The sequence below is a fragment of the Leptothrix discophora genome, from assembly GCF_030705305.1.
GTDB classification, from domain to species: domain Bacteria; phylum Pseudomonadota; class Gammaproteobacteria; order Burkholderiales; family Burkholderiaceae_C; genus Sphaerotilus; species Sphaerotilus discophorus.
Genome location: NZ_JAUZEE010000003.1, coordinates 447,915 through 503,606, shown reverse-complemented (window position 1 = coordinate 503,606; position 55,692 = coordinate 447,915). Strand labels below are relative to the sequence as shown.

Genomic DNA, 55,692 nt, shown 5'->3' with positions numbered 1-55,692 from the left:
GCCCAGGCCCAGGCCCGCCAGGCCGCCGCCGACTGCGCCCGCTGGCGCGCGGCGGCCAGCCTCGCCGAGCGTCGCCTGCAGCATCGCCAGCTGGGCGAGGCGCTGGCCCGCCAGCGCGCGGCGCTGACCCAGGCCGAGGCGGCCGCGGCGGCGCTGGCGGCGCTGCGTGTGCAGGCGGCCGAGGCCGCGATCACGCCCGAGTCGCTGCAGCAGCTGCGCGCGCTCGATGCCCGTCTGCGCGAGCTGCGCACCCGCCGCGACGCGATCGCCACCGGCCTGTCGCTGGACCTGCTGCCCGGCGTCACGCTGACCCTGCACGACGAGACCGGGCAGGCGCGCACGCTGAGCGGTGCAGGCCGCGAGGTGCTGGTCCGGCCGGCGACGCTGGACATCCCCGGCGTCGGCCGCCTGACCATCCATCCCGGTGGGCAGGACCTCGATGTGCTGGCGCGCCAGCTGGCCGATGCCGAGGCGCGCTGGCCGCTGGCCTGCCAGGCCGCCAGCGTGGCCGACCTCGCGGCGGCCGAACAGCGGCTGGCCCTGCAGGCCGAGCTGAAGCGCCAGATCGGGCTGGCCGAGCAGGCCCTGGCGCTGCACGCGCCGCAGGGCCTGGAGGCGCTGCGGCGCGCGCAGGCCGAGGACGAGGTGCGGCTGCGCCAGCTGGAGGCGGCAATGGCCGAGGGCCTGAACGCACCCGAGGCCGTGCCCGACGCCGCACCCGACGCCACACCCGACGCCGCGCAGGACCCCAAGGCCGGGCTGGCCCGTGCCGAAGCCCGCCAGCAGCAGGCCGATGCCGCCGTCCAGGTGGCCCAGCAGGCGGCCGGCACGGCCGGCCAGCAGCTCGCGGCGGCGACCACCGCCGAGGTCCAGGCCCGCCATGAACGCGATGCGCTGGCCGCGCTGCGGGCCGATCCGGCCCGCCAGGAACAGGCCCGGCAGGCGGCCGAGCAGCTGCTGGCGGCCGGTGCCGAGCTGGCCGCGCTGGCCTTGCGCATCGAGCAGACCGGGCAGGCGCTGGCGCAGGCCCATCCGGCCATCGTCGAGCAGGACGTGCAGCGGCTGACGGCCAGCGTGGCCCAGCAGCGCCGCGCCCACCAGCAGCGCCACGAGGACATCCTGGTGCTGGAGACGCAGCTGGCCCAGGCCGGTGCGCAGGGGCTGGACGAGGAGCGCGAGCGGGTCGACGGCGAGCGAACCCGCACCCGCGACCGGCGCGACGAGCTGCAGCGCCGCGCCGACGCGCTGGACCTGCTGTGCCGCGAGCTGCTCGAACGCCGCGCCGCCACGCTGTCGCGGCTGCAAGGCCCGCTGACGCGTCATCTGCAGCACCACCTCGGCCTGCTGTTTCCGCAGGCCACGATGAGCGTCGACGCCCGCCTGGCGCCCGGTGCGCTGACCCGCCCGGACGCGCGCGGCCGGCCCGAGACCGGCGCGATCGACGCGTTGAGCTTCGGCGCGCGCGAGCAGCTCGGCCTGATCGCCCGCTTCGCCTACGCCGACCTGCTGCGCGAGGCCGGCCGGCCGACGCTGCTGATCCTCGACGACGCGCTGGTGCACAGCGATGCCCTCCGGCTGGCGCAGATGAAGCGGGTCATCTACGACGCCGCCCAGCGCCACCAGGTGCTGCTGTTCACCTGCCATCCACAGGATTGGCGTGACCTCGGCGTGACCGCCCGACCGATTTCAGCGGGTTGACGCCGGGAAGGTTTCATCGGGCTTACAACGGGTCGCCGCTGAAAATGCAAACGGTTGCGTTCAAGATTATTAAAAATCAATCTCCAGCTGAAGGTTTTTCATCTTCGGGCCGGTGAAATTCAATTTCGCACCGATTCACTCGAGTATCAGGATTTTCTGATTTTCCTGAGGCAAGCTCCTGATTTTTGCGTGGTGCGGCCGCGCGGGTCAGGGAGCCAGTCTTGTCAACCGTGGAGCGATTCCTCTTCGGCGATGTCCACTTCGGCGAAAGCGAAGAGTATTCAGCCTTCCAGTACCGTTTCCTGATCGTGCTGATGCTGGGCAGCATCGTGTTCGCGATGCTGTTCGTCGGCGCGGCGCTGCTCGATGCGCATCCGTTGCCGGCCGGCCACCTGGCCGCGCTGCTGGCCTACCTGCCGGTCACGATCGGGCTGCTGCTGTTGCTGCGCGGGGCTTGCCAGCGCCGTCTGGCGGTCACGCTGTGCCACTACGCCGCCACCCTGGCGCTGTTTCTGTCGGCCCTGCTGCAGGTGCCCTGGAACGAGCTGCGGGTGCTCTGGTTCTATACCGCGATACCCAGCGCCTATATCTTGCTGGGTTGTCGAGCCGGCCTGCTGGTGACCAGCAGCCTGGTGCTCGGTTTCGCGCTGGTGAATCCTCGGCTGGCCCAACCCTATTCTCGGCACGCGCTCGTCACGGGTATCGTCGTGCTGGTATTCCTGGGCTTCTTCTTCCACGTCTACGTGGACCGCTCGATCGCCTATTTCCAGCGCATGCGCGAGGCCATCGAACGGCTGCGCCAGTTGAGCCAGCACGACACCCTGACCGGCGCCCTGAACGCGCGGGCCTACTACGAGCAGGGCGACCGGCTGATCCTGGCCTCGCGCCGGGTCGGCCAGCCGTGTTCGCTGCTGTTCGTCGACCTGGACCATTTCAAGGCCGTCAACGACACCCTCGGCCATGCCGCCGGCGATGCGGTCCTGAGGGCGGTGGCCGAACGCATCACCGCGACGGTGCGGCGCAGCGACCTCGTCGGCCGGATCGGCGGCGAGGAGTTCTCGGTGCTGCTGCCGCACACCGACGCGGGCCAGGCGCTGGTGCTGGCCGAGAAGCTGCGCGCCGCCGTCGAGGCCATGCCGACGCCCATCGCCGGCCGCGCGCTGCGCGTCACCGCCAGCATCGGCGTGTCGATCGGGCGCGAGGCCGACGAGTCCATCCTCGAGATCCAGCAACGCGCCGACCGCGCGATGTACCAGGCCAAGGCGATGGGCCGCAACCGCGTCACGCTGTTCGACGCCATGCAGGTCTGGGCGCATGGGCCGCCCACCCCGGCCGGAATGGCCGGGCCGAACGGATGACACCGGCCGGAATGGCCGGGCCCAACGGATGACCCCGGCCGTGCCGCGTCAGTCCAGCCGCTCCACCGTCGCGCCACCGTCCCGCAACGCCTGGAGCGTTCGATCCGGCGTGGCGGCCGGCACCACCACCCGCGACACCTCGGCCAGGCCGGTGACGACGTAGGGCGAGGCCGCCATCAGCTTCTCGCGGGAGGCCAGCACGACCGTCTCGGCCGCCCGGCCATGCAGCAGGCGCTTGACGGCCGCTTCCTCGGCGTCGCCGGTGCTCAGGCCGGCGTCGGGGTGGACGCCGGTGACGCCCATCAGGTAGAGGTCGGCGCGGATCTTCGAGGCGGCGTCGGCCAGCATCGCGCCGACCGCCACCATCGAATGGCGGAACAGCCGCCCGCCCAGCATCAGGATCTCGACGCCCGGGTGGGCGGCGGCCGCCACCGCCACCGTCGGGCTGTGCGTCACCAGCGTCGCGCGCAGGCCCGGCGGCAGATGGCGGGCCACCTGCAGCGCGGTGGTGCCACCGTCCAGGATCACGCACTGGCCCGGCAGGATCAGCCCGGCGCCGTGGCGGCCCAGCGCGACCTTGTCGTCGGTCGACAGCGACTCGCGCACCCGCAGGTCGCCGACGGCGGCCGAGGCCGGCAGCGCGCCGCCATGCACCCGCTGCAGCTGGCCGGCCTGGGCCAGCTCGCGCAGGTCGCGCCGGATCGTGTCCTCGGAGGTGCCGAGTTCGGCGGCCAGCGCCTTGGCCACGACCTGACCGTCGCGGGCCAGGCGTTCCAGGATGAGCTTCTTGCGTTGCGTGGTCAGCATGGTGTGTCGATGGCAAGGCCGGCCGGCTCCGGCATGGGTTGACGGTGGTGCAGGGTTGGGCGACATTGCACGACGCTGCACGGAATCGCACGAAATGATACGAAGCCGCACGAATAGTCGTGTGCGTGCGCCCGGTCTGTCCACCCGTCCAACCCCGGAGCCTTGCCCCATGAACGACCCCGTCCCGAACCGTCCGCTGCTGGTCCTGATCGCCGGCCCCTACCTGTCGGGCACCGACGGCGATCCGGCGCGCATCGCCGCCAACCTCGCGCGGCTGGAGGCCCTGGCGCTGCCGGTCTGGGAGCGCGGCCACCTCGCGCTGATCGGCGAATGGCTGGCGCTGCCCATCATCCACGCCGCCGGCGGTCGCAGCCACGGCGATGCGGTGTTCAAGGCCTACCAGTACCCGGTCGCGCAGCGCCTGCTGCAACGCTGCGACGCGGTGCTGCGCCTGCCCGGTGCCTCGACCGGCGCGGACCAGGACGTGGCGACGGCGCGGGCGCTGGGACTGCCGGTCTACTTCGATGTGGACGAGTTGCCGCGCCTGGCGGCCTGAGCGACCGGGCAGCGGGGTTCAGTACCGTCCGTCCTCGTCCGCCCGGTCCGCATGCGCCAGCAGCGTCGCGACGCTGCCCAGACCGGCGGTGGTGCGGCTCCACCACTGCGAGAAGGAGTCGCAGCGGGTGCACCCGCACATGTGGGGGTGCATGCGCTTGTGCGTTCCCATACATTGAAATTGTCGCGTGCTAGCCGCGGGACGCGTCTACGGGCAAGGCGCAGCATCATTCGAGGTGGATAGGACAACCATTGCCACGTCGTTCAAGCGGGAGAGTCATGATCATGAGCGTTCGTTCCAAGGTGAAGTCCTGGGCAATCTCCCGGCTCATGGCAGCCTTGCCATGGTTGTTCATGGCCTGCGTGATGTTCGGTGCTTCGATCGCGGGTGCCCAATCCATGGGCGAAGCATGGGGGGCGTATCGAAACAAGGACTTCGCTGGGGCCTTGAAGTCATTCAGGGTCTTGGCAGATCAGGGCGATGCCAAGGCTCAAGAGCAACTGGGCTGGATGTTTAAGAACGGGGAAGGTGTGGCCGGTGATGCGGCCCAGTCCTCCCATTGGTTCGAGAAATCTGCGAAGCAAGGCAATGCTAGTGCCCAGACAGAGCTTGGCTGGATGCTGTTCGATGGGCGAGGTGTCGCGAGGAATGAGGCTGCCGCGGTCGAGTATTTCAAGGCGGCTGCGGCACAAGGCAATCGCTCTGCTCAATATGGCTGGGGACTTGCTTTACTGTCTGGGCGAGGAGTAGCCAGCGACCGTGCCTTGGCGGTTTCTTCCCTGAAGCAGGCTGCCGCGCTGGGACATGCCAAGGCGCAGGAAAAACTTAATGAGTTGACTGAGTCGGCCGGCCGGTCGACATCGAGCGATGAGACCATCCGTGATCTTGAGGTGACCTTGTCGGTACTTCGGGACGACAAGAAGTCGCTCGCCACCACCTACAAGCCCGGGCCATCGCTGGATACAGAATTGGCAGGCATCCTGAATCCGGACGGCGAGACTTACCAGACCGATGCGGAAGACGCCGAAAAGGTCCGTGCGTTGTTCGAACGGAAAAAGGACTTGCCGGCCGCACTCAGGCGTTCCGCGGCAGCCGGCGATGCGGAGGCACAAGTCCAACTGGCGCGGATGCTCATCAAGGGCTGGGGAATGCCTGCGAGGCCGTTGGAAGGCCTCGCCTGGGCCAACAAGGCTGCCCAGCAAGGTCACCCTTACGCGATGTTCAACATCGGGGTAGCCTATGAATTCGGATTGGCCTTGTCCAAAAATCCTGCGGTCGCCGTGAGTTGGTATCGATTGGCTGCGGATCGGGGACTTGCGCGTTCACGCGTGCGACTGGCGCAGATTTATCTTGCTGGAGACCTTGCGCCGCAGAACCTGGGGGAGGCATTGGCTCAAGCTTCAAGGGCGGCGGAAGCTGGCTTGCCGTCGGCAGACTACCTGCTGGGCACCATGCACTTCAACGGGTTTGGTGTGGCCAAGGATCGGACGCAGGCTGCGAGGCATTTCGAGCGGGCCGCTCGTGCCGGACATTCCCTCGCGAAACTGCAACTCGGTGCGATGTACCACGATGGCGTCGGGGTCGAGAAGAATCCGGGTGCTGCATATCGGCTGACTCTAGAAGCCGCCAACGCGGGCGCTCCGGTCGCGCAGTTACAAGTGGGCCTGATGTCCTTGAACGGCGTCGGCACGGGTCGAGACCATACGGCAGCATTCAGTTGGGTGAAGAGGGCGGCAGATGCCGGGCTCTCTGTCGCTCAAGACGTGCTGGGAAACTTCTATGCGAACGGGATTGGTGTGAATCGCTCAGCGGAATCTGCGATCGGTTGGTACAAGGCGGCGGCCGCACAGAATTATCCTGAGGGTCAATACCACCTGGGACTTGCCCTGCTCACGGGCAGTGGCGTGGATAAGGATCAGGCGGAGGGATTGGCATGGATGCGCAAGGCCGCCAACCACGGGCATGACGGCGCGAAGGAATACCTTGCCAGCTCGCGCAAATGATCGAGTCGGCAAACAGGACGGAACCCGCACCGCTCATTCAGTACCGCCCGTCCTCGTCCGCCCGGTCCGCATGCGCCAGCAGCGTCGCGACGCTGCCCAGGCCGGCGGTGGTGCGGCTCCACCACTGCGAGAAGGAGTCGCAGCGGGTCGGGACTTCCGGGAACAGCGCCGGCGCCGGGCGGCACTGCGCCCAGCGTGACAGCCAGGGTTCGAGGTGCGGCTCGGCGATGCTGCGCACCCGCTTCGCGCCGGCCAGGGCCTTGCCGACCGCCTCGGCGTCGCCGTGCCAGCGCAGCGGCGTCAGCGCGGCCAGGCGGGTGGCGACGAAGTCCCAGCGACGTGCGTTCCAGGGCCGGGCGCGGTGGAAGTCGGCCAGCCAGAGGCCCACCACCAGGGTCTGCGGCGGCAGGTCGTCGGGCAGTTCGCCCAGGCTCCACGGGTGGACCAGCCAGACCTCCTTGCCGCGCACGTCGGCGGCGGCCGGGGCCTTGACGGCATGGCCGGCCGGCGGGGCATCGAACAGCGCCGGCTCGATCACGCCAGGGCGATCGGCCTCGGGCGGATCGACCGGCCCCGGCGACTTCGCCAGCGCCTCCAGGGCGTCGTAGCCGGCGTCGATCACGCTGCCGGGGCTGTGCCAGTCGCGCGGCGCGTGGCGCTCGACGTTCTCGGCGTTGAACAGGTAGGGCTTCTGGCTGCCGGTGCCGGCGACCCATTGCCAGCTCAGGTGGTTGCTGGCCAGGTCACCGTCCAGCAGGTGGCCGTAGAGCCAGTCGGCGGCGACCCGCCAGTGCGTCTTGCGCACGTGGACCGCGTAACTCGCCAGCCACATGCGGGCATGGTTGTGCAGCGTGCCGCTGGCATAGAGCGTGTGCACCGCCTGGTCGATCGCCGGGATGCCGGTGCGGCCCTCGCGCAGGTCGGCCGGCAACCCGGTGCGGTAGGCGGCGTCCGGCAGCGGGCCGTCGTGCAGCGAGCGCAGGATGGCGTCGCCCCGGTGGGCCCAGACGTGGCGGAAATAGGCCCGCCAGCCCAGCTCGAAGACGAACTTGTCGCCGACCTTCATCGGGTGGCGGGCGGCGGCGCCGCGCAGCACCTCCGCCAGGCTGACGAGGCCATGGGTCAGGTAGGGCGACAGGCCGGTCACGGCGCCGTCGAGGTGGTTGCGGCTGCGGGCGTATTCGGACGGCCGGATGGCGACGATGCGGTGGTGCGCCGCATCGCGGGTGGGCACCAGCGGCGGCAGGGACAGGGGCGTGCGGTTGGTCATGGCCGTCAGGATAAGCGGGTGCCGGGGGCGGCCTCGCGGCCGGTGACGGTGCCGTGGCGGGCCAGGAAGGCGCGGTCGATGCGGTCCTTCCAGCGCCAGACCCAGTCGCCCTGCCAGGCCAGCGGCCCCCAGGTGGCGATGGCATGGCGTCCGCCGGTGGCCAGCAGGTAGAGCGCGTGGCGCTGCGGCGTCCAGGCCGCGGGCCTGCGGCCTTCGACGATCGCGCGCAGGCTGGCGGCCAGCACCGGCCCGGCCCGCACCGCGTAGACGCCGGCATGCGGCCGCGCATCGGCCAGCGCGGCCAGGTCGCCGGCGGCCAGCACCTGCGGGTGCGACAGGCTGCGAAGCGCCCGGTCGACCCGCACATGGCCGAGCGCGTCGCAGGCCAGCCCGGCGGCGGCCGGCCAGTCGGGCGCGGCCGCGCCGGTGGCCAGCAGCACGGCATCGGCGGCCAGCCCGCTGCCGTCGCCAAACAGCAGGCCGCGCGCGGCCACGCCGGCCACGCCGCGCCCGCCCTGCCAGTCGATGCCGTGGCGCGCCAGCGCGTCCTCGACCAGCCGGCGAGCCCGCGACGGTGCGCCCGGCAGCGGCCGGGCGTCGCGGCCGACCAGGCGGATGCGCAGTCCCGGCCAGCCGTCGCGGCGGGCCCGGTGGGCGATCGCGCAGGCCAGCTCGATGCCGCCGGCACCCGCGCCCAGCACGGCGAGCGTGAAGCCGGGCGTCGAGCGGATGCGGTCGACCAGGCGGGGCCAGGCGGCCACGAAGGCCTCGATCGGCCGCAGCGACAGCGCATGTTCGGCCGCGCCGGGCAGGCCGGCCAGCGCGGCGACCGGGCCGGTGTCCAGGCTCAGCAGGTCGAAGGGCAGGCGCCGGCCGTCGCTGGTCAGCACGGCCTGGTGGGCCGCGTTGACCTGGCCGGGTGGTGGCAGCGCCAGCGCCCGGCCGCGGGTCAGGTGCAGGGCCACGCCGGCCTGTTCGGCCAGCCGGTCGAGCCGGATCGCGCAGGCATCCAGCGGGTAGTGGCCAGCCAGCCAGCCGGGCAGCATGCCGCTGTAGAACTGGCGCGGCGACGGGCTGACGAGGTGGACCTCCCAGCCGCGCGGAAGCGGCTGGCGGGCCAGCTCGGCCAGCACGCCGACGTGGGCATGGCCGCCACCGAGCAGCACCACGCGGCGCTGGCCGTGGGTCTGGCGCGGCGGGGCGGGTGAGCGGGCGCTCGCCGACGTGTCCGGATCCGTCATGCGCGCCAGCCTTCGCGCCGCCAGGCATGGAAACGCCCGACCCAGGCCAGCAGCGCCTGCGGTGCATGGGCCCGCTTCCACGCGCCGGCCGCGTGCCGGGCCGATTCGGCCAGCGTCGGGTAGACGTGGATCGTGCCGAGCACGCCGTTCAGGCCGATGCCGTGCTTCATCGCCAGCACCCACTCGGCCAGCAGCTCGCCGGCATGGGCGCCGACGATGGTGACGCCCAGGATGCGGTCCTTGCCGGGCACGGTCAGGACCTCGACCCAGCCGGGGTTCGTGCCGTCGCCGGCCTCGCCATCGCCCGCCTCGCCATCGATCAGGGCCCGGTCCAGCTCGGCCAGCTCGAAGCGGGTGCGCTCGACCGCGATGCCCTGGGCGCTCGCCTCGGCCGCGTTGAGGCCGACCCGCGCGATCTCCGGGTCGGTGTAGGTCACCGCCGGCATCAGCCGGGTGTCGACCGCAAAGCGCTTGAACGGTGCGAACAGGGCGTTCACCGCCGCATACCAGGCCTGGTGCGCGGCGGCGTGCGTGAACTGCCAGGGCCCGGCCACGTCGCCGGCGGCGTGGATGGTCGGGATGGCGGTGCGCAGGTAGCCGTCGACCTCGACGGTGCGGCCGGTGGCGATGCCCAGTTCCTCCAGGCCGTAGCCGCTCAGGCGGGCGCTGCGGCCGACGGCCACCAGCACCGTGTCGAAGCCGATCTCGACCGGCTCGGCACCGGCCGCCTCGGCTTGCACGCGCAGGTGGTGGCCGCCGTCGGCATCGCGTCCGAAGGCCAGGGCGCGCGTGCCGGTGCGGACCTCGATGCCGTCGCGGGCGAAGGCGGCGGCGAGGAAGGCGCCGACCTCGGCGTCCTCGCGCAGCAGCAGGCGCGGGGCCTGCTCGACCAGCGTGACGCGGCTGCCCAGCCGGGCGTAGGCCTGTGCCAGCTCGCAGCCGATCGGCCCGCCGCCGAGCACCAGCAGCCGGGCCGGGCGCTGGCGCAGCGACCAGACCGTGTCGGACGTGACCCAGGGCGCATCGGCCAGGCCGGGGATGTCCGGCAGCGTCGGCCGCGCCCCGGCGGCGATGACGATGGCCCGGCTGGTCAGCGTGCGCACGCTGCCGTCGTGGCCGGTGATCTCGACCGCCCAGGGCGAGACGATGCGGGCATGGCCGAGCGCGATGTCCACGCCCAGGCCGGTGTAGCGCTCGACCGAGTCGTGCGGTTCGATCGCGGCGATGACACGCCGCACGCGCGCTATCACGGCAGCGAAGTCGACCTCCGGCACGCTGGCCTGCACGCCGTAGGCCGCCGCGCGGCGCACCTCGTGGGCCGCGCGGGCTGCCCGGATCAGCGCCTTGGACGGCACACAGCCGGTGTTCAGGCAGTCGCCGCCGAGCCGGTCACGCTCGACCAGGGTCACGCGGGCCTTGACGGCTGCGGCGATGTAGGCCGTCACCAGCCCGGCCGATCCGCCGCCGATGACGATCAGGTTGCGGTCGAAACGGCGTGGCCGGGGCCAGCGCCGCAACGCCAGGTGGTCGCGCCAGCCCTGGCGCAGGCGGGCGAGCATCGCCCGTGCCAGCAGCGGGAACAGGCCCAGCAGCACGAAGGCGCCGAGCAGGCCGGGCGAGACCACGTCGGCCAGCGAGCGCAGCCGTGCCAGCTCGGTGCCGGCGTTCACGTAGGCGGCGGTGGCCGGCAGCATGCCCAGCTGGCTGACCCAGGCGTAGGTCCATGTCCGCATCGGCGTCAGGCCCATCAGCAGGTTGACGACGAAGAAGGGCAGGGCGGGCACCAGCCGCAGCGTGAACAGGTAGAAGGCGCCGTCGCGGGCGACCCCGGCGTTGACGGTGGCCAGCCGGTCGCCCCAGCGCGACTGGACCCGGTCGCGCAGCAGCCAGCGCGAGGCGAGGAAGGCCAGCGTCGCACCGATCGTCGACGCGAAGGAGACCAGTAGCAGCCCCCAGCCGAGGCCGAACAGCGCACCGCCCGCCAGCGTCAGCAGGGCCGCACCCGGCAGGGACAGGGCCGCCACGCCGACGTAGACCAGCAGGTAGAGCCCGGCCGTCGCCAGCGGCCGGCTGGCCTGCCAGGCCTGCAGCTGTGCCTGCGCGGCCTGCAGCGTGGCCAGCGTCGGCAGCTGCTCACCGGGCAGCAGCGGCAAGGTGAGCAGGGCCAGCATGGCCAGAAGCAGCAGAAGCACCACCACGCCGACCAGACCTGTGCGCGCGCAGCCCCGGCTGGAACGCCCGCTGCCCCCTCGCCCGACCTGCCGGTTCGCCCTCAGGCGCTGTCCGTCCATCCTGTCCATCGATTGCATCCTGTCGTCCGATCGGGGCCGATCATCGACCGGTTCATGTCACCTGGAACCGCGCCAGCACCTCGGCCCGGCCGGCGGCGCTGCGCAGCAGCAGCCCCTCGCCGGATGCGGTGGACGTGCCCACCCAGGCCGACAGCACGAACTGGTGCGTGACCCAGACCTCGAAGCCGCCCGGTCGGTCGGCCACGGTGGCCAGCTGACGGTCGAGTTCGGCCAGCGCGGCGGCATTGGACGTCTCGGCCCGGCCGTACGGCGAGCCCAGGGCCGGCCAGACCTCGGCGCGGCCGAAGGCCAGCGTGGCGGTGTCCACGCAGCGGCACCACGGGCTGCTGCGCACCGCCTGCGGCGCCAGCGCACGTTCGGTGAACCAGCCGCCAATGCGGCGCGACTGCTCGCGGCCGGCCTCGTCGAGGTTGCGCTGGGTCCGGCAGTCACCCAGCCGGAACTCGGGCGGGTCGAAGGTGCCGGGCGCGATCGCGTGGCGGATCGCCAGCACCACGCCGCCGCTGCGCAGCAGGGCGGCGGCATCGGCGCTGGCGCGGCCGGGCCGGGGCCAGCCGGTGGCGGCAACCAGCGCCAGGCCGGCGACGGTGCCCGCACCCCTGCGCAGGGCGAGGCGACGGTCCGGAGAGGGTGATTTGCTCATCATCTGTCCTGGGCAAGAGTGGGTCATGGTGGTCAAGGCCGGATCTTCGCGGAGACGGCCGTAAAACCCAAGCTTCCGGGGGTTCCAGGCTCCCAGTCTCCCGACCCACCCAGCCTCGGCGGGACACGTTTGCCGATTTGAGCGGGCCGGCCGATCCTCCGTGCCGGGGGGTCTGGCTCGGCCCGCGAGCCAGGCCGTGGAGTTTTGACGCACTGGCCAAGCCAGCGTCTCCACCTCCGATTCAGGGAGGGGTTATCCCGCCTGTACCCCGCTAATATCCGCCCGCCTTGGGTTTTCCCTTCACGCATCCGCCGCGATGAAGCGCCCGGGCAACGACGCTGCGGCAGGCCTGAACGCCTGCACGGCCCATTCATGAACAAACCCCTGTGCCGGCCCCGAGATGGTCGACGCGAGGGGCGGGGAGCCTGCTTGAACATGACCCATCGCATCCGTCCTGCCGCCCGTGGCGCCACCGTCGTGACCCTGATCGCCGCCGCCGTGCTGCTGGCAGCCTGCGGAGGCGGTGACAAGAAGGGCGCCACCCAGGTGGCGGCCAAGGTCAACAAGGAAGAGATCTCGGTCCACCAGATCAACTTCGTGCTGCAGCGCCAGCCGGGCTTGCCGGCCGACCAGGCGCAGGCCGCCGGCAAGCGCGTGCTCGAAGGCCTGATCGACCAGGAACTGGCGATCCAGGAAGCCGGCGAGCAGAAGCTCGACCGCGATCCGAACGTGGTCATGGCCATCGAGGCCGCCAAGCGCGAGATCGTGGCCCGCGCCTATGCCGACAAGGTTGCCAACAGCGTGTCCAAGCCCGGTGACGACGACATCGCCGCCTACTACAAGAGCAAGCCGGCCCTGTTCGCCGAACGCCGCGTCTACACGCTGGAAGAGTTCAGCATCGAGGCCCCGGGCGACGCCGCCAAGGTGGTCGAACCTGTCGCCAAGGCCGCCCGCACGGCCGATGAGCTGGCCAAGCAGCTGAAGGCGGCCGGCATCAAGTTCGCCTCGCGTTCGGTCAACCAGCCGGCCGAGAACCTGCCGCTCAACCTGATCGACCAGATCGGCACGATGGCCGAAGGCCAGCACCTGACGCTGCCCTCGCCGGCGGGCGTCAGCGTGATGTTCCTGACTGCGGCCAAGCCGCAGCCTGTGTCGCTGGACCAGGCCAAGCCCGCGATCGAGCAGTTCCTGATGAACGAGCGCAAGCGCAAGGTCCTCGGCGACGAGATGAAGCGCCTGCGCGACAAGTCCAAGATCAGCTACCAGGGCCAGTTCGCGGCCGGCGCGGCTTCCGCCCCGCAGTGAACGGACTTCCGACCCAACCCGACCGCAGCCACCCCCTCCGCATGATCGACACCCCCGCTGCCGCACGCCTTTCGATCGACCGGGCCCGCGCCTTGACCTGGCCGGACCTCCGGCGGGTGCTGCGGGCGTTCTCGCTGTTGTCCTGGCTGCCGCTGCTGCTGGCCGCGTGGCTGCTGCCGGCCCTCGCGCAAGCGCAGGCCCCGGCCCAGGCCGGCTCGGTCCGCCAGGACTACGTGATCGGTGCCGGCGATGTCCTGCGCATCAACGTCTACCAGAGCGCGGACCTGTCGCTGGAAGCGCGCGTGTCCGAGAGCGGCACCATCAGCTATCCGCTGCTGGGCACGCTGACGCTGGGCGGCCTGAGCGTCGCGCAGGCCGAGACGACCCTCGCCGACGGCCTGCGCCGGGGCAACTTCCTGCGCCAGCCGCAGGTCAGCATCCTGCTGTTGCAGGTGCGCGGCAACCAGGCGTCGGTGCTGGGCATGGTCAACCGGCCGGGTCGCTACCCGATCGAGGTCGCCGGCCTGCGGCTGTCCGAGCTGCTGGCCACGGCCGGCGGCATCGCCGTCGGTGGCAGCGACATCGTCGTGCACACCGGCGTGCGCGAGGGCAAGGTGGTGCGCAGCGTCGTCGACATCGGTCGCCTGATGACCAGCGGCGGCACCGAGCAGGACATCGTCGTGCGCCATGGCGACACGCTCTACGTCGAGCGCATGCCGATGGTCTTCATCTACGGCGAGGTGCAGCGCCCCGGCAGCTTCCGGCTCGAGCGCGGCATGACCGTGATGCAGGCCCTGGCCAGCGGCGGCGGCGTGACGCAGCGCGGCACCGTCAAGGGTCTCAAGGTCCATCGCCGCAGCGCCGAAGGCAAGGTCCAGGAGCTTGAACCGGCCCTGACCGACGCGCTGCGCGAAGGCGACGTGATCTTCGTCCGCGAAAGCCTGTTCTGAACCACGTCCGACCGGGGGCCGGACACGGTCCTTTCGGCGACCATGGCCACTCCCGCGCCAACCTGGCGCACCAGCGCCGCCCTGCCTGGGTCTGCGGCCCGCGAGGCCCCGAGGATTCCGCCCCATGACCTTCTCCCAGTTCCTGTCCATCCTGAAGGCCCGCTGGCTGTCCGCCATGCTGGTGCTGGTGCTGACCGTGGGTACCACCGTCGGCGTCAGCCTGGTGCTGCCGAAGAACTACACCGCCAGTGCCGCGGTCGTGCTGGACGTGCGCTCGCCCGACCCGATCGCCGGCATGGTGCTCGGCGCGATGGCGATGCCGGCCTACATGGCCACGCAGGTCGACATCATCCAGAGCGACCGGGTGGCCCAGCGCGTGGTGCAGGGCCTGCGCCTGACCGAGAACGCCCAGACCCGCGCCGAGTGGCTGGAGGCCACCGAAGGCCAGGGCAACTTCGAGGCCTGGGTGGCCGAGCTGCTCAAGAAGAAGCTCGACGTGAAGCCCTCGCGCGAGAGCAACGTCGTCAACGTCAGCTACACCAGCCCGGACCCGCGCTTCGCCGCCGCGCTGGCGAACGCCTTCGTCAAGGCCTACATGGACGTCAGCATCGGCCTGCGCGTTTCGCCGGCCAAGCAGTACAACGAGTTCTTCGATGCCCGCGCCAAGGAACTGCGCGAGACGCTGGAACAGGCCCAGGCCAAGCTGACCGCCTACCAGAAGACCAGCGGCATCCTGGCCACCGACGAGCGCTTCGACATCGAGACCCAGCGCCTCAATGAGCTGAGCTCGCAGCTGGTCGCCCTGCAGGCCCTGTCGGCCGAGTCGGGCAGCCGCAACGCGCAGGCGCGCGGCAGCCAGTCGGACCAGCTGCAGGACGTGCTCAGCAACCCGGTCGTGGCGGGCCTTCGCGCCGACCTGTCGCGCCAGGAAGCGCGGCTGCAGGAACTCAACGCGCGGCTGGGTGACGCGCACCCGCAGGTGGTCGAGCTGCGCGCCAACATCGCCGAGCTGAGCGCCAAGCTGCAGACCGAGAGCAACCGCGTCAGCGGCAGCGTCGGCGTCACCAACACCATCAACAAGGCGCGCGAGGGCGAGATCCGCGCCGCGCTCGAAGCCCAGCGCGGCAAGGTGCTGGCGCTCAAGCAGCAGCGCGACGAGGCCTCGGTGCTGATGAAGGAAGTCGAGACCGCCCAGCGTGCCTACGACCAGGTCGTCGCCCGGGCCAGCCAGACCAGCCTGGAAAGCCAGAACACCCAGACCAACATCTCGGTGCTGACGCCGGCCACCGAGCCGGCGACCCATTCGTCGCCCAAGCTGTTGCTCAACACGCTGCTGAGCATCTTCCTGGGCACGCTGCTGGCCGTGGGCTACGCGCTGGTGCGCGAGCTGCTGGACCGGCGCGTGCGCGGCCCGCAGGACCTGGTCGAGAGCCTGGGCCTGCCGGTGCTCGGCTCGCTGCCCAGGCCGATGCGCGGCGCGCCGGCCGGCAAGGCCGGCAACACGCTGATGCTGCCCACCGGCGTGATGGCCCGCCTGCCGCGGCCCGGCCGATGAGGCCGAGCACCATGTCGAACCGACTGTCCGCCCCCACGTCAGCGCCCGCGCGACACCCCGACCGGAGCCGCACCCGATGAGCAACGCCGTCCGCCAGAACAGCACCTACCCACGTGGCCCGCAACTGGTCCACAACGCCGCCGCACCCGAGGACCTGCATTCGCGCTTCGACGACGACCGCAGCATCGGCGACATCATTCGCCAGACCAAGAACCTCAGCGAGGAGCAGGTCAACGCGATCGTCGAACACCAGCGTGCCAACGGCCTGCGCTTCGGCGAGTCGGCGGTGGCGCTGGGCCTGGCGAGCGATTCGGACGTCGTGTTCGCGCTCAGCCAGCAGTTCCACTACCCCTTCACGCCCGAGGAACGCCGCGCCACGCATGCCGAGCTGGTCACCGCGGCGCAGCCCTTCAGCCAGCAGTCCGAGGCCTTCCGAGCCATCCGCAGCCAGCTGATGATGCGGGTCTTCAACCCGGCCGAGCCCAAGCGCGCGCTGGCCGTCATCAGCCCGGATGCGGGCGACGGCAAGACCTTCTTCGTCGCCAACCTGGGCGTCACGCTGGCGCAGCTCGGCGGCCGCACGCTGGTGGTCGATGCCGACCTGCGCGGCCCGCGGCTGCACGAGGTCTTCGGCGTGCCCAACAACCACGGCCTGAGCGGCATCCTCAGCGGTCGCCAGGAAGAGAACGTGATCTACCAGGCGCCGGACATCCCGAGCCTCTACGTGATGCCGGTGGGCGTGACCCCGCCCAACCCGCTCGAACTGCTGGAGCGCCCGGCCTTCCGCCTGCTGATGAACGAGCTGCTGCGCAAGTTCGACCACGTCGTGGTCGACACACCGGCGGCCGTCTACGGCAGCGACGCCCCCGTCATCGCCAGCAAGTGCGGCGCCGCCCTGGTGCTCGCGCGCAAGGACCGCACCCGCATCCAGCACCTGCAGGACTTGACCGGCACGGTCGGCGCCAGCACCGCCAAGCTCGCCGGCGTGATCGTCAACGAGTTCTGAGCGCCGGGCCGCCCCAGGCGGCCGAGGGGCTCGTGCAGGCCAGCGCCGGGCCGCCCCAAGCGGCCTGCGCATCCCCACGGGGGATCGGCTGCCGTACCCGGCGGCCGAGGGGCTCCATGTGTCAGCCGTACTTGATCTTCTGGATCCACTGATCCAGGAGCTTCCGGGCCGGTGGCGTCAGGTCGGCCCAGGTGCCGCCGAGCCGCCATTCGCCGTGGCTCATGACCAAGAAGGCCACCGACATGGTGCCGGGCACGGCCTGCAGCCGGCGCGGGTCGAGCAGGTCCGGGACGCCCAGCACCAGCTCGAAGCGGTCACGCTGCGGGATCGGGTGATCGCTGCGCAGGCCGATGCCGTTGTCCGACAGGTCACGCACCTTGACGTCGATCTCCTGCCCCGTCGCGATCCTGAGCCGGGCCGGCCAGGCGACCGGGTAGCGAGGCTCGCGGCGGTTGTCGATGCTGTCGGGTGTCAGCAGGCTGCGGCTCATGGCATGGGTCTCCGGGGCGGTCGCGGGCAGATCATCCCGTGCTCTTCGGCGCGCGGGTGCGCCGCTTGAACATCATGCGACCGGGGCTTGAGCCGGATCAAGCGCGGCCTCAAGCCCCAACCGTCGCCAGGCTCTCGTCCGGCGCATCGGCATCGGCCAGCTCGGCATGGAACTGCTGCGCCGCCAGGCGGGCATAGACGCCGCCTTGCGCGACCAGGTCGGCGTGCCGGCCGGTCTCGACGATGCGGCCCTCATCGAGCACCACGATGCGGTCGGCCTTCTGCACCGTCGCCAGGCGGTGGGCGATGACCAGCGTCGTGCGGTGCGCCATGGCCGCTTCCAGCGCGGCCTGGACCAGCCGTTCGCTTTCGCTGTCGAGCGCGCTGGTGGCCTCGTCCAGCAGCAGCAGCGGCGTGTTGCGCAGGATCGCGCGGGCGATGCTGATGCGCTGGCGCTGACCGCCCGACAGGCGCACGCCGCGCTCGCCGAGGAAGCTCGCATAGCCCTCGGGCAGCGCGCGGATGAAGCCGTCGGCATGGGCCGCGCGGGCGGCCTCGATGACCTCGGCCTCGCTCGCGTCGGGCCGGCCGTAGCGGATGTTCTCCAGCGCGCTGGCCGAGAAGATCACGCTGTCCTGCGGCACCAGGCCGATGCGGCTGCGCAGGTCCTGCAGCGAGACCGCGTCGACGCGCCGGCCATCGATCATCACGTCGCCCTGCTGGGCGTCGTAGAAGCGCAGCAGCAGCTGGAACAGGGTGGTCTTGCCCGCGCCGCTGCTGCCCACCAGCGCGACGGTCTCGCCGGGCGCGATGTGCAGGTCGATGCCCTGCAGCGCCGCGGTGCGGGGCCGCGACGGGTAGTGGAAGGTCACGCCGCGCAGGTCGACCGAGGAGCCGCCCTGGACCGGCGGCAGGGCCAGCGGGCGCACCGGGTCCGACACCGGCGACTCGGCCGCCAGCAGCTCCATGAGCCGCTCGGTCGCGCCGGCCGCCCGCAGCAGGTCGCCCCAGACCTCCGACAGCACCGCGATGCTGCCCACCAGCAGCACCACGTAGACGACGGTCTCGCCCAGGTGACCGGCGCTGATGTCGCCACGCAGCACCGCCTGGGTGCCCTGGTAGAGGCCCCACAGCAGCGCGCCGAAGGTGGCGCTGATGATGAAGGCGACCAGCATCGCGCGGGTCCGGGTGCGTCGGCGGGCGACGTCGAAGGCGGCCTCGGTGGCGTCGTGGTAGCGGGCCTGTTCGCGCGCTTCCTGGGTGTAGCCCTGCACCACCGGGATGGCGTTGAGCACCTCGGCGGCGATCGCGCTGGTGTCGGCGACGCGGTCCTGGCTGGCCCGGCTGAGGCGGCGCACGCGGCGGCCGAAGTACATCGACGGCGCGACCACGATCACCAGGATGCCCAGCACCTGCACCATCACCATCGGGTTGGTCAGCACCAGCATGACCAGCGCGCCCAGGCCCATCACCGTGTTGCGCAGGCCCAGGCTGAGGCTCGACCCGACGACGGTCTGCACCAGCGTCGTGTCGGCGGTCAGGCGGCTCAGCACCTCGCCGGTCTGGGTGGTCTCGAAGAAGGCCGGGCTCTGGCGCAGCACGCGGGCGTAGACGGCATCGCGCAGGTCGGCGGTGATGCGCTCGCCCAGCCAGCTGACGGTGTAGAAGCGTGCCGCCGAGAACAGCCCCAGCGCCACGCCGACGCCGAACAGCGCCATGAAGTGCTCGCGCAGCGCCATCACGCGGGCGCCGGGATCGCCGCTCATGACCTCGCGGCTGACGAGACCCTGGTCGATCAGCTGGCGCATCGCCACCGGCACCATCAGCGTCGTGCCGGCCGCCAGCACCAGGAACAGCAGCGCGGCGCCGACCTGGCGGCGATAGGGCCGGATGAACGGCGCGAGGCCGCGCAGCGATCGGGGCGTGGGTGCGCGAGGGCGCTCGGTGACAGTGCTCGGTTTGGCCATGGCGCGGCAGTTTACGCAGTGCCCGCAGCGGGCAGAATCTGGCGCCGTGCCGCACCTTCTCCCGTTGACCGTGTCCTGTCCACCGCCGTCGTCTGCCGCCATGGCCCCAGGGGCCTGACCATGCTGCACTGGCGCCCCCAGCTGTCGATCCGCCTGACGCTGCTGCTGGCCGTGCTGGTGGCCGTGCTGGCGCCGCTGGTGATCTGGCTGAGCCTGCAGCAGCGCATGTTCCGCACCACCTTCGAGCCGCTGGTCGTCGAGAGCCGCAAGGCCCAGCTCTACCTCGCGGTGGCCGCGCTGGCCGATCCGCTGTGGTCCCTGGACGCGGCGGAGATCTCTCGCGTGCTGGACCGGACCGCCGAGGCCTCGTCGGTGCAGAGCCTGCGCCTGGTCGAGACCCGGCCGACCGATGACTCGCGCGCGCTGACCCACCAGCGCGAGCGCACCTTCGGGCCGGACGAGGCCGCGTTCAGCGGTGCACCGGTCTGCCTGCAGGCGCCGGTGCTGCGCGAGGGCCAGACGCTGGGCGAGCTGCAGGTCTGCTTCGTGCGCGACCAGCTCGAGCGCGCCTTCACCAGCCGGCGCATCGAGCTGTTCAAGCTCGCCGCGCTGCAGGCGGCGATTGCGGCGCTGCTGCTGATGGCCGTGCTCTACCACCGCCTGATCCGGCCGCTGGACCGGCTCAAGGAGCAGGCCACCCGCATCGCGATGCGCGGCGACGAGGGCACGGTCGACTGGCGTCGCCAGGACGAGATCGGCGAGCTGGGTGAGCACCTCAACGATGTCCACCGCCAGCTGCACACGCTGTTCGGCCAGATCGAGCGGCAGCAGAAGGCGCTGGAGAAGCTGGCCCTGCATGACCACCTGACCGGCCTGCCGAACCGTCTGCTGTTCCGCGAGCTGGCCCAGAGCGCCTGTGCCCAGGCGCTGCGCGAGGGCTACCTGATGGCGATGCTCTTCATCGACCTGGACCGCTTCAAGGTCGTCAACGACACGCTGGGCCATTCGGCCGGCGATGCGCTACTCAAGATCGTCGCGCGGCGACTGACCGGCGCGGTCCGGGCGTCCGACATCGTCTGCCGGCACAGCGGCGACGAGTTCATCGTGCTGCTGCAGGACGCCGGCACGGTCGAGCAGCTGGTGCAGGCGGTCGAGCGCATCCAGTACGAGGTGGCGCGACCGATCGAGCTGGACGGCCGCGAGGCGCGCGTGTACGCCAGCATCGGCATCGCGCTGCTGCCCGACGACGCACGCGAGCCCGACGAGCTGATCCGCCATGCCGACCTGGCCATGTACGAGGCCAAGAAGGCCGGCCGCGACCGCCACGGCTTCTACCGCGCCGAGCTGAACCAGCGCGTGCAGGCGCAGATGGCGGTCGAGCGCGAGCTGCGCGAGGCCCTCGCGCGCGACGAGTTCGAGCTGCACTACCAGCCGCAGATCGGCGCCACGCGTGGCGAGCTGCTGGGCTGCGAGGCGCTGATCCGCTGGCGCCACCCGGTGCGTGGCCTGGTCGGGCCGCTGCACTTCATCCCGGCCGCCGAGCAGGCCGGCCTGATCGGCGAGATCGGCGCCTGGGTCGTGCGTGCCGCCTGCGCCCAGATCGCGCAGTGGAAGGCCGACGGGCTCGCCTTCGGTTGCGTCGCGGTCAACCTCTCGGCGCACGAGTTCCGCGACCGGGGCCTGGTCGACATCGTGCGCGAGGCCATGCGCGAGCACGGCGTGCGGCCCGACGAGTTCGAGATCGAGATCACCGAGACCGTGCTGATGACCGAGCAGGCCTCGCTGAGCATCGTCGCCGACCTGCAGGGCTTGGGCATCCACATCGCGGTCGACGACTTCGGCACCGGCTACTCGTCGCTGGCCTACCTCAAGCGGCTGCGCCCGCGCACCATCAAGATCGACCGCTCCTTCCTGAAGGACCTGCCCGACGACGAGGACGATCGCGTCGTGGTCGAGGCCATCGTCGGCATCGCCCATGCGCTGCACATCGATGTCGTGGCCGAGGGCGTCGAGACCGAGGCCCAGCGCGACTACCTGCGCGAAGCCGGCTGCCACATCCTGCAGGGCTACCTGATCGCGCGGCCGGCCGATGCGCAGCAATACGCGCGCTGGCTGGCCGACCGTCCCCCCGACATCGTCTCGGCCTGAGGCGGTTGCCTATACTTTCGAGGTGATGTCCATCTGCCTCCGCCCCGCCTGGCGACGCCTGATCGCCGTGCTGCTGCTGCTGGCCCTGCCGCTGCAGGCGGCCGAGCTGGCGCGGATGGTGGCGTGCATGCCAGCGACGATGGCGGCAACGATGGCGGCAACGATGGTGGCGGTGAAGGTGGCCGCGTCGCCCGCCGAGGCCGATCACGACGGCCAACATGCCCAGGCGCGGTCCCATGCCCAGTCCCACGACGACGGCCACCATGACGACCGCCAGCACGACGACGGCCAGCACGACGACGGCCAGCACGACGCGCAGGGCGACGATGCTTCGCATGACCCGTCGCATGATCCGTCGCATGACCACGACGGTGGCCACGCCGGCAGTTGCTGCAAGACCTGCCTGGCTGGTTGCTGCAACTGGGTGCTGACCGTGGCGACCGACTGGCCGATGCCGGACTGGACGCCGTCCAGCTACCCGCGGCTGGCCCTGGCAGCGACGCCCGAGCCGCTGCCGCGCGGGCTCGAACGACCTCCCCGGAACGCGCGCGCCTGACGCGCCGCGTGCGCCTGGCCGAGCCCTGGCCGGGCGGGTCACGCACGCTTCCCGATCGCCCGATGAGATCGCCCGACGTGATCGCCCAACGCGATCGACCTGGTGGACCGCCCACGCGGCCGCCGTCGTGTTCCGAGGCTCCCATGTTCCTGAACCCTTCCGTCGCGCGCCGGCTGGTGGCCGTCGCGCTCTGTGGTGCGTGCTGGCCCGCGCTGGCCGCTGAACCCGCCCGCCCGCCGTCGACCCGGCCGGATCCGCTCGACGCCGCGGCGCCGACGCTGGCCTTGCCGCATCGCAGCGTCTGGGCCGAGCGCCGTCCCCAGGCGGCCGATGCCGAGCCGCTGGACTGGCGCCGTGCCAACGAGGCCGTGCGCCGCGCCGGTGGCTGGCGTGCCTATGCGCGGGAGGCGGCGCCATGAGTCGCCGCCGTCTCGCACCAGGACCGCTGCCGGTCCGCCTGTCGCTGGCCGCCGCGACGCTGGCCCTGGCCGGCTGCGCCACGCTGGACGACGCGCCCGGCGGCCGCCGCGCCGAGTCCCCGGTGGCGCAGGCCGTGGCCCGCCAGACCGGCCTGCCGGCCGACGCGCTGCGGCTGTCGCGCGACGAGGCCGATCTCGACGCCGTGCGGCGCGAGGTCGACACCCTGCTGCGCGAGCCGCTGGCCGCCGACGCCGCGCTGCGCATCGCGCTGATCAACCACCGCGGCCTGCAGGCCAGGCTGGCCGACCTGGGCGTGGCGCAGGCCGACTGGCTCGCGGCCGGCCGCCTGCCCAATCCGCGCTTGAGCTTCGGCAAGTTCCGGCGCGGCGACGAGCGCGAGATCGAGCGCGGCCTGTCCTTCGAGCTGGGCCACTGGCTGATGCTGCCCTGGGCCCGCGAGATCGAGGCCGGCCGGCTGGGCGCGATGCAGCGTGGCGTCACCGCCGAGGCGCTGGCGCTGGCCGCGCAGGTCCGCAAGGCCTGGGTGCAGGCCGTCGCCGCCCGCCAGCTCGAAGACGCAGCCTTCCAGCTGCGCGAGAACGCCGCGACCGGTGCCGAGCTGGCCGACCGGCTGCGCGCGGCCGGCAACTGGAGCCGCCTGCAGCAGGCCCGCGAACAGGGTTATCGGGCCCAGGCCGAGCTGCAACATGCCCGCGCCCGGCAGGCTGCCGTGGCCGCGCGCGAGCGCCTCAACCGCCTGCTGGGCCTGTGGGGCACGCAGACCGCCTACACGCTGCCCGACCGCCTGCCTGATCTGCCGGCCACGCTGCCCGAGCGGCCCGACCTGGAGCGCCAGGCGCTGGCGCAGCGCTTCGACGTCCAGGCCGCCCGCCTGCAGCTCGACGCCACCGCGCGCAGCCTGGGACTGACCCGCGTCACCGGCTGGGTCAACGGCCTTGAACTGGGCGTCGTGCGCAACACGTCCAACGAGGCCCCGCCGCAGACCGGTGTCGAGCTGAGCGTGGAGCTGCCCTTGTTCGGCGGCGGCCAGGCCCGCACCGCCCGCGCCGAGGCGCTCTACCTGCGCAGCCTGCACCAGGCCGCGCAGGTCGCCGTCGAGGCCCGTGCCGAGGTCCGCGAGGCCGACGCCGCCGCGCGCTCGGCCTGGGAGATCGCCCGCCACCATGCCGAGGTGCTGGTGCCGCTGGCCCGCCAGGTCTCCGACGAGAACCTGCTGCGCTACAACGGCATGTTCATCGGCACGCCGGAGTTGCTGGCCGATGCGCGCGCGCAGGCCGCCGCCGTGGCCGCGTCCATCGAGGCGCAGCGCGATGCCTGGCTGGCGCAGGCCGACCTCGAACTGGCGCTGGTCGGCAAGCCCGAGCTCATGAGCGCCGGCGGTGCCGCCTTCGGTGGCGCCAAGGACAACGCGGGCGCGGCGCATTGAGCGCGCCCCGCATCGACCCGACAGGACAACTGAACATGGTCTCCCGACGAGATTTCATCCGCGGCTCCGGTGCCACGGCCGCCGCAGTCACCGCCGCGATCACCGCCGCGGTGAGCGGTGCCGCCGTCAGCCGCGTGGCGATGGCGGCCTTGCCCGAGCCGGTCAGCCAGGCCAGCGCTGCCACCCAGGCGCCGCTGCTGCCGCCCGACGGCCGGCCCTATGACCCGGTGGTCACGCTCAACGGCTGGACCTTGCCGTGGCGCATGGTCGACGGCGTCAAGGAATTCCACCTGGTCGCCGAGCCGGTCGTGCGCGAGCTGGCACCTGGCATGAAGGCCCACCTGTGGGGCTACAACGGCCAGAGTCCCGGCCCGACCATCGAGGTGGTCGAGGGCGACCGCGTGCGCGTGTACGTCACCAACCGCCTGCCCGAGCACACCAGCGTGCACTGGCACGGCCAGCGCCTGCCCAATGGCATGGACGGCGTGTCCGGCCTGACGCAGCCGGCGATCCCGGTGGGCAAGACCTTCGTCTACGAGTTCGTCGCGCGCCGGCCCGGCACCTTCATGTACCACCCGCATGCCGACGAGATGACGCAGATGGCGATGGGCATGATGGGCTTCTGGGTCACGCACCCGAAGGCGGCGCACCCGCTGATCGCCCGGGTCGAGCGCGACTTCTGCTTCCTGCTCAGCGCCTACGACATCGAGCCTGGCAGCGCGACGCCGAAGATCATGACGATGACCGACTTCAACCTGTGGACCTGGAACAGCCGCGTCTTCCCGGGCATCGACAGCCTGAACGTGCGGCTGGGCGACCGGGTCCGCATCCGCGTCGGCAACCTCACGATGACCAACCACCCGATCCACCTGCACGGGCACGAGTTCAGCGTCACCGGCACCGACGGCGGTCCGACGCCGGTCGGCAGCCGCTGGCCGGAGGTCACCACCGACATCGCGGTCGGCCAGATGCGCCAGGTCGAGTTCATCGCCGACGAGGAGGGCGACTGGGCCTTCCACTGCCACAAGAGCCACCACACGATGAACGCGATGGGCCATGCGGTGCCGACGCTGATCGGCGTCGACCACACCGGCCTGGCGGCTCGCCTGGCGCGCGCCGTGCCCGACCACATGGTCATGGGCGAACGCGGCATGGCCGACATGGCCGAGATGCAGATGCCGCTGCCCGACAACACGCTGCCGATGATGACCGGCACGGGGCCGTTCGGCTCGCTGGAGATGGGCGGCATGTTCAGCACCCTCAAGGTCCGGCGCGACCAGAAGCCCGGCGACTTCCGCGACCCGGGCTGGTTCAGCCACCCGCCCGGCACCGTCGCCCGCGAGTGGACCGGCCCGGTCGGCACGCCGGCCCGCGCACCCAGTGCCTCACCCGCTGCCTCACCCGCTGCCTCACCCGCTGCCTCACCCGCTGCCGCAGTCGAACTCCAAGCCCGCAAGCCCGCCGGGCATGCGGGCCATTGAACAGCTGGAACCTTCCGGCCTGTTCCCTGACAAACCCCATACGAGCTCCACATGAGCCCCACACGAGCCCCACACCCGATGAACACGAAGAACCTGTCGATCGACCGATCCTGCGCGATGCTGCTGCTCGCGCTGACCGCCCTGTGTGCCGCACCGGCTGCACAGGCCCACGGCGAGAAGGCCCATGCCGACGCGCCCAAGGAGCTGCGCCTGGAGCAGAAGCCCTGGGGCATCGCCGCGCCGGCCAAGGCCGCGACCCGCACGATCGAGATTCGCATGAGCGACCGGATGCGCTACACCCCCGATCGCATCGAGGTCCGCGAGGGCGAGACCCTGCGCCTGGTGCACCGCAACCGCGGCAAGCTGATGCACGAGTTCGTGCTCGGCACGGCCGAGGAACTGGCCGCGCATGCCGAACTGATGAAGAAGTTCCCGAACATGGAACACGACGAACCCTACATGGCCCACGTGCCCGGCGGCCAGCGCGCCGAGATCGTCTGGACCTTCAACCGCCCCGGCGAGTTCCAGTTCGCCTGCCTGCTGCCCGGCCATTTCGAGGCCGGCATGGTGGGTCAGGTGATCGTCAAGCCGCGCTGATCCCGAGCCCGTCCTTTCAGGAGAACCCCGATGAACACGATGATCCCGACGACTTCCCGCTGCGGCACGCGCCGCCGCGAACTCGTCGCGCTGGCGCTCGGCGGCCTGCTGGCCCCGGCCGCGATGGCGGCTCCCGACAAGACCGCGCAGGACAAGGCCGCCAGGCCGCTGGTCGATGTCTGGAAGAGCCCGGACTGCGGCTGCTGCAAGGACTGGGTGCGCCACCTGGAGGCCCATGGCTTCCAGGTCCGCGTCCACGACGAGGGCAACCAGGAGGCCCGCGTGCGCCTGGGCATGCCGCAGCGCTACGGCTCCTGCCACACCGCCAAGGTTGGCGACTACACGCTCGAAGGCCACGTGCCGGCGCGCGAGGTGCTGCGCCTGCTCAAGGAAAAGCCGGCCGGCATGGTCGGCCTGGCCGTGCCGGCGATGCCGGTCGGCTCGCCCGGCATGGACGGCCCCGAGTACAAGGGCCGCAAGGACCCCTACGACGTGCTGCTGGTGCAGCGCGACGGCGGCGCCACGGTCTTCCAGTCCTATCGATGAAACCGGTCCCAGCGGAGAAGATGCCCATGAACACGACGAACTCCCGCCGCCTCGCCCTGCTGGGCATGCTGGCGGCGCTGTCCCTGTCCACCCTGTCGACCGCCGGCGCGGCGGAACCTGCCGATGGCCTGAGCGAGGCCGAGATCCGCCGCGTCGACAAGGCCGGCGGCAAGCTCACGCTCAAGCACGGCGAACTGCGCAACCTCGACATGCCGCCGATGACCATGGTCTTCGTCGTGCGCGACCCCAAGGGCATCGAAGGCCTGAAGGTCGGCGACCGCATCCGCTTCGTGGCGGGGCAGGACGGGCCGAACTACACGGTGCAGTCGTGGGAGCTGGTGAAGTGAGTTGAGAGGGTCGGCCCCGTGCCGACCGCTGTTCAGCGCGCTGGCTCCGCCGCCAGCGCCGCCGCCAGCAGCGTCTGCGTGTACGGGTGCTTCGGTGCGTCGAAGACCTGGGCCGTCGGGCCGCGCTCGACCACCTCGCCGTCCTTCATCACCAGCACCTGGTGGGCGACCGCGCGGATCACCGCCAGGTCGTGGCTGATGAAGACATAGCTCAGGCCCTGTTCGCGCTGCAGCTTGAGCAGCAGCGCCAGCACCTGCTGCTGCACCGAGGCGTCGAGCGCGGAGGTCGGCTCGTCGAGCAGCAGCAGTTCGGGCTTGAGGATCAGCGCCCGGGCGATCGCGATGCGCTGGCGCTGGCCGCCGGAGAACTCGTGCGGGTAGCGTTGCAGCAGGTCGGCGCCGCCGCGCGTGTCCGTCACGCGGCCTTGCGTGTCCAGGCCGACCTCGGCCAGCACCGCGCGGATGCGGGCCTCGCGCGCCGCAGCGTCCAGTTCGGGGTGGTGCAGCGCCAGGCCCTCGCCGACGATCTGGCCGATGGTCATGCGCGGCGACAGCGCGGCGAACGGGTCCTGGAAGACCACCTGCATGCGCCGGCGCAGGCCGCGCAGGTCGGCGCCTTCGGCCAGGTCGACGCGCTGCGTCGAACGCTGCTGGCTGGTGTTCATGACGTCGCCGGCGACCTGGTTGTGCAGCGTCACCTCGCCAGCGGCCAGCGGCTGCAGCGCCAGCAGCGCCATGCCCAGCGTGGTCTTGCCCGAGCCGGACTCGCCGACGATGCCGACGGTCTGGCCGCGCGGCACGTTCAGCGAGGCCTCGCGCACGGCGACGAAGTCGCGGCGTCGCCACCAGCCTGCCGGCTGGCTGAAGGTGACGCGCACGCCTTGCGCCTGCAGCAGCGGGGTCTGGCGGCTGTCGCGTTCGCTGCTGGTTAGCGGCTGCGGCCGGGCGGCCAGCAGCTGGCGGGTGTAGGGATGCTGCGGGCGGGCGAAGACGCGGGCGGTGATGCCGTCCTCGACGATCTTGCCGCGCGACATCACCGCGACCCGGTCGGCATAGCGGCCGACCAGGTTGAGGTCGTGCGTGATGAACAGCAGCGCCATGCCCATCTCGCGCTGCAGCTCGTCGAGCAGGGCCAGGATCTGGGCCTGGATGGTCACGTCCAGCGCGGTGGTCGGCTCGTCGGCGATCAGCAGGCGCGGCTTGCAGGCCAGCGCCATGGCGATCATGGCGCGCTGGCGCTGGCCGCCCGACAGCTCGTGCGGGTAGGCGTCGATGCGCCGCGCGGGCTCGGGGATGCCGGTGCGGTCCAGCAGCGCGATGGCGCGCTCGCGGGCCTCGCGGGCGTTCAGGCCCTCGTGCAGTTCGAGCACCTCGCCGATCTGGTTGCCCACCGTGTAGAGCGGGTTCAGGGCCGTCATCGGCTCCTGGAAGATCATCGCGATGTCCTTGCCGCGCAGGCCGCGCATCTGGCGTTCGCTGGCCTGCATCAGGTCGGTGCCGTCGTAGCGGATCGCGCCGCCGACGTGGCTGGTGCCGTCGACCAGGCGCAGGATGGACAGCGCGCTGATCGACTTGCCCGAGCCCGATTCGCCGACCAGCGCGAACTTCTCGCCGATGCCGATCTCGAAGCTGACCTGGTCGACCACGGTCTGGCCGTTGAAGGCCACGCTGAGGTTCTCGACCTGCAGCAGCGGCATGCCGGCGACCTGCGGCAGCTGGCTGTTGGGCAGGCTCTGGGGTGCGGTGCTGCTCATGACTTGCGGGTGTCGAAGGCGTCGCGCAGCGCGTCGCCGATGAAGGTCAGCAGCAGCATCGTCACGGTCAGCAGCACGAAGGTCGGCACGATGATCCACCAGGCGTCGAGGTTGGCCTTGCCCTGGCGCAGCAGCTCGCCCAGCGAGGGCACCGAGGCCGGCACGCCCAGGCCGAGGAAGTCCAGCGAGGTCAGCGCCAGGATGGCCGCGCTCATGCGGAAGGGCAGGAAGGTGATGACCGGCGTCAGCGAGTTGGGCAGCACGTGGCGCCAGATGATCTGGCCATTGCTCAGGCCCAGTGCCCGCGCGGCCTTCACGAACTCGAGGTTGCGGTTGCGCAGGAACTCGGCGCGCACGTAGTCGCCCAGGCCCATCCAGCCCCACAGGCTCAGCAGGACCAGCAGCAGCAGCAGCGAGGGCTCGAAGATCGACGCGAAGATGATCAGCAGGTAGAGCTCGGGCACGGCGCCCCAGATCTCGATCAAGCGCTGCGCGACCAGGTCGGTGCGGCCGCCGAAGTAGCCCTGCAGCGCACCGGCGGCCACGCCCAGCACGGTGCCGGTCAGGGTCAGCGCGAGCGCGAACCAGATGCTGACGCGGAAGCCGTAGATCAGCCGCGCCAGCATGTCGCGGCCCTGCGCGTCGGTGCCGAGCACGTTGAGCGCGTTCGGCGCCATCGGGCTGGGCAGCGGGTCGAAGTAGTTCAGCGAGGTGGCCGAATGCGGGTTGAGCGTGAAGACGGCCCAGTTGCCGTCCTCGCGCAGCTTGCCGGTGATGTAGGCGTCCTTCCAGTCGGTCGGCGTGCGGAAGTCGCCACCGAAGGCGGTCTCGGGCGGGTTGTCGACGATCGGCAGGCTGACGCGGCCCTGGTAGGACACCAGCAGCGGCCGGTCGTTGCTGACGACCTCCGCGAACGTGCTGAGCACCAGCAGCACGACGAAGAGCCACAGCGACACATGGCCCAGCCGGTTGCGCCGGAAGCGCGCCCAGGCGCGGGCATTGGGTGAGGAGGAGCGGGTCATCACGGGGCGGGGCGGATGTGCCGGTCGGTCATTTCGCGGCCTTGCCGAACTGCACGCGCGGGTCGACCACCACGTACAGGAGGTCCGAGACCAGCTTGACGACCAGGCCGATGAGCGTGAAGAGGTAGAGCGAGCCCAGCACGACCGGGTAGTCGCGCCGCACGACGGCCTCGTAGCCGAGCTGGCCCAGGCCGTCGAGCGAGAACAGGTTCTCGATCAGCACCGAGCCGGCGAAGAAGGCGCCGATGAAGGCGGCCGGAAAGCCGGTGATCAGCGGGATCAGCGCGTTGCGGAAGATGTGCTTGTAGAGCACGCGGCCCGGCGACAGGCCCTTGGCCCGCGCGACCTTGACGTACTGCTTGCGCATCTCCTCGACGAAGGTGTTCTTGGTCAGCAGCGTCATCACCGCTAAGCTGCCGATGGTCATGCAGGTCAGCGGCAGCGCGAGGTGGTGGAAGTAGTCGGCGATGCGGGCCGGCCAGTCCAGGCTGGCCCAGTTGTCGGAGGTCAGCCCACGCAGCGGGAACCAGTCCCAGTAGGTGCCGCCGGCGAACAGCACGATGAGCAGCACGCCCAGCACGAAGCCCGGGATGGCATAGCCCACCAGCACCAGCAGGGTGGTCAGCACGTCGAAGCGCGAGCCCTCGTGCACCGCCTTGGCCACGCCCAGCGGGATGGAGACGAGGTAGGCGATCAGGAAGCTCCAGACGCCCAGGCTGATGGACACCGGCAGCTTCTCCAGGATCAGCGTGGTCACGTCCTTGTTGAACATGAAGCTCTTGCCGAGGTCGAAGCGCACGAAGCGGCCGAGCATCTCGACATAGCGCACATGCGCGGGCTGGTCGAAGCCGTAGAGCTTCTTCAGCGCCTCGATCTGCTGCTTGTCGACGTCCCGGCTGGCCTTGTAGCCGCTGCTGTCACCGCCCTTGTCGGCCGCGCGCGCCTCGGCCATGACCTGCTCGACCGGCCCGCCGGGCACGAACTGGATCACCACGAAGGTCAGCGTCAGCGCCCCCAGCAGCGTGGGCACCATCAGCAGGATGCGCTTGAGGATGTAGGCGAGCATGGGTCTCGTGAGGTGTCAGTGACGCGTGCAGGGGTGGCGATGCGCAGGGTTCACGGCCGTTGCTCCCGCTCCACCCACCAGGTCCACAGCGGCCAGGGTTCACCGCCGTCGATCGAGATGTAGCCGGGTTGCACGGCCGGCTTGCCGAAGCGGTTCCAGTAGGAGACGCGCTCCTTGCTCAGGTACAGCTCGGGGATCTGCCAGTGGTTCCACATCACGATGCGGTCCAGCGCACGGGCGGCCGTGCGCAGCTGGGCGATGTCCCTGGCATCGGCGACGGCCTGGATCAGCGCGTCCACCGCCGGGCTCTTCACGCCGCGGAAGTTGTTGCCGCCCGGCTCGTCGACCGTGGCGCTGCCGAAGCCGGCCTTGAGGTCGGTCGCGCTGGGCAGGGTGAAGTCGCCCTCGACGATGGTGATCAGGTCGTAGTCGTAGGTCTCGAGGCGGCGACGGTAGAGCGCGAAGTCGACGACGCGTTCCTTGAACTCGATGCCGAGCTTGGACAGGTTGTGCTGGAAGTCGGTGTTGCGGCCGGGCTGGCTCGGTTCGAGGTACTCGACCACGAAGGGCTCGCCCTTGGCGTTGCGCAGCTTGCCGTCGTCGGCGACCTTCCAGCCGGCCTGTGCCAGCAGGTCGCGGGCGCGCAGCAGGTTGGCGCGCAGGCGCTGCGCGTCGCCCTGCACCGGCGCGACATAGGCCGGGCCGAAGACCTGCGGCGGCAGCTGGTCGCGGAAGGGTTCGAGCAGCGCCAGTTCCTCGGCCGACGGCCTGCCTTGCGCGGCGAAGTCGGAGTTGTTGAACAGGCTGTTGGCGCGCTGGTACTGGCCGTAGCGGTTCAGGCGCTCGAAGTCCCAGGCCAGCGTCAGGGCCTCGCGCACGCGGGCATCCTGGAAGATCGGCCGGCGCAGGTTGAAGTGGGTCGACTGCAGGCCTTGGCCCCAGGCGGTCGGCAGCTCGGCCTTGACGATGCGGCCCTCGCGCCACTTCACGCCCTGGTGCTGGCGCACCCAGGCGCGTGCGCTGTATTCCTTGAAGAAGTCGAACTCGCCGGCCTTGAAGGCCTCGGCCGCCACCGCCGGATCGGCGTACATGCGGTAGACGATGCGCTCGAAGTTGAAGTGGCCGCGGCGCACGCCCAGCCCGCGGGCCCAGTAGCGCGGGTTGAGCCTGAACTCGATGCGGCGCGGCATCTCGACCTGGTCGATCAGGTAGGGACCGCTGGCGATCGGGTGCTCCGAGACGATCTGGTCGAAGGGCTTGACCTTGCCGTCGACGGCACCCCAGCGCTGTGAGAACACCGCCATGCCGCCGGCCGCGAAGACCGCGTCGATCTTGCGTTCCTTGAGCGTGAAGCGCACGGTGGCCGGGTCGAGCGCGGTGACCTCGCCGATGTCCGACAGCGCGATGCGCACGCCCGGCGCGGCCTGGGCGCTGGTCAGCAGGCGGTGGCTGTGAACGACGTCGGCGGCGGTCACCGGCGTGCCGTCGGAGAAGCGCGCCAGCGGGTGGATGCGGAAGGTGACGCTGGCGAGGTCCGGCGCGACCGACATCTGCTCGGCCAGCAGGCCGTACATCGTCTGCGGCTCATCCATCGAGCGCGTGGCCAGGCTCTCGAACATGAACAGCGAGACACCGGCCGGCGCGTTGCCCTTGATCGTGAACGGGTTGAACTTGTCGAAGCTCGATCGCCGGTCCGGGTTGCGCAGCCACAGCGTGCCGCGCTTGGGCGCGTCCGGGTTGACGTAGTCGAAGTGGGCGAAGCCGGCCGGGTACTTGGGCGTCGTGTAGGCCGCGTAGGCATGGCTCCAGGCTTCCAGCGGCTGGGCCGGCGCGACCGCGCTGGTCGGGGCGGCGACCGCACGTGGCGTGGCGCGGGTGTCGGCCGACGTGGCCTGTGCCGAGGCCGCGATCGCGACGGTCGACAGCAGCAGCGCCAGCCATCGTCCGGCGTGGCTCGGCAGGGTGCGGATCGACGGGCGGGCGGGGCGCTGGAGGGGCATGGACCGGAGGCGTGGACAGGAAGGAAATGAACCCAACCGATTCTAGGCAGCAGGCCCCCGCCGGCAGGGTGCGCGAGGTCCCTGCAAGTCGGGTGTGAGCCCGTTGAGAGCCAGGTGTCAGTCTCGCGCCACGGCCTCGACCTGGATGCGCAGCACGGTGGCCATCGAGAAGCCCCAGTCGCGGCCGACGTCGAAGCCCCACGCGTCGCGCGAGAAGGTGGCCTGCGCATCGGCGCCGCACCAGTCGCGCTTGCTGAGCGGGTGCGGCTGGCACTTCCAGCGTGCCACCTCCAGCGTCAGCGGGCGGGTCACGCCGCGGAAGTCCAGCGTGCCGACGACGCGCGGCGTGTCGCCGGGCGCGAAGCCTTCGAGACGGCCCTTGTAGAAGGCATAGGGGAACTCGGCGACGTTGAACATCGCGGTGTCCTTGGCCACGCTGTTCATCTGCGCCAGGCCGAAGTCGATGCTGCCGACGTCGATCTTCAGGTCGACCGTGCCGCTGCCGGCCGCCTTGTCCAGCCACAGCGTGCCGGTGGTGGTGTTGAACTTGCCGCGCCAGGTCGACATGCCCATGTGGTCGGCCTCGAAGCTGGGGTAGGTGTGGGTCGGGTCGACGACGTATTCGACCGGTGCGGCGCGGGCGCTGCCCAGGGCGGTGGCGAGCAGGGCGGTGGCCAGCGCGGGCGAGAAGCGGAAGGTCATGGTGATCCCCAGGTTGGACGGCGGGCAGGCGATCGACGCGGATCGACGCGGATCGACGGCCTGGATGGCCCGGATTGTGTGGGCGCCTCCGCGCCGCCGGTGCGACAAGGGCGTTTCAGGCCACGCTTCAAGCCACGTTCAACGCAGCTGCAGGCGCTCGGCGTAGCCGGTCATCTCCAGGTAGCCCAGGCCCAGGCGCTGGCGGCCGTCGGCATCGAGCAGCTCGCTCAGGCCTTCCCAGTAGACCGTGCCGGTGCTGGCGCGGCTGTCGAGTTCCTGGGCATCGAACAGGGCCCGCACGCGGTAGCGGCCGGCGGGGCTGTCGAGCTGCCATTCGACCGGGTAGCGCGCCTTCGTCGCCGGGCTGGTCCAGTGGCGCAGCGGCGTCCAGCGCAGCGCCTCGCCGCCGGCGTGCTCGAAGCTGCGGCTGCGACCGTCGGGCTCGCGCGATGAGCCACCGGTCCAGAGCGTCGCCCCGTCGTCGTCGCCCGAGGCGGCCTGGCGGTTGTGGCGGCGCAGCCGGAAGGCGGTCAGCGCGCGGCCGTCGAACAGGTTGAAGCCGATCCAGTCCCAGCCGATCGCCTCGGGGTCGAGCAGGCTGTCGCTCCACTCGTGGTCCAGCCAGGCCCGGCCGACCAGGCCGCGGGTGCGGCCGTCGCGGGTCAGGCTGGCCTGCACTTCCAGCTGCGGCTGGCTGTAGTAGTGGCTGAACTGCGCCGGCCCCGGCCCCTTGCGCGACCAGCCCTGGCGGCCCTGCAGCAGCACCGGGCCGGTGCTGCGGGCGCTCAGGTCGAGCCGGTCGGCCAGTGCGCTGCGGCCCAGGCTGACACGGTAGACGCTGGCCTGCGCGGCGGGCTGGCCGGCCACCGGCTCGCGCCACAGCCGCCAGTCGCGCAGCCGTGCGTCGCTGTCGCCCACGGTCGCAACGGCGATGCCGAAGCCGGCGCGGGCGATGCGCTGGTCGTGCAGCAGCCGGCCGTCGCGCACGTCGCCCAGCGCGGCATGGGCCATGAGCAGCTGGCGGGCGGCGAAGGCGCTCGGGTGGTCGGCGCGCACGTCGGTGCGCGAGCGGAAGAAGGTGATCTGCAGGCCCAGCAGCGGCTGCTCCGGCGCGGCCGGATCGGCCAGCCAGCCGGTCAGGTACCACCACTCGATGCGGCGCTCCGGGTGCGCGCCGAAGTCCTGCGGGAAGGCCAGCGGCTGCGGCCGGGTGCGCTCGTCGGCAAGGCCGGCGAGCGGCCAGGGCCCTGGCAGGGCGAGCGCGGCCAGCCGCGCCAGCGTCGCTCGTCGCGCGAGATGGGGCATCACCAGTCCTCCTTGACGGCGCGGACCATGTCGCCGAGGTCGCGCCCTGCGGCGATGCGGGCCGACAGCCAGGCGGTCGCGCTGCCGGCCGCGACCACGGCGCCGGCCAGCGCGGCCAGGCGCGCGACCGGCAGGCTCAGGTCCATGGTCCAGTGGAAGCTCTGCGGGTTGACGACCCAGACCAGCACGCCGCTGACCGCCAGGCCCAGCAGCAGCCCGAGCGTCGCGCCGACGGCGCTCCAGAGCGCGCCCTCGGCGGTCACCAGCGTCAACACGTCGCGGCGCGACAGGCCCAGGTGCAGCAGCGTGCCGAACTCCTTGCGCCGGGCCAGCACCTGGGCCGAGAAGCTGGCCGCGATGCCGGCCAGGCCGATCGCGATGGCGACCGCCTGCAGCCAGGTCGTGACCGCGAAGCTGCGGTCGAAGATGGCCAGCGAGGTGGCCCGGATCGCCGCCGGCGTGGCGAACTCCAGCAGGTCGCCGGCCTCGCCAGCGACGCTGCGGATGCGCTGCTGCAGGGCCGCCGCGTCGGCATCGGGCTGCAGCCACAGCGCCAGGTCGTTGACGCGCCGGTCGCCGCTGAGCGCGATCCAGTCGGCCCGTTCGATGGCCAGCGAGCCGTGCTGGCGGGCGTAGTCGCGCCAGGTGCCGCGGATCCAGACCGTCGCGCGCCGGCCATCGGGCAGCGGCAGCACCAGCCGGTCGCCGGGGCGGGCGCCGTGTTGCGCGAGGTAGCCCTCGCTGGCGTAGACCGCCGGCAGGCCGGGCTGCGTCCGGGCGTCCAGCAAGGTGCCGACCAGCGGCAGCGAACGCGCCGGATCGCCGATCTCGCGGGCGATTAGCGGCACGGCGGCACGTCCGGGCGCGATCTGCAGCGGCACCACCCGCATGGCCTGCAGCTGGCGCACGCCGGGCAGGGCGGCGATGGCATCGGCCAGCGCCGGCTCCAGGTAGACCGCCTCGGCCTGCGACGTGCTGGTGGCGGTGCGGGCATACAGGTCGGCCGGCAGGACCTGGGTCAGCCAGTCGCTGACCGAGTCGCGGAAGCTCGCCACCATCACCGTCAGCGCCACGCTCAGGGCCAGGCTGGCGATCACGCCGGCGACGGCGATGGTGGCGTGCTGGCGCTGGTCGCGGGTGCGCTCGACCGCCAGCAGCGCCAGCGGCCGGCGCGGCGGACGCAGCCGCGCCAGCACCGCGTCGACGCCGGCCGGGACGCAGGCGATGCCGCCCAGCAGCAGCAGCGCGACCGCGACGTAGGCCGCCAGCGGCAGGTCCAGCACCGGCGGGACGAAGCACAGTGCCAGCGCGAGCGCCAGCAACAGCGGGCCGAACCCGCGCCGCGCCGGGCCTTCGCCGTCGTCGCCCAGGCCCTTGAGCGCCAGCGCCGGCGCGATGCGCTCGGCCTGCCGCGCCGGCTGCCAGCCGCCGATCAGCGCGGCGACCACGCCCAGTCCGGCATAGAGCAGCGCCGCGCCGCTCGACCACTGCAGCGGCGGGGCCGCGCCAGCGCCGAACACGCCGCTGCCCAGGTCGCCGCCCAGGCGTTGCAGTGCCAGCCAGGCCAGGCCGGCACCGAGCGCCACGCCCAGGCCAGCGCCGAGCGTGCCGATCAGCGCCGACTCGACCAGCACGCCGCGCCGGCGCATGCCCGCGTCCAGTCCCAGCACGCCCAGCAGCGCCAGCTGCGGCACCTGCTTGGCAACCGCCAGGGCCTGCACCGACCAGACCAGGAAGGCGCCGGTGAACAGCGCCACCAGGGCCAGCACCGTCAGGTTGACCCGGTAGGCGCGCGACAGGTTGGAGATGTGCAGCGTCGCCTCCTCCGGCTGGGCCAGGCGCAGCGGCTGTGACGGGTCCGCGTTCAGGGCCGCGAGCAGCGCCTCGCGGTCGGTGCCGGGGGCGAAGCGCAGGTCGATGCGGCTGATCTGGCCGAGCCGGTCCAGATGGGCCTGCGCACCGGCGATGTCCATCACGAGCAGCGGCGGGCCCTCGGCGCTGACCGTGCCGGCCCATGCCAGCGTGACCCGGCCGCTGCCCGACAGCAGCGCGAGCGTGCGCTCGCCGGGCCCGAGCAGTGCCTGTGCGGCGGGGTTCAGGAAGACCCGGTCCGGGTCCAGCAGCGCCAGCCGGGGCGCGTCGTCGGCCGGCCGGGGCAGCAGGGCCGGCGCCAGCGCGGGCGCGACCAGCGCGTCGATGCCGAGCACCTTGACCGGCACGCGCTGGCCGCTGCCGAGCTGCATCAGCGTGTCGACCTCCAGCACCGGGCTGGCCAGCAGCACCTCGGGCCGCGCGGCAAGCTGTGCGTAGACCGACTCCGGCAGGCGCGCACCGGAGGCCGGGCGCAGCTCGGCATCGGGCTGGCCGTTGACGCTGCGCACCGCCGCGCCGAACTCGGCCAGCGCCGAGCGGTTGATCAGCTGCACCGCCAGCGCCAGTGCCACGCCGAGCGCGATCGCCAGCACCGCGATCAGCAGCCGGCCGGGGTGATGGCGCCACTGCTGGCCGATCAGGCGCAGCTGGCCGCGCCAGCCCAGCGACGCGGCCCCGTCCACGGGGCTCGTCAACGCGGCACGGTGTAGTGGCCCTGCTGCATCAGGTCGATGCCGCAGGGCAGGTTCTGCACCCAGTCGATGAACTCGCCGACCGCCTGGCCCGCGATCGGCGCGCCGTGCTGCGGCACGAGCATGCGGATCGGCAGGGTGCGGACCATCTCGGCCCACAGCCGCAGCACCTTGTTGCTGACCATGTAGCGGCGGTGGAAGGGCTCCATGCGCGGGATGTGTTCGGTCAGCGAGTGGATCGGCACGCGCGGGTCGACGCCGATCGAGGTGCCCAGGTCGCCGCTGAAGAGGATGCCGCTGGGCGGGTCCCAGAACTGGAAATTGCCCTCGGCATGCAGGAAGTGCGCCGGCAGCGCGATCAGCTCCTGCTTGCCGATGAGGATGCGTGAGCCGCGGTCGGGGATACCGATCACCCGGCCGCCGGTCTTGCCGGGCTTGCAGAAATGCGGGATGAAGCGCTCCCACACGGTCGAGATGTAGACCGGCGCCGAGGTCGAGGTCATCCAGCGGTCCAGCGACGCGATGATGTCCGGATCGGCATGCGAGGCCACGATCGCGCTCAGCTGCTGCGGCGGGAAGTGCTGGGTCATGCCCAGGTACAGCTCGTTGTAGGCCAGGTTGCCGCCCGGATCGATGATCGCGCCGGTGTCGTCGTTGACGATCAGGAACTGGTTGGCCTGCACCGCCTCGCCGTGGTGCTGGTTCAGGTCGCAGAACATCAGGCGCTGCAGACCACCTTGACGAAACAGTTCAACGGGCATGGGGGACCTGTCCAGGGCCGGCGAGGTGCCGGCAGAAGTTTCAGTTTCGGTCAGGACGACGTCGCGTGTCCTGACCGGTCTCGATGCGGCGGGATCGTAGCGTCGAGCCTGTCACGCGGCCGGCGCCTCGGCCCGCACGCCGTCGCCGAGCAGGCGCAGCACGCGGTCGGCGCGTCGCGCGGCCTCGTCGGAGTGGGTCACGATCAGGCAGCCGGCACCGTTCTGGCGGACCTGCGCGAACAGCAGGTCCAGCACCTGCGCGGCGCTGTGCGGATCGAGGTTGCCGGTCGGCTCGTCGGCCAGGATCAGCGCCGGCCGGTGCACCAGCGCCCGCGCGATGGCGACCCGCTGCAGCTGTCCGCCCGACAGCTCGCGCGGCCGGCGGGCCTGGTAGCCGGCCAGGCCGACGCCGGCCAGCACCTCGGCCACCCGCGCATCGACGGCCGCTGGCTCGCGCTGGCCCAGCAGCAGCAGCGGCAGCGCGACGTTGTCGGCCACGCTCAGGTGCGGCAGCAGGTGGAAGGCCTGGAAGACGAAGCCCAGCGAGGTTCGCCGCAGCGCCGCGGCCTGCGGCTCGGCCAGCTGGCCGACCACCTGCCCGAGCAGCCGGATCTCGCCGGCATCGGCCACATCCAGCCCGGCGATGCAGTTCAGCAGGCTGGACTTGCCGACCCCGGAGGCGCCCAGCAGCGCCACCACCTCGCCGCGCGCCAGCGTCAGGTCGATGCCGCTGAAGACGGGCGTGGCGCCGTAGCGCTTGGCGAGGCCGCGGACGGCGAGGAGGGCGGTATCGGACATCGTGTTCATCGCTCAGGCACCAGGAATCCCGCCTGCTCAGCCAGGCTCAGCACCTGAGCCAGCGCATCGGGCGCGTCGCAGGCGATGACGCGGCGCGCGGGCATGCCGCGCAGCCAGGTCAGCTGGCGCTTGGCGAGCTGGCGGGTGGCGGCGATGCCGCGTTCGGCCAGCTCGGTGGCCGGGAAGGCGCGCTCGAGCATCTCCCAGGTCTGGCGGTAGCCGACGCAGCGCATCGACGGCAGGCCGGGATCGAGGTCGCCGCGCTCGCGCAGCCGCCGCACCTCGTCGACCAGGCCGGCGTCCAGCATCTGGCCGAAGCGCTCGGCGATGCGCTGGTGCAGCCAGGCGCGCGAGGCCGGCTCCAGCGCGACCAGCGAGCCGGGGCCGGCCGGCGAGGGTGAGCCGTCCTGCCGGTCACGCTGGTGCAGCGCCGACAGCGGCTGGCCGGTCAGGGCGTGGACCTCCAGCGCGCGCTGGATGCGCTGCGCGTCGGCTGGCGCCAGCCGGGCGGCGGTGACCGGGTCGACGCGGGCGAGTTCCGCATGCATCGCCGGCCAGCCGATCGCCTGGGCGCGGGCATCGAGCGCGGCCCGCACCGCCGGGTCGGCGGCGGGCAGCGGGTCGATGCCTTCGAGCCAGGCCTTGAAGTACAGCATCGTGCCGCCGACCAGCAGGGCCCGCGCGCCGCGCGCATGGATCTCGTCGACCAGCCGGCGGGCGGCCTGTGCGAACTCGGCCGCCGAGTAGGCGCCGGTCGGCTCGATCAGGTCGATCAGGTGATGCGGCACCTCGGCCCGCTCGGCCGCGCTCGGCTTGGCCGTGCCGATGTCCATGCCTCGGTAGACCAGCGCCGAGTCGACGCTGATGACCTCGACCGGCGGCCCGCCGCGCGCGCGCTGCGCCCGCACGATGGCCAGCGCGGCAGCGGTCTTGCCGCTGGCGGTCGGGCCGGCCAGGGCGAGCCAGGGGGGACGGGTGTTGGTGGTTGTGCTTGTCATCGGTCGTCGCGTGGTCCCACCTCAGCCCGGCGCATGCCCATGCCGGCGCACCAGCGTCCACGCCACCGCGGTCGTCAGCACGGCGGCCAGGGCGATGCCGTAGGCGAGCGGGCGGGTGCTCTGGTCCAGCGTCAGGCCCAGCAGGTTGCCGACACCGAAGGCGACCAGGGCGAGCAGGAAACCGGCCAGGGCCGACGCGCCGCCGGCCTCGCGCGGGAAGTGGCTGACCGCGCCCGCCTGGCCGCAGCTCTGGTGGGTGCCGTGGGCGAAGGCGTAGGCCAGCTGCGGCAGCAGCACCGCCCAGACCGTCTGCACGCCGGCCCAGGCCAGGGCGGCCAGGCTGAGACCGCCGGCCAGCGTCCACCAGGCGGCGCGCTGGACCGCACCGGCCGCGCCGTGTGCCAGCAGCCAGCGGCGGCACATGAAGGTGCCAGCCAGGTAGGCCACCGAGCTGCTGCACAGTGCCACGCCGTATTGGGCCGGGCTCAGGCCCAGCACGTTGATGTAGACGAAGGGTGAGCCGGCCAGGAACAGGAACAGGCCGGCATAGGTGCCGCTGGTCAGCGCCGCCCAGGCCTGGAAGTTCCGGTTGCCGAGGATGCGCCGCCAGCTCGCCAGCAGCGGGCCGGGCCGCAACGCGTCGGGGTTGGCCTGGGGGACGGTCTCGGGCACGCGGGCCCAGACCCAGGCCGCCAGCGTCAGGGCCAGCAGCGCCACCACGGCGAAGGGCGCGCGCCAGCCCCAGGCCGAGGTGACCCAGCCGCCCAGCAGCGGGCTGGCGATGGCGATCAGGCCCAGGCCGGACATCGCCCAGGACATCACCCGCGTGCCCTCGGCCGGCGCGTACAGGTCGCGCACCATCGCGCGCGCCACGACCACCAGCGCGGCCAGTGCCGCACCCTGCGCGCCACGCGCGGCGATCAGCAAGCCGATGTTCGGCGCCAGCATGCCGGCCAGCACCGCCAGCGTGTACAGAACGATGCCGGTCAGCAGCACCGGGCGGCGGCCAACCCGGTCGGCCACCGGACCCCAGATCAGCTGCGCCAGGCCGAAGGCCAGGATCAGCGTGGACATGGTGAGCTGCGCGGTCGCGACGCTTGTGCCCAGTTCGCGCGTCAGCAGCGGCAGGGCGGGCAGGTAGAGGTCGGTGGTGGCCGGCTGCAGACCCAGGCACAGCGCCAGGGTGATGGCGGCCTGGGTGGCGGTGAAGCGGGCGCGCGAGAGGGTCGGGCGGGCCGCCGCCAGGTCGGTCGTGGGGGGCGAAGACTGCATCGGCGGGAGCGTATCAGGGGTGTCTCACCGGAGCGGCACCGCCGGGCACCGCGGGGCGCACGGCGCACGGAGCGTGGCGGTCGCTGCACCGTGCATTTCGTCACGCACCGCCCTGCCGCTGCGGTAGATTCGTCGCCGTCGCCCGCCTGGGTTTCTTGCCGGCGGGCGCGCCCCATCGAACCAGAACCTTCACTCGCCCGGAGTCTCGCCATGACCGCTGCCCGCCGCTCGCCCGTCTCGTCCCGTGCAACCCCCGCAGCCATCGCCCGCCGCAGGCTGGCCGGCCTGCTGGCCGTGAGCCTGTCCTTCGGCGGCATCGTCGGCAACGCCCAGGCCGGCATGGTCGATGCCGAGTCGCTGGCCCGTGCCGAGGCCCAGGCCGGCCTGAGCCCGGCGCAGCGCCAGCTGCTGGCGGCGGTCGACCGGGCCGAGGTCGCGCAGGCGCTGGTCGCGCGCGGCGTCGACCCGGCCCAGGCCCGGCTGCGCATCGCCGCGCTAAGCGACGAGCAGGCCCAGGCGCTGGCCGCCGAGATGGACCGTGCGCCGGCCGGTGCCGATGGCGTGCTCGACACGCTGGTCTTCATCTTCCTGGTGCTGCTGGTCACCGACATCCTCGGCTTCACCAAGGTGTTCCCGTTCACGCGCTCGATCCGCTGAGGTCGATGAGGACCCGTCCGGCCCGCCGGGCTGCGGCGCTCGCGTTCGTGCTCTCGCTCTCGCTGTCGACCGGCCTGCTGACGGGCTGCGCCAGCCTCTACCCGCCGCCGCAGACCGAGGCGCTGGTCGCGGCCCAGCGCAGCGACGGACATCCGGCCGACCGACCGCTGCGCACCGAGCTGTCGGCCGTGCCCTTCTTCCCGCCGACCGATGCGGCGCAGGCGCGCCACTGCGGGCCGCTGGCGCTGGCCAGCCTGCTGGCGGTGATCGACCGTCCGGCCGATCCGGCCGCGCTGGCCTCGGCCACCTACCTGCCGGCCCGCGCCGGCAGCCTGCAGACCGAGATGCTGGCGACCGCGCGCCGCCACGGCGCCTACACCGTGGTCGGCCCGGCGACGCTTCCTGGGCTGTTCGACGAGCTGGACGCCGGCCGTCCGGTGCTGGTCCTGCTGAACCTCGGGCTGGGCGGGCCGACGTCGTGGTTTGCCCGCTGGCACTACGCGGTGCTGATCGGCCATGACCGGCAGCGCCGCGAGGTGATCCTGCGCAGCGGCGACGAGCCGGCCCAGCGCCTGCCCTGGGAGACCTTCGAATACACCTGGGCGCGCGCCGGCCACTGGTCGGCGCTGCTGCTGCGGCCCGGCGAGTTGCCGCTGGCGGCCAGCGATGAGGCGCTGGAGTCCGCCGCGCTGGATCTCGACCGCGTCGCCGCCGCGCCCGACGCGCTGGCGGTCTGGCTGCGTCTGGCGCAGCGCGAGCCGCTGCGGCCGGTGGTGGCGCTGGGCGCGGCCAACCGGCTGGTCGCGGCGGCCCGCCTGGACGAGGCGGCTGCGCTGCTGGTCCGCGCGGCCGGGCAGCGTCCGCAGGCCGCGCTGTACAACAACCTGGCGCATGTCCAGGCCCTGCGCGGCCAGCCGGCCGAGGCCCGGGCCGCGCTGGCTCAGGCGCTGAGCCTGGCCCGCCAGGATGCCGAGGCCGGCGAGCCTCGCTGGCTGGCCGTGGTGCGCGAGAGCGCGCTCGAACTCGGCCAGGCCGACCTGCTCGGTCCGCCCTGAACCGGTTTCGTGCTCAGCGCGTCGCGCGCCGCCGCACCGCATCCAGGTAGGCATGCGGATCGGGCGGCTGGCCGCTGCGCTGCGACTGCCACAGCATCTCGCCCAGGCAGTCCATCACCTCGTGATGGGCCGGGTGCAGGTCGGCGCGTTTCGCCGCCAGCAGCTCGACCGCTTGGCGGATGCCGCGCGGCTGGTCGATCGAGCACTGCTCGCTGATCGACAGGTGCATGGACAGGTGCAGGAAGGGGTTGGTGCGGCCGTCGTCGACGGTGTAGACGGCGGCCAGCGCGGCCGCCTCGTCGGCCAGGTCGGCGTGGTACTCCGGGTGGTGGGCGATCCATTCGGCGGCCAGCGTCTCCATCGGCGACAGGGGCTCGCCTTGCTGGTGCTTGCGCCAGGTGGTGCAGAAGAATCGGCGGACGTCGTGCTGGCTGGGGGCGAACATCCGAGAATTGTGCAGTGCACCGGCCGCGCATCCCGCGCGGTGGGCCGAGCCACCCCTCTTCCCCGCCCTGACACCCATGTCCCTCGACACCCCGCTCGACGACGCCACGCTGGCCCGCCTCTACACCGATGCCCGCACCCACGGCACCTGGCAGGACCATCCGGTCAGCGAGGCCCAGCTGCGCCAGCTCTACGAACTGACCCGGTGGGGCCCGACGGCGATGAACTTCTCGCCGCTGCGCGTGCGCTACATCCAGAGCCCCGAAGCCCGCGCGCGCCTGCTGCCGCTGATGGCCGAGGGCAACCGCGCCAAGACCGGCCTGGCACCGGCCGTGGCCATCCTGGCCCGCGACGTCGACTTCCACCAGCACCTGCCGACGCTGGCGCCGCACCGCGAAGGCCTGCGCGAGCAGCTCGCCGACAAGCTGGCGATGCGCGAGGGCGCCTCGTCGCTGAATGCCGCGCTGCAGATCGGCTACTTCATCCTGGCGGTGCGTTCGCTGGGCCTGGACGCCGGCCCGATGGGCGGCTTCGACGCGGCCGGCGTGGACGCCGAGTTCTTCGCCGGCACCGGCCTGAAGTCGATGGTGGTCTGCAACATTGGCCACGGCGACCCGGCCGCGCTGCGCCCGCGTGCGCCGCGCCTGGACTTCGACACCGCGTGCGCGATCCTGTGAACGCCGTCCGTTCGGGCGCAGGGACGGGCCGGGAAGCCCAGGCATGACCGGCGTCATCTCCGACCCGTTCTTCTGGTGGGTGGCGCTGCCGGCGGTGCTGCTGCTGGGGCTGTCGAAGTCTGGCTTCGCCTCGGGCCTGGGCTCGCTGGCGACGCCCCTGCTGGCGCTGGCGATGCCGGTGCCGCAGGCCGCGGCGGTGATGCTGCCGCTGCTGGCGGTGGCCGACGCGATGGCGCTGTGGAGCCTGCGCCGCACGCCCGACTGGTCGGTCCTGAAGCAGCTGCTGCCGGCTGGCCTGGCCGGCATCCTGATCGGCTGGCTGAGCTTCGGGCTGCTGCCGGGCCATGTGGTGGCGGGCATCGTCGGGGTCATCACGCTGCTGTTCCTGGCCCAGCAGCTGTTGTGGCCGCCACGGGCCGACGGGCCGCTGCCGGGCACCGCGCAGACCGGGACCCTGGCGCTGCTGTCGGGCTACACCAGCTTCGTGGCCCACGGCGGCGGTCCGCCGATGGCGATGGCGCTGCTGCCGCGTCGCATGGAGCCGCTGGCCTACGCCGGCACGTCCGCCGTGTTCTTCGCCACCGTCAACCTGGCCAAGTGGGTGCCCTACGGCCTCCTGGGCCTGTTCGACGCCCGCAACCTCGCCACCTCGGCGGTGCTGGTACCGGTCGCGGCGGGTGGCGTGGTGCTGGGCGTGTGGGCCGCCCGGCGGGTGTCGACGCGCTGGTTCTACCGGCTGGTGCAGGTCGGCATGCTGCTGACCGGCCTGAAGCTGCTGATGGACGGGCTCTGGCCGCACGGCTGATCGCTTCGGCTGATCGCTTCGGCCGGTCCCGGCGGGCACCGCGTCGACAGACAGAGTGACGCGCGCGGTGGCGGGTGAGCCCGGATGGGCAGGCGCCGGCTGGCTTCCTACATTGCGCGGACCGTTTCAGGAGCCGCCATGCACGAATCCCGCCCCCGCCTGACCCCCATCCCCACGCGCCGCGCCGACTGGCATCGGCTGCTGGTCACGGCCGGCCTGGGACTTTTCGCGGCGCTCGCGTCCAGCGGCGCCCACGCCCAGGCCTGGCCGGCCCGTCCGGTCACCTGGGTCGTGCCTTTCCCGGCTGGCGGCGGCACCGATGCCTTCGCCCGGCCGCTGACCGCGCAGCTCACGAAACAGCTGGGCATGCAGGTCATCATCGACAACAAGGGCGGGGCCGGCGGCAACGTCGGTGCGACGCTCGCCGCCAAGGCCGCACCGGACGGCTACACCTGGTTCATGGGCGCGGTGCACCACGCCATCGCCCCGGCCATGTACCCGAAGCTGGACTACAGGCTGCAGGACGACTTCGTGCCCGTGGCGCTGCTGGCCAGCGTGCCGCAGGTCATCGTCGTCAACCCGCAGAAGGTGGCGGCGACCAACCTGGCCGACTTCCTCAAGGAAGCGCGCAGCAAGCCCGGCAAGCTCAACTACGGCTCGGCCGGCAACGGCACCTCGCACCACCTCGCCGGCGAGCTGTTCAAGCTGCAGACGCGCACCTTCATCACCCACATTCCCTACCGCGGCGCCGGCCCGGCCCTGCAGGACCTGATGGCCGGCCAGGTCGACGTCATGTTCGACGGCCTGGGCTCGTCGGCGGCGCACATCAAGGGCGGCCGCATCAAGGCGCTGGCGGTTGCCGGCAGCCAGCGCGCACCCGGCTTCCCGGACGTGCCGACCGCCGCCGAGGCCGGCGTGCCGACCTACCAGGTCGCCACCTGGTACGGCCTGTGGGCGCCCAAGGGCACGCCGCCCGAGGCGATCGCCCGCATGACCGAGGAGCTGCGCAAGGCCTACGCCACGCCGGAGATCAAGGCGGTCTGGAACGGCCTGGGCGCCGAACTGCCCAACCAGTACGGCAAGGCCTACGGCGACTTCGTGGCCAGCGAGATCAAGCGCTGGGCCGACGTCGCGCGTGCCTCGGGCGCCAAGCTGGACTGACGTTGCCGGGCGCTGGCCGGCCGCGATACTGGTGAGCCGTCGATGCGCCAGGAGATCGCCCGCATGTCCGTCCCGCCCGCTCGCCCTTCCACTCCGGCTTCCACGCCTGGTGCCACCCCGGCTGCCACGCCGGCCGCCACCGTTGCCCCCACCGCCGAGGTCCGCCTCGAAGCGCATGCCAGCCTGCCCGACGTGGCTGTGCTGACCCTGTCCCACCCCGGCAAGCTCAACGCGATGAGCGTGGCGATGTGGCAGCAGCTGCGCCGGCACGTCGACGGCCTGGCCGAGCGCGAGCCCGGCCTGCGCTGCCTGATCGTGCGCGGCGAGGGCGGCACCTTCGTCTCCGGCGGCGACATCGAGGAGTTCCCGGCCTTCCGCTTCGACCCGGCGCGCCTGCGCCACTTCCACGAGGAGATCGTCGGCCCGGCGCTCGATGCGCTCTACCGCTGCGACATCCCGCTGGTGGCGCAGATCGAGCGCGCCTGCGTCGGCGGCGGGCTGGAGATCGCCTGCCAGTGCGACCTGCGCATCGCCGGCGCCAGTGCCCGTTTCGGCGCGCCGATTGCCCGGCTCGGCTTCCCGATGGCGCCCGACGAGATGGCGGGCGTGGTGCGCGTGGCCGGCCTGGCGACCGCCGCCGAGATCCTGCTGGAGGCCCGATTGCTCGACGCCAGCACGGCCCGCCAGCGCGGCCTGGTGCACCGCGTCGTCGCCGACGAGCAGGTGGCCGACGAGGCCGCCGCGACGGCGCAGCGCATCGCCGCCGGTGCCCCGCTGGCCGCTCGCCTGAACAAGCGCACGCTGCGCCTGGTCGCCGCCCAGTTCACCTTCACCGAGGCGCAGCGCGCTGCGCTGGCCGAATACGCCAGCGGCCCCGACCACCGCGAGGGCATCCACGCCTTCATCGAGAAGCGCACGCCGCGCTTCCAGGGCGCCTGAGCCCGCCGCATCCTCCGACCGTCCCTGCACCGTCCCCACACCGACCCGACACCGACCCGACATGACCGCCAACGCCAACCTGTTCGCCGCCCTGCGTGCCGCCTTCCCGGACGACCTCGACGCCGCCGCGATCGAGACCGACACCGGCCTGGTCTACAGCTGGCGCGACCTCGAGCGCGCCAGCGCGATGCTGGCCAACCTGCTCGCCTCGCTGGACATCCCCGCTGGCAGCCGCGTCGCCGCGCACACCGAGAAGTCGGTCGAGGCGCTGTTGCTCTACCTCGCCACGCTGCGCGCCGGCCTCGTCTACCTGCCGCTGAACACGGCCTACCAGCAGGCCGAACTGGCCTATTTCATCGGCAATGCCGAGCCGGCGGTGGTGGTCTGCGCATCAAGGAACTTCCCCTGGCTCAGCAAGCTGGCCTTCCAGAGCGGCGTGGCCCACGTCTTCACGCTCGACGATGACCGCACCGGCACGCTGCTCGAACGCGCCAGCCACTTCAGCGACCGCCACGAGATCGCCGTGCGCGGGGCGGACGACCTCGCCGCCATCCTCTACACCAGCGGAACGACCGGGCGCAGCAAGGGCGCGATGCTCAGCCACGGCAACCTGCTGTCGAACGCGCAGGTGCTCAAGGACTTCTGGGACTGGCAGCCGGGCGACGTGCTGATCCACGCGCTGCCGATCTTCCACGTCCACGGCCTGTTCGTGGCCAGCCACGGCGCGCTGCTCAACGGCAGCAAGATGCTGTGGCTGGGCAAGTTCGACCCGCGCGCGGTGATCGAGCGCCTGCCGCGCGCCACCGTGTTCATGGGCGTGCCCACGCTCTACGTCCGCTTGCTGCAGGAAGGCGGCCTGACGCGCGCAGCCTGTGCCCGCATGCGGCTGTTCATCTCGGGATCGGCGCCCCTGCTGATCGAGACCTTCCGCGACTGGCAGGACCGCACCGGCCACGTCATCCTGGAACGCTACGGCATGAGCGAGACCGTCATGCTGACGTCCAACCCCTGCCGCGCCGGCGATGGCCAGCGGGTCGGCGGCACCGTCGGTCCGGCCCTGCCGGGCGTGGGCGTGCGGGTGGTCGACGATGGCGGGGCCCGGCTGCCGGCCGGCGAGATCGGGCATGTGCAGGTGCGCGGCCCGAACGTGTTCGGCGGCTACTGGCGCATGCCGGAGAAGACCGCCGAGGAGTTCACCGCCGACGGCTGGTTCCGCACCGGCGACGTCGGCCGCCTCGATGCGCAGGGCTACCTGACCATCGTCGGCCGCAGCAAGGACCTGATCATCAGCGGCGGCTACAACGTCTACCCGGCCGAGATCGAGGGCTACCTCAACGACATGGCCGGCGTGGCCGAGTCGGCCGTGATCGGCGTGCCGCACCCGGACTTCGGCGAGGGCGTCGTCGCGGTCATCGTCCCCAAGCCCGGCGTGGCGCTGGATGCCGAGGCGCTGGTGGCGACGCTGAAGTCGCAGATCGCCAACTACAAGGTCCCCAAGCGGGCCTTCGTCGTCGCGGACCTGCCGCGCAACGCCATGGGCAAGGTGCAGAAGAACCTGCTGCGCGAGCAGCACCAGGGGCTGTTCACGCGCTGAGGCGGGGCCAGGCGCGGGCGGTTCAGGCCTGGTGGACGGTGCCCGTGCCGGAGCCGGTGCCGCCCTGCCTGAACAGCGCCATGGCGGTGCCGATCAGCCCGGCGACCTCGCCCATGTGGCCCGGCACGATCATGGTGTTGTTGGTCTTCGCCAGCTGGCCGTAGGCGTCGACCGCCTTCTCGGCGACCTTGAGCTGCACCGCCTGCGTGCCGCCGGGTTGCTCGATGGCTGCGGCGATCTTGCGGATCGCGTCGGCCGTGGCATCGGCCACGGCGGTGATCGCGGCGGCCTCGCCGAGCGCCTTGTTGATCTCGGCCTGCTTGGCGCCTTCGGAGCGCGCGATGTAGGCCTCGCGCTCGCCGGTGGCGATGTTGATCTGCTCCTGGCGGCGGCCTTCGGAGGCCGCGATCAGCGCGCGCTTCTCGCGTTCGGCGGTGATCTGGGCCTGCATCGAGCGCAGGATCTCGGCCGGCGGCGTCAGGTCCTTGATCTCGTAGCGCAGCACCTTGACGCCCCAGTTCAGCGCCGCCTCGTCCAGCGCCGAGACGACCGCCGCGTTGATCAGCTCGCGCTCCTCGAAGGTCTTGTCCAGCTCCATCTTGCCGATCACGCTGCGCAGCGTGGTCTGCGCCAGCTGGGTGATCGCCATGACGTAGTTGCTGCTGCCGTAGCTGGCGAGCTTGGCGTCGGTGACCTGGAAATAGATGATCCCGTCGACCTGAAGCTGGGTGTTGTCGCGCGTGATGCAGACCTGGCTGGGAACGTCCAGCGGGATCTCCTTGAGCGAGTGTGCATAGGCCACCCGGTCGACGAAGGGGATGACGAAGTTCAGGCCCGGCGTGAGCGTGGCGTGGTAGCGGCCGAGCCGCTCGACCACGATGGCGTGCTGCTGCGGCACGACCTTGATCGTGCGCACCACGAAGATGGCCGCGATGACCAGCAGGACGAGGGCGATGGTTTCCATGAGCGTTCCTGGTTCGGTGAGCCTGTCCGTCGGGCCGCCTCAGCGGCCGACGACGAAGCGGTTGCCGCGCAGCGCGCGGATGGTGTAGGTGCCTGGGCCGGGCGGTGGCTCATGTGGTGAGCCTGCCCAGACGGCGGTCCAGTCGGCCCCGCGGTGGTGGATGCGGGCGCAGCCCTCGGCGTCCCAGGCGCTGACGTGGACGGTCTCGCCGATGTCGAGGTTCAGGCCCGGATCGGCGGTGGCCGCCGGCCCGGCCGGCTCGCGGCTGCGTCGCCAGGTCCACAGCGCGACCGCGCCGGCGCCGACCACGGCGGCGGCCACGACCTGTCCGGACGTCGCCAGCCCGGCATGGGCCGCGATGGCACCCGCGGCCAGGCCGATCGCGATCATCAGCAGGTAGAAGGTGCCGCTGGCGAGTTCGGCCGCGATGGCCAGCGCGGCAGCGATCCACCAGAGGTGAGCGTCTTGCATGTCAGGTTCTCCCGTGGGCCCGGTCGGGTCAGTGTAGGTTTCGTCCCGGTTGCCCCGTGCGAGCGCTGGCCGCCGTCATTCTTCCCAGGTGCCGCGCCTGGGCCGCTCACGCGCGGCGCGCTCCTGGGCGAACAGTTCTTCAAGCTGCGCGCTGCCCTGCTTGGCCAGCGCGACCAGCTCGTCTCGGTCGGCACGGTGCGGCCAGCTGCGTTCGACCATGGCCTTGTTGAAGCGCCGGAAGCGGGTCGCCAGCTGCCAGGCATGGTGCGGCTGGTGGCCCATCAGTTCGAGCACGCTGCGGCCGCTGGCCAGGGCCGACTCGAAGGTCTCGCGCTCGATGCGCTCGACGCCCAGCTCGCGCAGGCGGAAATGGTGTTGCACGTTGCGGGCCCGCACGACCAGCTGGGCCTGCTTGAAATGGGTCTGCACCAGCTCGACGATCTTCAGGCTCTGCTCGACGTCGTCGACCGCAACGACGATCGCGCGGGCCTCGGCCGCACCGGCCTTGCGCAGCAGGTCCAGGCGGGTGGCGTCGCCGTAGTAGGTGCGAAAGCCGAAGCGCCGCATCACCTCGACCTGTTCCGGGTCGTGGTCCAGCAGCGTGGCCTTCAGGCCGCTGGCGTAGAGCAGGCGGCCGACGATCTGGCCGTAGCGGCCGTAGCCGCAGACGATCACCGGCGCCTCGGCCGGCTCGTCGTCCAGCTGGTGCGCATGCCCGTTGATCGCGCTGGCCTTGGGCGCCGGCAGCCAGCGGTCCAGCGCCACCAGCACCAGCGGCGAGACCAGCATCGACAGCGCCACCGCGCCGACCAGCAGCGAGGCCGTCGCCGCATCGAACACGCCCGCGCCGGCGGCCTGCTGGAAGACCACGAAGGCGAACTCGCCGCCTTGCGCCAGCAGCAGCACCCAGACCGGCCGCTCGCCGCGCGCGATGCCCATGGCGCGGGCCAGCACGACCAGCGCGACGGTCTTGACCAGCAGGAAGCCCAGCAGCAGCCCGGCGACGACCCACGGGTGGGCCCGCAGCACCGCGAAGTCGATGCTCATGCCCACGGCCATGAAGAACAGGCCCAGCAGCAGGCCCTTGAACGGCTCGACGTCGGTCTCCAGCGCGCGCTTGTATTCGCTTTCGGCGAGCAGCACGCCGCCGAGGAAGGCGCCCAGCGCCATCGACAGGTCGACCGCCTGCATCAGCGCGGCGATGCCGACGACCAGGCCGAGCGAGGCGGCCGTGAAGATCTCCGGCGTGCGGCTGCTGGCGACCCAGCGCAGGCCATGGCGCAGCAGCAGCCGGCCGCCCAGCACGATGGCAGCGACCACACCGAGCGCCTTGCCGGCCTCGAGCCACGGGTTGCCGGCCGCCGCCTGGCCACTGCCCAGCAGCGGCAGCAGGGCCAGGATGGGAATGGCCGCGACGTCCTGGAACAGCAGGATCGCGAAGGCCGACTGGCCGGCTGGCGCGGCGAGCAGGTTGCGCTCCTGCAGCACCTGCAGGGCCACCGCCGTCGACGACAGCGCCAGGCCCAGCGCGCCGACCAGCGCCCAGCGCCACGGCACGCCCAGCAGCAGCGCGACACCGGTGAGCGCCGCCGCGCAGCCGATCACCTGCGCGCCGCCCCAGCCGAAGATCGGCCGGCGCAGCGACCAGAGCCGGCGCGGCTCCAGTTCGAGTCCGACCAGGAAGAGCATCAGCACGACGCCGAACTCGGCCACGTGCAGGACGGTCTGCGGATCGCCGATCAGGCCCAGGCCGGACGGCCCGATCGCGATGCCCGCGATCAGGTAGCCGATGATGGCGCCCAGGCCCAGCGCTCGGGCCAGCGGCACGCCCACGACGGCGGCGGCGAAGAAGACCAGGCTGGTCAGCAGCCAGTTGCCGTGGCCGTTCATGACAGGGCTCCGATGTCTGCCTCGCGCGGGCGGTCCTGGTCGGGTGGGACGCAGGCCTCGCAGGCCGGCAGTTCGTCCAGCTCGGGCCAGGCGGGGTAGCTGGCCAGGCGCTGCGCGAACAGCGCGGCATGGGCGTCGATCGCGGCATCGCTCGCGCCGTGTGCGCCGTGCAGCACCAGTGGCGGCAGGAAGCGCAGCCCGCACAGCGCCGCGGTCTGTTCGTAGGGCGGCAGGAAGGCGTCGAAGAAGTGGCGGTTGTAGCCGCTCGGGTGGTAGGCCTCCTCGCGCCCGCCGGTCGAGCAGGCCAGCCACAGGTCCTTGCCGCGCAGCGCGTCGCCGCCGCGGCCGTAGGCCCAGCCCAGCGTGAGCACCTCGTCGATCCACAGCTTCATCAGCGCGGGCGGTGCGTACCACTGGATCGGGTGCAGCCAGACGACCAGGTCGGCGCGGGCCAGCGCGGCCTGCTCGGCGCCAACGTCCATCGCGTAGTCGGGGTAGAGCGCGTAGAGATCGCGCAGCTCGACGGCGTCCGGGCCGAGCAACCCGGCCGCGTCGGCCAGGCGCCGGCTGACGCGCGAGCGGTGCAGGTCCGGATGGGCCAGCAGCACCAGGCGGCGCAGCGGTTGGCTGGGGGCCGGCGCGGGCGTGGCGGCGGCGCGGATCGGGGTCGGGTCGGTTGGCTTCACGTCGGTAACATAGCCCAAGATCCGGCGGCCATGCGGCGCTGCCGTCACGAGGAGGAGCGCGGCGATGAGCGTGTACGTGGTGGCGAACCCGAAGGGCGGGGTCGGCAAGTCGACCCTGGCGACCAACCTGGCGGGCTACCTGGCCCGCCGCGAGGCCGATCGGGCGGCGGCCTCCGGGCTGATCGATGAACGGCAGCCGGTCGTGCTGGCCGATGTCGATCGGCAGGAGTCCGGCGCGCTGTGGCTGTCGCTGCGTCCGCCCGAGCTGCCGGCCATCGGCCTGTGGACCACCGATGCGGACGATCTCGGCAAGCTCCCCAAGGGTGCCCGCCATGCGGTCATCGACACGCCCGCCGGGCTGCAGGGCAAGCGGCTGGATGCGGTGATGAAGGCCGCCGACGCGATCGTCGTGCCGCTGCAGGCCAGCGTCTTCGACATCTACGCCACGCGCGAATTCATCGACGAGCTGCGCCAGCGCCGCAAGCATGCCGAGGTGCCGATCGCGGTCATCGGCAACCGCGTGCGCGAGCACACCCATGCGGCCGAACAGCTCGAACAGTTCCTGGCCCACCTGAACGAGCAGATCCGCGTGCCGGTGCTGGGCCTGCTGCGCGACACCCACAACTACGTCCACCTGGCCGCACAGGGCTCCAGCCTGTGGGACGTCGCACCCGGCCGGGTCGCCCGTGACCTGGCGCAATGGGCCGCGCTGACCGACTGGGTCGACCGGCACTGATTCAGCCGGGCTGGCGCTTCGGCAGGGGTCTCGCAATCCCCTCGAAGGGGGAAGCCCCCTTCCGGTGGATCCCTAAACTGGCGGCCCCGCTGCTGCGCCACCGATGCCCGCCATGAAGGTCTTGATGATCGACGACCACCCGCTGATCCTGGCGGCGATGCAGAACGTCGTGCGCGGCCTGGGCGAGCAGGTGAGGGTGGTCGGTGCCGAGACGGTCGACGAGGCCCGCAACCTGCTGCATGGGCGCCATGAGTTCGACCTCGTGCTGCTGGACCTGTTTCTCGGCGCGCACGACGGCTACGACTTCCTGGTCGAGCTGCGCGCGGCCCATCCGACGCTGCCGGTGGTGGTGGTGTCGGCATCCGAGGATCCGGCCGACCTGGACCGCTGCATCGACGGCGGCGCGATGGGTTTCGTGCCGAAGCGGGCCACCAACGAGATGCTGTTCGAGGCCCTGCTGCTGGTCATGTCCGGCGGCGTCTTCGTGCCGGAGATGTTCAGCGGCGCCGGTGGCCTCGGGCCCTCGCTGGCCGCCTTCCCGGTCGCGCCTGTCGCCCCGGAGGTCGAGGCGGACCCGGCGACAGCGGTCGACGGCCGCTCGCCACAGGACGGTGTGCTCGGCGCCAGGCTGGGGCCTGTCGCACCGAGCGCCGGACCGGATGAGCCGTCCGTCGTGACGTCGGCCAGCCTGCTGCGCGCCAGCCCGGCGCTGGCCGGTGGCGCATCGCCAGGGGTTTCGACGGGTGTGTCGCCGGGTGTGTCGCCGGGTGTCTCGCCAGGCGTGCCGGTGCTGGTCAGCCTGGGTGCGATGTCCGGCCGGGTCGCCGCGCGTGAGGCGCTGATCAGCCCGACCACGCTGGAGTCGCTGGGGCTGACGCCACGCCAGTCCGAGGTGCTGGCGCTGCTGCTCGAAGGCAAGCCCAACAAGACGATTGCCCGCGAGATGGGCCTGTCGGTCGAGACGATCAAGGACCATGTCGCGGCGGTGCTGCGCTGCCTGGGCGTCAGCTCGCGGACCCAGGCGGTGATCGCGGTGCGGCATCAGCTCGGCCCCGACGTGGCGTCGACGCGCGGTTGACCCCCCGATGACCCCACCGATGACCCCCCGGATGCCACGCCCGACCCTGACCGCAGCGGCTGCGGCCGACGCCATCACGCCGGCCCGCGCCCAGGAACTGGTGCGGGCGGTCGCCGCTGCCAGCCACGACCTGCGCCAGCCCATGCACGCGATCGGCCTGCTGGTGCATGCGCTGCGGGCCCGGCCGCTGGACGGGACCAGCGCCGGCATCGTCGGCCAGCTGGGCGCGACGCTGGCGGCGCTGGAACACCAGATCGACGACCTGCTCGACTACAGCCGCGGCGCGACCGGCGCGCTGCAGGCGCAAAGCGTGCCGCTGCGACTGGGCGAGCTCTACCAGCGCCTGCAGCCGGTCCTGCAGCCGATGGCCTTCGACCGCGGACTCGACCTGCGCTGGCGCGGCGGCCACCTGCGCGTCGAGGCCGACCCGCGCCTGCTCGAACGGGTGCTGCGCAACCTGATCGGCAACGCAGTGCGCTACACCGACGACGGCGGCGTGCTGATCAGCGCCCGGCGGCGCGGCAGCGACGTCCTGCTGCAGGTCTGGGACAGCGGCATCGGCCTGGGCGAGGACGAGATGCAGCGACTGTTCGAGCCCGGCTACCGCGGGGCGGCGGTCGTGCGCCGGCCGGGCGAGGCGCGCCGCGGCGTCGGCCTCGGCCTGAGCATCGTGCGGCAGATGGTCGAGGCCATGGGCCTGGGCCTGGCACTGCGCTCGACGCCCGGCCGAGGCAGCGTCTTCACCGTGGTGCTGCCGCTGGCCCTGGAGCCTTGAGCCGGCCTGGACGCCCGATTGCCCGCCTTACAATCGCGGCCCCGAAAGAGGATGCAACCCATGTCGATGCACGACCGAGACGGAAAGATCTGGATGGACGGCGAGATGGTGGACTGGCGCGACGCCAAGATCCACGTGCTCAGCCACACGCTGCACTACGGCTGCGGCGCCTTCGAGGGCGTGCGCGCCTACAAGACGGCCCAAGGCACGGCGATCTTCCGCCTGCACGAGCACACCGAGCGGCTGTTCAACAGCGCCAAGATCCTGCGCATGAAGATCCCGTTCTCGCAGGAGCAGGTCAGCGAGGCCCAGCGCGCCGTCGTGCGCGAGAACGGCCTGGAGAGCGGCTACATCCGCCCGCTGACGTGGATCGGCTCCGAGAAGCTCGGCGTCAGCCCGCGCGGCAACACCATCCACCTGATGGTCGCGGCCTGGACCTGGGGCGCCTACCTGGGCGAGGAAGGCCTCAAGCGCGGCATCCGCGTCAAGACCTCCAGCTACACCCGCCACCACGTCAACATCACGATGACGCAGGCCAAGGCGGTCAGCAACTACACGAACTCGATCCTGGCCAACATGGAAGCGGTCGACGAGGGCTACGACGAGGCGCTGCTGCTGGACTCGGCCGGCTTCGTCAGCGAAGGCGCGGGCGAGAACCTGTTCATCGTCAAGAACGGCGTGATCTACACGCCCGACCTGTCGGCCGGCGCGCTCAACGGCATCACCCGCAACACGATCTTCCACATCGCCCGCGACCTGGGCCTGGAGATCGTGCAGAAGCGCATCACGCGCGACGAGGTCTACATCTGCGACGAG

51 protein-coding genes (2 of these 51 running past the window's edge) are annotated in these 55,692 nt (G+C 71.9%); 27 read left to right on the top strand and 24 right to left on the bottom strand.

Translation table 11 applies throughout. The features are described from left to right. Together Q8X39_RS08520 and Q8X39_RS08515 are read left to right on the top strand one after the other, a co-directional pair. Positions 1-1,698, top strand: partial view of an AAA family ATPase gene (locus Q8X39_RS08520; protein ID WP_305749215.1) — the 3' portion only. Its footprint begins 1,038 nt before the window's first position; 1,698 of the gene's 2,736 nt are visible here — the last part of the coding sequence; its start codon lies off the left edge, out of view; it ends in the stop codon at positions 1,696-1,698. 230 nt (positions 1,699-1,928) lie between these two features. After that, entirely contained in the window at positions 1,929-3,056 is a 1,128-nt protein-coding gene (locus Q8X39_RS08515) for a GGDEF domain-containing protein (RefSeq protein ID WP_305749214.1), read from the top strand. A gap of 48 nt (positions 3,057-3,104) precedes the next feature. Here Q8X39_RS08515 and Q8X39_RS08510 read toward each other — a convergent pair whose 3' ends face one another. Continuing rightward, positions 3,105-3,863 carry a DeoR/GlpR family DNA-binding transcription regulator gene (locus tag Q8X39_RS08510; RefSeq protein ID WP_305749213.1) on the bottom strand — a complete coding sequence of 253 codons (759 nt, stop codon included), beginning with the start codon at positions 3,861-3,863 and terminating at the stop codon, positions 3,105-3,107. 169 nt (positions 3,864-4,032) lie between these two features. On the opposite strand from Q8X39_RS08510, the gene Q8X39_RS08505 reads away from it, so the two are divergent. Further along, complete coding sequence (locus Q8X39_RS08505) at positions 4,033-4,419, top strand: DUF4406 domain-containing protein (protein WP_305749212.1); 387 nt, start codon at positions 4,033-4,035, stop codon at positions 4,417-4,419. An 18-nt stretch (positions 4,420-4,437) separates the two neighbouring features. Here Q8X39_RS08505 and Q8X39_RS08500 read toward each other — a convergent pair whose 3' ends face one another. Continuing rightward, a complete protein-coding gene (locus Q8X39_RS08500) occupies positions 4,438-4,572 on the bottom strand; it encodes a hypothetical protein (protein ID WP_305749211.1) in 135 nt (44 codons plus the stop codon). Between the two features lie 131 nt (positions 4,573-4,703). Between Q8X39_RS08500 and Q8X39_RS08495 the strand changes: the two genes are divergently transcribed. Continuing rightward, positions 4,704-6,422, top strand: coding sequence for a tetratricopeptide repeat protein (locus Q8X39_RS08495; protein WP_305749210.1), 1,719 nt, complete (start codon positions 4,704-4,706; stop codon positions 6,420-6,422). Between the two features lie 37 nt (positions 6,423-6,459). Here the strand turns inward: Q8X39_RS08495 and Q8X39_RS08490 are convergent, their stop codons facing one another. From Q8X39_RS08490 to Q8X39_RS08475, 4 genes are all read right to left on the bottom strand, one after another. Continuing rightward, positions 6,460-7,692, bottom strand: a complete 1,233-nt coding sequence (locus Q8X39_RS08490; RefSeq protein ID WP_305749209.1) for an FAD-binding domain-containing protein — start codon at positions 7,690-7,692, stop codon at positions 6,460-6,462. A 5-nt stretch (positions 7,693-7,697) separates the two neighbouring features. Further along, a complete protein-coding gene (locus Q8X39_RS08485; RefSeq protein WP_305749208.1) occupies positions 7,698-8,933 on the bottom strand; it encodes an FAD-dependent oxidoreductase in 1,236 nt (411 codons plus the stop codon). After that, positions 8,930-11,104, bottom strand: coding sequence for an FAD-dependent oxidoreductase (locus Q8X39_RS08480; RefSeq protein ID WP_305749305.1), 2,175 nt, complete (start codon positions 11,102-11,104; stop codon positions 8,930-8,932). Before Q8X39_RS08480 ends, Q8X39_RS08485 begins: the two co-directional genes overlap by 4 nt. Before the next feature lie 172 nt (positions 11,105-11,276). Next, positions 11,277-11,888: a histidine phosphatase family protein gene (locus Q8X39_RS08475; protein ID WP_305749207.1), complete on the bottom strand. Its 612-nt coding sequence runs from the start codon at positions 11,886-11,888 to the stop codon at positions 11,277-11,279. 435 nt (positions 11,889-12,323) lie between these two features. Between Q8X39_RS08475 and Q8X39_RS08470 the strand changes: the two genes are divergently transcribed. The 4 genes from Q8X39_RS08470 (at position 12,324) to Q8X39_RS08455 (ending at position 16,704) form a co-directional block, all read left to right on the top strand. Further along, positions 12,324-13,193 carry an EpsD family peptidyl-prolyl cis-trans isomerase gene (locus Q8X39_RS08470; RefSeq protein ID WP_305749206.1) on the top strand — a complete coding sequence of 290 codons (870 nt, stop codon included), beginning with the start codon at positions 12,324-12,326 and terminating at the stop codon, positions 13,191-13,193. Between the two features lie 41 nt (positions 13,194-13,234). Beyond that, complete coding sequence (epsE, locus tag Q8X39_RS08465) at positions 13,235-14,143, top strand: polysaccharide export protein EpsE (protein WP_305749205.1); 909 nt, start codon at positions 13,235-13,237, stop codon at positions 14,141-14,143. A gap of 124 nt (positions 14,144-14,267) precedes the next feature. After that, positions 14,268-15,698, top strand: a complete 1,431-nt coding sequence (epsF, locus tag Q8X39_RS08460; RefSeq protein ID WP_305749204.1) for a chain length determinant protein EpsF — start codon at positions 14,268-14,270, stop codon at positions 15,696-15,698. Between the two features lie 76 nt (positions 15,699-15,774). Continuing rightward, positions 15,775-16,704 (top strand): polysaccharide biosynthesis tyrosine autokinase, encoded by a 930-nt coding sequence (locus Q8X39_RS08455; protein WP_305749203.1) that lies wholly within the window; start codon positions 15,775-15,777, stop codon positions 16,702-16,704. A 121-nt stretch (positions 16,705-16,825) separates the two neighbouring features. Here Q8X39_RS08455 and Q8X39_RS08450 read toward each other — a convergent pair whose 3' ends face one another. Further along, a complete protein-coding gene (locus Q8X39_RS08450; RefSeq protein ID WP_305749202.1) occupies positions 16,826-17,194 on the bottom strand; it encodes a PilZ domain-containing protein in 369 nt (122 codons plus the stop codon). A gap of 109 nt (positions 17,195-17,303) precedes the next feature. Beyond that, positions 17,304-19,160: an ABC transporter transmembrane domain-containing protein gene (locus tag Q8X39_RS08445; protein WP_305749201.1), complete on the bottom strand. Its 1,857-nt coding sequence runs from the start codon at positions 19,158-19,160 to the stop codon at positions 17,304-17,306. 120 nt (positions 19,161-19,280) lie between these two features. On the opposite strand from Q8X39_RS08445, the gene Q8X39_RS08440 reads away from it, so the two are divergent. From Q8X39_RS08440 to Q8X39_RS08405, 8 genes are all read left to right on the top strand, one after another. Beyond that, positions 19,281-21,308, top strand: a complete 2,028-nt coding sequence (locus tag Q8X39_RS08440) for a putative bifunctional diguanylate cyclase/phosphodiesterase (RefSeq protein ID WP_305749200.1) — start codon at positions 19,281-19,283, stop codon at positions 21,306-21,308. Positions 21,309-21,333: 25 nt separating this feature from the next. Further along, positions 21,334-21,864, top strand: coding sequence for a hypothetical protein (locus Q8X39_RS08435; protein ID WP_305749199.1), 531 nt, complete (start codon positions 21,334-21,336; stop codon positions 21,862-21,864). 143 nt (positions 21,865-22,007) lie between these two features. Beyond that, a complete protein-coding gene (locus Q8X39_RS08430) occupies positions 22,008-22,283 on the top strand; it encodes a hypothetical protein (protein WP_305749198.1) in 276 nt (91 codons plus the stop codon). Next, positions 22,280-23,731, top strand: a complete 1,452-nt coding sequence (locus Q8X39_RS08425; RefSeq protein ID WP_305749197.1) for a TolC family protein — start codon at positions 22,280-22,282, stop codon at positions 23,729-23,731. Before Q8X39_RS08430 ends, Q8X39_RS08425 begins: the two co-directional genes overlap by 4 nt. A 35-nt stretch (positions 23,732-23,766) precedes the next feature. Next, positions 23,767-25,212, top strand: a complete 1,446-nt coding sequence (locus Q8X39_RS08420; RefSeq protein WP_305749196.1) for a multicopper oxidase family protein — start codon at positions 23,767-23,769, stop codon at positions 25,210-25,212. Between the two features lie 78 nt (positions 25,213-25,290). Next, positions 25,291-25,809, top strand: a complete 519-nt coding sequence (locus Q8X39_RS08415; protein WP_305749195.1) for a cupredoxin domain-containing protein — start codon at positions 25,291-25,293, stop codon at positions 25,807-25,809. A 39-nt stretch (positions 25,810-25,848) separates the two neighbouring features. Further along, entirely contained in the window at positions 25,849-26,355 is a 507-nt protein-coding gene (locus Q8X39_RS08410) for a DUF411 domain-containing protein (protein WP_407067991.1), read from the top strand. Positions 26,356-26,381: 26 nt separating this feature from the next. Further along, positions 26,382-26,702, top strand: a complete 321-nt coding sequence (locus tag Q8X39_RS08405) for a copper-binding protein (protein WP_305749194.1) — start codon at positions 26,382-26,384, stop codon at positions 26,700-26,702. A gap of 32 nt (positions 26,703-26,734) precedes the next feature. On the opposite strand, the gene Q8X39_RS08400 is transcribed toward Q8X39_RS08405, so the two are convergent. The 11 genes from Q8X39_RS08400 to Q8X39_RS08350 all read right to left on the bottom strand — a co-directional run bounded on the left by Q8X39_RS08400 (position 26,735) and on the right by Q8X39_RS08350 (position 40,944). Then, on the bottom strand, positions 26,735-28,456 hold the full coding sequence (locus tag Q8X39_RS08400) for an ABC transporter ATP-binding protein (RefSeq protein ID WP_407067983.1): 1,722 nt from the start codon (positions 28,454-28,456) through the stop codon (positions 26,735-26,737). Beyond that, complete coding sequence (locus Q8X39_RS08395; protein ID WP_305749193.1) at positions 28,453-29,478, bottom strand: ABC transporter permease; 1,026 nt, start codon at positions 29,476-29,478, stop codon at positions 28,453-28,455. Before Q8X39_RS08395 ends, Q8X39_RS08400 begins: the two co-directional genes overlap by 4 nt. A gap of 28 nt (positions 29,479-29,506) precedes the next feature. After that, complete coding sequence (locus Q8X39_RS08390; RefSeq protein WP_305749192.1) at positions 29,507-30,544, bottom strand: microcin C ABC transporter permease YejB; 1,038 nt, start codon at positions 30,542-30,544, stop codon at positions 29,507-29,509. A gap of 50 nt (positions 30,545-30,594) precedes the next feature. Further along, the gene (locus tag Q8X39_RS08385; RefSeq protein ID WP_305749191.1) at positions 30,595-32,544 is read right to left on the bottom strand and encodes an extracellular solute-binding protein; all 1,950 of its coding nucleotides are present in this window, start codon (positions 32,542-32,544) and stop codon (positions 30,595-30,597) included. Positions 32,545-32,661: 117 nt separating this feature from the next. Beyond that, a complete protein-coding gene (locus Q8X39_RS08380) occupies positions 32,662-33,246 on the bottom strand; it encodes a YceI family protein (RefSeq protein WP_305749190.1) in 585 nt (194 codons plus the stop codon). 138 nt (positions 33,247-33,384) lie between these two features. Continuing rightward, positions 33,385-34,551, bottom strand: a complete 1,167-nt coding sequence (locus Q8X39_RS08375) for a lipocalin-like domain-containing protein (protein WP_305749189.1) — start codon at positions 34,549-34,551, stop codon at positions 33,385-33,387. Further along, a complete protein-coding gene (locus Q8X39_RS08370) occupies positions 34,551-37,118 on the bottom strand; it encodes an FtsX-like permease family protein (protein WP_369538099.1) in 2,568 nt (855 codons plus the stop codon). Before Q8X39_RS08370 ends, Q8X39_RS08375 begins: the two co-directional genes overlap by 1 nt. Further along, positions 37,115-37,876, bottom strand: a complete 762-nt coding sequence (locus Q8X39_RS08365; protein WP_305749188.1) for an oxygen-binding di-iron domain-containing protein — start codon at positions 37,874-37,876, stop codon at positions 37,115-37,117. Before Q8X39_RS08365 ends, Q8X39_RS08370 begins: the two co-directional genes overlap by 4 nt. A gap of 111 nt (positions 37,877-37,987) precedes the next feature. After that, complete coding sequence (locus Q8X39_RS08360; RefSeq protein ID WP_305749187.1) at positions 37,988-38,683, bottom strand: ABC transporter ATP-binding protein; 696 nt, start codon at positions 38,681-38,683, stop codon at positions 37,988-37,990. Then, positions 38,680-39,672: a tRNA (adenosine(37)-N6)-dimethylallyltransferase MiaA gene (gene miaA / locus Q8X39_RS08355; protein WP_305749186.1), complete on the bottom strand. Its 993-nt coding sequence runs from the start codon at positions 39,670-39,672 to the stop codon at positions 38,680-38,682. Before miaA ends, Q8X39_RS08360 begins: the two co-directional genes overlap by 4 nt. A gap of 21 nt (positions 39,673-39,693) precedes the next feature. Further along, on the bottom strand, positions 39,694-40,944 hold the full coding sequence (locus Q8X39_RS08350) for a multidrug effflux MFS transporter (RefSeq protein ID WP_305749185.1): 1,251 nt from the start codon (positions 40,942-40,944) through the stop codon (positions 39,694-39,696). 210 nt (positions 40,945-41,154) lie between these two features. Between Q8X39_RS08350 and Q8X39_RS08345 the strand changes: the two genes are divergently transcribed. Both Q8X39_RS08345 and Q8X39_RS08340 read left to right on the top strand, forming a co-directional pair. Then, positions 41,155-41,601, top strand: a complete 447-nt coding sequence (locus tag Q8X39_RS08345; RefSeq protein ID WP_305749184.1) for a PA2779 family protein — start codon at positions 41,155-41,157, stop codon at positions 41,599-41,601. 5 nt (positions 41,602-41,606) lie between these two features. Continuing rightward, complete coding sequence (locus Q8X39_RS08340; protein ID WP_305749183.1) at positions 41,607-42,656, top strand: PA2778 family cysteine peptidase; 1,050 nt, start codon at positions 41,607-41,609, stop codon at positions 42,654-42,656. A 13-nt stretch (positions 42,657-42,669) separates the two neighbouring features. On the opposite strand, the gene Q8X39_RS08335 is transcribed toward Q8X39_RS08340, so the two are convergent. Beyond that, positions 42,670-43,101 (bottom strand): DUF1841 family protein, encoded by a 432-nt coding sequence (locus Q8X39_RS08335; protein ID WP_305749182.1) that lies wholly within the window; start codon positions 43,099-43,101, stop codon positions 42,670-42,672. A gap of 76 nt (positions 43,102-43,177) precedes the next feature. On the opposite strand from Q8X39_RS08335, the gene Q8X39_RS08330 reads away from it, so the two are divergent. The 5 genes from Q8X39_RS08330 (at position 43,178) to Q8X39_RS08310 (ending at position 48,276) form a co-directional block, all read left to right on the top strand. Beyond that, entirely contained in the window at positions 43,178-43,777 is a 600-nt protein-coding gene (locus tag Q8X39_RS08330; protein ID WP_305749181.1) for a malonic semialdehyde reductase, read from the top strand. 43 nt (positions 43,778-43,820) lie between these two features. Next, positions 43,821-44,582 carry a sulfite exporter TauE/SafE family protein gene (locus Q8X39_RS08325; RefSeq protein WP_305749180.1) on the top strand — a complete coding sequence of 254 codons (762 nt, stop codon included), beginning with the start codon at positions 43,821-43,823 and terminating at the stop codon, positions 44,580-44,582. Between the two features lie 138 nt (positions 44,583-44,720). After that, entirely contained in the window at positions 44,721-45,743 is a 1,023-nt protein-coding gene (locus Q8X39_RS08320; RefSeq protein ID WP_305749179.1) for a Bug family tripartite tricarboxylate transporter substrate binding protein, read from the top strand. A gap of 63 nt (positions 45,744-45,806) precedes the next feature. Then, positions 45,807-46,682 (top strand): enoyl-CoA hydratase/isomerase family protein, encoded by an 876-nt coding sequence (locus Q8X39_RS08315; protein ID WP_305749178.1) that lies wholly within the window; start codon positions 45,807-45,809, stop codon positions 46,680-46,682. Positions 46,683-46,743: 61 nt separating this feature from the next. After that, positions 46,744-48,276 carry a malonate--CoA ligase gene (locus tag Q8X39_RS08310; protein WP_305749177.1) on the top strand — a complete coding sequence of 511 codons (1,533 nt, stop codon included), beginning with the start codon at positions 46,744-46,746 and terminating at the stop codon, positions 48,274-48,276. A 22-nt stretch (positions 48,277-48,298) separates the two neighbouring features. Here the strand turns inward: Q8X39_RS08310 and Q8X39_RS08305 are convergent, their stop codons facing one another. The 4 genes from Q8X39_RS08305 to kefF form a co-directional block, all read right to left on the bottom strand. Then, positions 48,299-49,240, bottom strand: coding sequence for an SPFH domain-containing protein (locus Q8X39_RS08305; protein ID WP_305749176.1), 942 nt, complete (start codon positions 49,238-49,240; stop codon positions 48,299-48,301). Positions 49,241-49,279: 39 nt separating this feature from the next. Continuing rightward, positions 49,280-49,711: an NfeD family protein gene (locus Q8X39_RS08300; RefSeq protein WP_305749175.1), complete on the bottom strand. Its 432-nt coding sequence runs from the start codon at positions 49,709-49,711 to the stop codon at positions 49,280-49,282. A 75-nt stretch (positions 49,712-49,786) separates the two neighbouring features. Further along, positions 49,787-51,601, bottom strand: a complete 1,815-nt coding sequence (kefC, locus tag Q8X39_RS08295; protein WP_305749174.1) for a glutathione-regulated potassium-efflux system protein KefC — start codon at positions 51,599-51,601, stop codon at positions 49,787-49,789. Continuing rightward, on the bottom strand, positions 51,598-52,263 hold the full coding sequence (kefF, locus tag Q8X39_RS08290) for a glutathione-regulated potassium-efflux system oxidoreductase KefF (RefSeq protein ID WP_407067990.1): 666 nt from the start codon (positions 52,261-52,263) through the stop codon (positions 51,598-51,600). The genes kefC and kefF overlap by 4 nt, the downstream gene beginning before the upstream one ends. Before the next feature lie 88 nt (positions 52,264-52,351). Between kefF and Q8X39_RS08285 the strand changes: the two genes are divergently transcribed. From Q8X39_RS08285 to Q8X39_RS08270, 4 genes are all read left to right on the top strand, one after another. Further along, on the top strand, positions 52,352-53,023 hold the full coding sequence (locus tag Q8X39_RS08285) for a ParA family protein (RefSeq protein WP_305749173.1): 672 nt from the start codon (positions 52,352-52,354) through the stop codon (positions 53,021-53,023). Between the two features lie 112 nt (positions 53,024-53,135). Continuing rightward, positions 53,136-54,101, top strand: coding sequence for a response regulator (locus tag Q8X39_RS08280; RefSeq protein ID WP_305749172.1), 966 nt, complete (start codon positions 53,136-53,138; stop codon positions 54,099-54,101). A gap of 31 nt (positions 54,102-54,132) precedes the next feature. Continuing rightward, positions 54,133-54,876 carry a sensor histidine kinase gene (locus Q8X39_RS08275; protein WP_305749171.1) on the top strand — a complete coding sequence of 248 codons (744 nt, stop codon included), beginning with the start codon at positions 54,133-54,135 and terminating at the stop codon, positions 54,874-54,876. Between the two features lie 51 nt (positions 54,877-54,927). Continuing rightward, on the top strand, positions 54,928-55,692 hold the 5' portion of the coding sequence (locus tag Q8X39_RS08270) for a branched-chain amino acid transaminase (protein ID WP_305749170.1). 168 nt of this gene lie beyond the right edge of the window; 765 of the gene's 933 nt are visible here — the first part of the coding sequence; its start codon is at positions 54,928-54,930; the stop codon falls past the right edge of the window.

Excerpts from the sequence above, each read along its gene's own strand:
- Q8X39_RS08510 (WP_305749213.1), bottom strand. The coding sequence starts at position 3,863 with ATGCTGACCACGCAACGCAAGAAGCTCATCCTGGAACGCCTGGCCCGC.
- Q8X39_RS08505 (WP_305749212.1), top strand. The coding sequence starts at position 4,033 with ATGAACGACCCCGTCCCGAACCGTCCGCTGCTGGTCCTGATCGCCGGC.
- Q8X39_RS08500 (WP_305749211.1), bottom strand. The coding sequence starts at position 4,572 with ATGCACCCCCACATGTGCGGGTGCACCCGCTGCGACTCCTTCTCGCAG.
- Q8X39_RS08495 (WP_305749210.1), top strand. The coding sequence starts at position 4,704 with ATGAGCGTTCGTTCCAAGGTGAAGTCCTGGGCAATCTCCCGGCTCATG.
- Q8X39_RS08490 (WP_305749209.1), bottom strand. The coding sequence starts at position 7,692 with ATGACCAACCGCACGCCCCTGTCCCTGCCGCCGCTGGTGCCCACCCGC.
- Q8X39_RS08485 (WP_305749208.1), bottom strand. The coding sequence starts at position 8,933 with ATGACGGATCCGGACACGTCGGCGAGCGCCCGCTCACCCGCCCCGCCG.
- Q8X39_RS08480 (WP_305749305.1), bottom strand. The coding sequence starts at position 11,104 with ATGCTGGCCCTGCTCACCTTGCCGCTGCTGCCCGGTGAGCAGCTGCCG.
- Q8X39_RS08475 (WP_305749207.1), bottom strand. The coding sequence starts at position 11,888 with ATGAGCAAATCACCCTCTCCGGACCGTCGCCTCGCCCTGCGCAGGGGT.
- Q8X39_RS08470 (WP_305749206.1), top strand. The coding sequence starts at position 12,324 with ATGACCCATCGCATCCGTCCTGCCGCCCGTGGCGCCACCGTCGTGACC.
- epsE (WP_305749205.1), top strand. The coding sequence starts at position 13,235 with ATGATCGACACCCCCGCTGCCGCACGCCTTTCGATCGACCGGGCCCGC.
- epsF (WP_305749204.1), top strand. The coding sequence starts at position 14,268 with ATGACCTTCTCCCAGTTCCTGTCCATCCTGAAGGCCCGCTGGCTGTCC.
- Q8X39_RS08455 (WP_305749203.1), top strand. The coding sequence starts at position 15,775 with ATGAGCAACGCCGTCCGCCAGAACAGCACCTACCCACGTGGCCCGCAA.
- Q8X39_RS08450 (WP_305749202.1), bottom strand. The coding sequence starts at position 17,194 with ATGAGCCGCAGCCTGCTGACACCCGACAGCATCGACAACCGCCGCGAG.
- Q8X39_RS08445 (WP_305749201.1), bottom strand. The coding sequence starts at position 19,160 with ATGGCCAAACCGAGCACTGTCACCGAGCGCCCTCGCGCACCCACGCCC.
- Q8X39_RS08440 (WP_305749200.1), top strand. The coding sequence starts at position 19,281 with ATGCTGCACTGGCGCCCCCAGCTGTCGATCCGCCTGACGCTGCTGCTG.
- Q8X39_RS08435 (WP_305749199.1), top strand. The coding sequence starts at position 21,334 with ATGTCCATCTGCCTCCGCCCCGCCTGGCGACGCCTGATCGCCGTGCTG.
- Q8X39_RS08430 (WP_305749198.1), top strand. The coding sequence starts at position 22,008 with ATGTTCCTGAACCCTTCCGTCGCGCGCCGGCTGGTGGCCGTCGCGCTC.
- Q8X39_RS08425 (WP_305749197.1), top strand. The coding sequence starts at position 22,280 with ATGAGTCGCCGCCGTCTCGCACCAGGACCGCTGCCGGTCCGCCTGTCG.
- Q8X39_RS08420 (WP_305749196.1), top strand. The coding sequence starts at position 23,767 with ATGGTCTCCCGACGAGATTTCATCCGCGGCTCCGGTGCCACGGCCGCC.
- Q8X39_RS08415 (WP_305749195.1), top strand. The coding sequence starts at position 25,291 with ATGAACACGAAGAACCTGTCGATCGACCGATCCTGCGCGATGCTGCTG.
- Q8X39_RS08410 (WP_407067991.1), top strand. The coding sequence starts at position 25,849 with ATGATCCCGACGACTTCCCGCTGCGGCACGCGCCGCCGCGAACTCGTC.
- Q8X39_RS08405 (WP_305749194.1), top strand. The coding sequence starts at position 26,382 with ATGAACACGACGAACTCCCGCCGCCTCGCCCTGCTGGGCATGCTGGCG.
- Q8X39_RS08400 (WP_407067983.1), bottom strand. The coding sequence starts at position 28,456 with ATGAGCAGCACCGCACCCCAGAGCCTGCCCAACAGCCAGCTGCCGCAG.
- Q8X39_RS08395 (WP_305749193.1), bottom strand. The coding sequence starts at position 29,478 with ATGACCCGCTCCTCCTCACCCAATGCCCGCGCCTGGGCGCGCTTCCGG.
- Q8X39_RS08390 (WP_305749192.1), bottom strand. The coding sequence starts at position 30,544 with ATGCTCGCCTACATCCTCAAGCGCATCCTGCTGATGGTGCCCACGCTG.
- Q8X39_RS08385 (WP_305749191.1), bottom strand. The coding sequence starts at position 32,544 with ATGCCCCTCCAGCGCCCCGCCCGCCCGTCGATCCGCACCCTGCCGAGC.
- Q8X39_RS08380 (WP_305749190.1), bottom strand. The coding sequence starts at position 33,246 with ATGACCTTCCGCTTCTCGCCCGCGCTGGCCACCGCCCTGCTCGCCACC.
- Q8X39_RS08375 (WP_305749189.1), bottom strand. The coding sequence starts at position 34,551 with ATGCCCCATCTCGCGCGACGAGCGACGCTGGCGCGGCTGGCCGCGCTC.
- Q8X39_RS08365 (WP_305749188.1), bottom strand. The coding sequence starts at position 37,876 with ATGCCCGTTGAACTGTTTCGTCAAGGTGGTCTGCAGCGCCTGATGTTC.
- Q8X39_RS08360 (WP_305749187.1), bottom strand. The coding sequence starts at position 38,683 with ATGAACACGATGTCCGATACCGCCCTCCTCGCCGTCCGCGGCCTCGCC.
- miaA (WP_305749186.1), bottom strand. The coding sequence starts at position 39,672 with ATGACAAGCACAACCACCAACACCCGTCCCCCCTGGCTCGCCCTGGCC.
- Q8X39_RS08350 (WP_305749185.1), bottom strand. The coding sequence starts at position 40,944 with ATGCAGTCTTCGCCCCCCACGACCGACCTGGCGGCGGCCCGCCCGACC.
- Q8X39_RS08345 (WP_305749184.1), top strand. The coding sequence starts at position 41,155 with ATGACCGCTGCCCGCCGCTCGCCCGTCTCGTCCCGTGCAACCCCCGCA.
- Q8X39_RS08340 (WP_305749183.1), top strand. The coding sequence starts at position 41,607 with ATGAGGACCCGTCCGGCCCGCCGGGCTGCGGCGCTCGCGTTCGTGCTC.
- Q8X39_RS08335 (WP_305749182.1), bottom strand. The coding sequence starts at position 43,101 with ATGTTCGCCCCCAGCCAGCACGACGTCCGCCGATTCTTCTGCACCACC.
- Q8X39_RS08330 (WP_305749181.1), top strand. The coding sequence starts at position 43,178 with ATGTCCCTCGACACCCCGCTCGACGACGCCACGCTGGCCCGCCTCTAC.
- Q8X39_RS08325 (WP_305749180.1), top strand. The coding sequence starts at position 43,821 with ATGACCGGCGTCATCTCCGACCCGTTCTTCTGGTGGGTGGCGCTGCCG.
- Q8X39_RS08320 (WP_305749179.1), top strand. The coding sequence starts at position 44,721 with ATGCACGAATCCCGCCCCCGCCTGACCCCCATCCCCACGCGCCGCGCC.
- Q8X39_RS08315 (WP_305749178.1), top strand. The coding sequence starts at position 45,807 with ATGTCCGTCCCGCCCGCTCGCCCTTCCACTCCGGCTTCCACGCCTGGT.
- Q8X39_RS08310 (WP_305749177.1), top strand. The coding sequence starts at position 46,744 with ATGACCGCCAACGCCAACCTGTTCGCCGCCCTGCGTGCCGCCTTCCCG.
- Q8X39_RS08305 (WP_305749176.1), bottom strand. The coding sequence starts at position 49,240 with ATGGAAACCATCGCCCTCGTCCTGCTGGTCATCGCGGCCATCTTCGTG.
- Q8X39_RS08300 (WP_305749175.1), bottom strand. The coding sequence starts at position 49,711 with ATGCAAGACGCTCACCTCTGGTGGATCGCTGCCGCGCTGGCCATCGCG.
- kefC (WP_305749174.1), bottom strand. The coding sequence starts at position 51,601 with ATGAACGGCCACGGCAACTGGCTGCTGACCAGCCTGGTCTTCTTCGCC.
- Q8X39_RS08285 (WP_305749173.1), top strand. The coding sequence starts at position 52,352 with ATGAGCGTGTACGTGGTGGCGAACCCGAAGGGCGGGGTCGGCAAGTCG.
- Q8X39_RS08280 (WP_305749172.1), top strand. The coding sequence starts at position 53,136 with ATGAAGGTCTTGATGATCGACGACCACCCGCTGATCCTGGCGGCGATG.
- Q8X39_RS08275 (WP_305749171.1), top strand. The coding sequence starts at position 54,133 with ATGCCACGCCCGACCCTGACCGCAGCGGCTGCGGCCGACGCCATCACG.